Origin of the sequence: Bradyrhizobium sp. 147, assembly GCF_023073935.1 — a bacterium.
In the GTDB taxonomy this organism is placed as follows: Bacteria; Pseudomonadota; Alphaproteobacteria; order Rhizobiales; family Xanthobacteraceae; genus Bradyrhizobium.
The window spans coordinates 1-54,716 of sequence record NZ_JADPKL010000049.1; the positions used below are offsets into that span (position 1 = coordinate 1).

Genomic DNA, 54,716 nt, shown 5'->3' on the forward strand with positions numbered 1-54,716 from the left:
GACCTGCGCGGCGAATCCTACGGCCTGCTCATCGACCAGATCGGCGAGGTGCTGCGCCTGCCCGAGGACGGCAAGGAAGACAACCCCGTCAACCTCGACCCCCGCATGGCCAAGCTCGCCGGCGGCGTCCACCGCCTCGACGGCCAGCTCATGGTCGTCCTCGACGTCGATCGCGTCCTCGAGCTCGAAACCAAAGTGCAAATGGCTGCGTGAGCCAACCGAAACATCGAAGCCGGAGAACCGAAATGAAGACGTGTTTGGTGGTCGATGATTCCAGTGTCGTGCGCAAGATCGCGCGCCGGATCCTGGAAGGCCTCGAGTTCGAGGTCACCGAGGCCGAGGACGGGTCGAAGGCGCTCGAAATCTGCCAGCGCAAGCTGCCCGATGCGGTGCTGCTCGACTGGAACATGCCCGTGATGGACGGCTTCGAGTTCATGGGCCACATGCGTCGCCTGCCCGGCGGCGACCAGCCCAAGGTGGTGTTCTGCACCACCGAGAACAACGTGGCTCATATCGCCCAGGCGCTCAGCGGCGGCGCCAACGAGTACATCATGAAGCCCTTCGACAAGGACATTATCGCCGATAAATTCGCTGAAGTTGGTTTGATCCCGGTCGGACAAGCCATGGTCTGAGTGTGTCTGGCCCGCGTGTCTTGGCCAGAGTGTCCCCTGTACAGTTTCGAAGAGGCCATCAGTGACGCCGACCGAGTATGAGTATCTGCGCAAGTTCCTAAAGGATAATTCCGGTCTCGACCTGTCCGCGGACAAGCAATACCTGATCGAAAGCCGTCTCCTGCCGCTCGCCCGCAAGGCCGGGTTCTCCGGCATCGCCGAGCTTGTGCAGAAGCTGCAAGCCGGCTCGCGCCCGCTGATCACCGACGTGGTCGAAGCCATGACCACCAACGAGACCTTCTTCTTTCGCGACAAGGTGCCGTTCGATCATTTCCGCGACACGATCATGCCCGAGGTCATCAAGGCGCGCGCCGGCCGCCGCAGCGTGCGCATCTGGTGCGCCGCCGGCTCGACCGGGCAGGAGCCCTATTCGCTGGCGATGTGCCTCAAGGAGATGGGCGCGGCCCTCACCGGCTGGCGCATCGAGATCATCGCGACCGATCTGTCGCAGGAGGTGCTGGAAAAGGCCAAGGCCGGGGTCTACAGCCAGTTCGAGGTGCAGCGTGGCCTGCCGATTCAGATGCTGGTCAAATATTTCAAGCAGACCGGCGAGACCTGGCAGATCAATCCCGAATTGCGGGCGATGATCCAGCATCGGCAGCTCAATTTGCTGCATGATTTTGCCCAGCTCGGCACCTTCGACGTGATCTTCTGCCGCAACGTGCTGATCTATTTCGACCAGGACACCAAGATCAACGTCTTCAACCGTCTGGCGCGCCAGATCGAGCCCGATGGCTTCCTGGTGCTGGGTGCAGCCGAGACCGTGGTCGGACTGACCGACACGTTCAGGCCGATTGCGGAACGGCGCGGCCTCTACAAGCCGAACGATCCGCGCACGGCGGCAGCCAAGCCGGCTCTGGCCGGCGTGGCCCCGCGCCTCGCGGTGATGGCAGGACGGTAAGCATGGCCGAGGATGGAAAAGGTGCGGAGCGCGTGACGTTCAGCCGTGGCTATGACGTCTGCATCATGGCGATCGACGGCACCTGGCGGCGCGACTGCAAGCTCAACGCGATCTCCGATACCGACGCCATCCTCACGGTGGAAGGCTCGATCCAGGGGCTGAACCTGAAAGAGTTCTTCCTGCTGCTGTCGTCAACCGGCCTCGCCTACCGCCGCTGCGAGCTGGTGCGCGTCAACGGCGCCGAGATGGACATCCAGTTCCTGCGCGGCAAGAACCGGAAGAAGCGCGGCGCGGCCGGAGGCCATGACGCCGCGGCCTGATCGGGGCGTGGCTGCCGCCGCGCTTTCCGCCATGTTGCTTTAGATTTGCTGAAACATCCGAACCAATTTGCCGGAGCAGCTTTACGTCATCTAAGCGCGAGCCGTGTAGCCATTGCTGGTCTCAATCTCAGGATACGGCAATGCCCAGAAGCTCTCTCTCCCCGATCCCGTCAAACCTGCCCGACGTCGCCGAGCGGCGTGCGCTTCAGCTCCTGGTGGTCGATGACGACGCCACGCAGCGCAGCCTGATCACAGTCGCCGCCAAGCAGGCCGGCCACGAAGTCACCGTGGCGCCGTCGGTGGCGGAAGCGATCAAGAAGCTTCGCGCCGCGCGCTTCGACTGCGTTACGCTCGACCTCGTGCTGGAGGATGGCGACGGCATCGACGTGCTGCGCGAGATGAAAGAGGCGAAATTCGCCGGCGCCGTGATCGTGATCAGCGGTATGGACGGCAAGCGCCGCAGTGCTGCCCGCAGCTTCGCCCGTTCCGTCGGGATCGAGCTCCAGAGTCTGCCGAAGCCGCTGGATCTCGCGGCCCTGCGCATCAGCCTCGCTAATCTTAGCAAGACCGCGATGGGCTTGCCCGCCATCCATACTTGGGGTGGTGTCGCCACCGAGGCGATCGTGGAACGGCACCGCGCCTGAAGCATGATCCGGATCCGAAGGGCCGCGTTAGCGCAAAGTGCGAAGCGGTTTTCCGAAAAGATCATGCTCAAACAACAGCCTAAAGCGCGATGACGATTGATCCTGATCTCGTCGCGCTTTAGCTGCGGAGCTGCCATGCGATCGGATGTGGCGGCTGCGCCGCCGCGCTGATCGCGATCCTACACGTCGCTGGATTCCGATAGGCATTGCAGGGCGTGGCGAAGCCCCGCCCTGCAGGCGCCGAGGGCGACGCTCGCGGTGGCGTATGGGGGCGTGACGTCGTCGAGGATGAAGACGTCCGCGGAACTTTCCGGATCATCGCCGTGTTCTTGATCCATGGCTGCGGCGATCCGGCGCATGCTGGTCTCGATCTGCGCGATCAGCAAGCGAAGGTCAGCCGCAATCAGCTCACGGCTCTCGACTTCGGGCGTTGCGACCAACGGCGGCGTATCGGCCAAATTTAGCATGGATCTTCTCCGTCCTCTGCAATTAGGCGCCATGCCGCTACTTGTGCGTTAAGTCCGTGTCCCGTACAAATACGGGTGGGCCGAATCCGCGCCGAACGCCATAACGGTTGGCGCGGACGCGAGTCCTTCATGCCAACCGGATGTGGCACATGGCCGAACAAAGCTCTCGCGGTGAAATCTTCGTGGTCGACGACGACCCTGCCGTTCGCGACACCTTGTCGATGGTGTTGAAGGCGGCGGGCTATGAGGTGATCTGTTTTGCGGACGGCGCAGCGCTGCTATCCGTCGCGCGAAACCGCACACCGGCTGCGATCCTGCTCGACGTGCATATTCCCGGAAAGTCGGGCCTCGACATTCTCAAGGAATTGCACGGCGAGGACTATCCGGCGCCGATCTTCATGATCTCCGGGCAGGGCGACATCGCGATGGCGGTGGGCGCGATCAAGAGCGGTGCGCTCGACTTTATCGAGAAGCCATTCCGCGGCAGCGAGATTGTCGGCCGACTCGACGAGGCGATCGGCGCCTATGCACGACGGCAGGCGGAGAACGCGTCGCCGAAATTCGGTTCGCTGCATTTCCCCGGACGCGAGCCGTTGACGCGCAGGGAGCGCGAGGTGCTCGAGCAGTTCGCCTCCGGTGCATCCAACAAGGAAGCCGGCCGTACGCTCGGCATCAGCCCGCGTACCATCGAGGACCACCGCGCCAACATCATGAAGAAGCTCGGCGCGCGCAATGCCGCCGACCTGATCCGCATCGTGATGACCGCAGCCCAGCGCGCGTCGTAGGACGAGATCTCTCTTTCGTGCCCCGGACCCAGCGCGTCACGCACTGATGCGCTGCCGAGCCGGGGTCCATCTTTTCAACTAATCGCAAGAAGTTCTGGGTTCCGACTCTGCGGCGCAGTGTTCCACGTTGCGCGAACATACCTCACTCGCTCAATGCCTTTCGGATGATCCGCGCCAGATCGGACTTGCGATAAGGCTTGGCCAGCAGCAGCACGCCCGCATCCAGCCGGCCGTGATGGATGATCGCATTCTCGGTATAGCCGGAGGTGTAGACCACCCTGAGATCGGGGCGGGTCTTCTGGAGCTCGTCGGCGAGCTGACGCCCGTTCATCTTGCCGGGCATGATGACGTCGGTGAACAGGAGGTCGAACGGCTTGCCTGCGGCAACGATCGCGAGCGCCTCGGCCGCGTTCGCGGCCTGCAAAGTGACGTATCCCAGCGAATGCAGCTGAGCCAATACGTAGTCACGGACCAGCCGGTCGTCCTCGACCACAAGGATGGTCTCGTGCCCGCCCTCGATTGGCGCCGCCGTCACACCCTCGCCGACCGCCGTCGGTGTCTTGCCCGGCGGCAGGTACATCTTGATCGTGGTGCCGTGGCCTTCCTCGCTGTAGATCTTGATGTGCCCAGCGGACTGCTTGATGAAGCCGTAAACCATTGAGAGTCCGAGTCCGGTGCCCTTGCCCGGGCCCTTCGAGGTGAAGAAGGGATCGAACACCCTGGGCAGCATGTTCGCAGGGATTCCGGTGCCGGTGTCGCTCACGGCAATCAGCGCATAGTGCCCCGGCGGTACGTCGTTGGCGCTGGCATAGACCTCGTCGAGATAGGCGGCGCCCGTCTCCAGAATCAGCTTGCCGCCGCCTGGCATGGCGTCGCGGGCATTGAGCGCGAGATTGAGGATCGCGGTGGTGAGTTGGTTGGGATCGACGATCGCGACGCAGCTCTCGTCCTCGAATGCCGATTCGATCTGGATCTGCTCGCCCAGCGTCGGGCGCAGCAGTTTCGCGGTGTCGACGATCAGCGAATTGATATCGACCTCGCGCGGCTGGAGCGGCTGCTTGCGCGCGAAGGCGAGCAGGTGCTGGGTCAGATCGGCGCCGCGCGCGGCCGCCTCGTCGATCATCTTGGTGATGGCCGCGAGCTGCGGCTCCTTCTCGACCGCCTCCGCCAGGATCTCGATGGTTCCGGTGATGACGGTGAGGATGTTGTTGAAGTCGTGCGCCACGCCGCCGGTAAGCTGGCCTACGGCCTCCATCTTCTCGGCATGACGGATGCGCTCCTCGGCGGCGATCTTGTCGGTGAGGTCGCGGTAGAAAACGTTGAACAGCAGGCCCTCGCGGCGCTTCAGCGCGGTGACGCTGAGCTCGGCCCTGAACTCCTTGCCGTCGTGGCGGCGGCACATCAGCTCGCGGCGTCGATTCAACGTCCTGTCGCCCTCGTGTTCCAGGAAGTGCTTCAGGCCGGTCCAGACCCTGTCGCGTTCGCTTTCGGCGACGATCAGATCGATCGTGTTCTTGCCGAGCACCTCGTCGCGGCGCCAGCCGAACAGCCGTTCGGCTTGCGAATTCCAGTTCAGGATGCTGCCGGTCTCGTCGGTCTGCACGAAAGCGTCGAGCGAGGTCTCGACGATGTTGCGGGCGAGACGTTCGCTCTCGCGCAGCGATTCCTGCGCGAGCCGCGCCTCCGTCATGTCGCGTCCGACGAAGAAGAAGCGCTGCGCCTGCTCGGACCAGTTGCCGAGCCAGGACAGCCAGACCTCGTGTCCGTTCTTGTGGAAGCAGCGCGTGTCAGCGAGCTTCGGCCGCTCGCCACGCCGCATCACGCGCATGTTCTGGCGAGACTGCTCCAGATGGTCGGGATGAACGAAGTCGGCGCCGTTGCGGCCGATCATCTCCTCCGGCGGGTAGCCGAGAATGGCCTCGCTGCTCGGGCTGATCTGCGCGATGTGGCCGTGCGCGTCCATCACCATGATCAGGTCCTGCGACGTCTCGAAGATCTGCCGCCGCTCCTCGAGCTGCTGCTGCAGCGCCCGTTCGGCCCGCCGCGCCTCGGTGAGGCTGCGTGCAGATCCGGAGGCGCCGACGATCTCGCCCGACGGTCCCCGGATCGGCGAGAGGCTGAGCGAGATCTCGACCGGAGTGCCGTCCTTGCGCAAGCGCACCGTCTCGAACCGTTCTATCGGCTCGCCCCGGGCGATCCGCTGCAAATAGAGCTTGCCCTGCTCGCGGCGATCGGCAGGTACGATGATCGCGGTGGATTTCCCGATCGCCTCGTCCGCCGAATAGCCGTAGAGGCGTTCGGCAGCCGGATTCCAGCCCGTGATGATCGCATCGAGCGTCTGCATCACGATCGCATCGTCGGATGATTCCACTGCGGCGCTGAACAAGCGCTCGCGCGCTGCATGATGGCTTCGAGCTGCCTCGGTGCGGCGATGCTCCTCGATCTCGCGTTGGAGCGCGGCCGTTTTCGCCCGGGTCTCCTCGACCATCTGGGCAAAGGCCCGTGCCAGCACGCCGGTCTCGCCGCTGGCGTCGACCGGTATGTCCGCGGGACGCCCGCCGCCGATGGCTTCCACGGCCGCGGTCAGGCGCCCGATCGGGCGCGTCAGCGAGCGCGCCAGGAGCACCGCGAGTAAAGCCGCAGCGAGCACGGCAAGCCCGCCGACGAGCAAGGACGTTCTTTGAATGGCTGCCGGCACGAGGCCGAACACCGGCGGGGGAATCGTCTCGATGATCGCAACCCATTCCTTGCCCACGAGCAGCGCCGGCGCGATGGCCGCCCCGCTCGGGCGGCCCGATCCGTCGGTCATGAGCCGCGTGGATCCTTCCAGCGTCCCGGCCAAGGCTGCAAAATATGGAAAATCCTTGCGCCAGTCGTTGGGACGATCATGCAATGCGCCGAACTCCCGGGTGCGATCGGGATGGACGAGATAGTCGCCGCGCGAATTCACGACGTAGATCTCTCCTCCTGAGGCAGCCGTCGCTCGGACGCGCTCGAGGGCCGGACGCATGTCGATATTGGCAATGATGATGCCGAACGGCCTGCCGTCCGGCGTGAACAGGGGTGTCGCGACGCGCAACGTCGGAATGTGGGAGGCGGTGGTTCCCCCCTGGCGCGTGGCGAGATTGATCGGTGAAACATAGATTTCACCCGCCGCCAGTCGAATCGTCTCGTGGAAGTAGGCTCGTTCGCCCTTGCGCTCCAATTCGTCACTGGGGACGATCCGCGCCTTTCCATTCGGGCCGGAGCGATCGACGCGGACCAGCTCGCGCTGGTCGTCGTCCAGACCGATGATGCGAAACTGTCCATAGCTGGGCTTGGCGTCGATCTCGGCGGCGAGCCGCGCTGCGATGCGCTCGCGCCAGGTTTGTTCCGAAACGCCGTCGGATGGGTCGATGCCTCCACCAATGTGAGCGCGGATCAGGCCGTTGATGGCTGCGGCAGAGCGGTAGCCGAGCAGATCGCCGCGCGCGCCGGCAACGTAGGATTCGAGATTGGTTGCCAGCAGCCGTGACTGGGCTTCGACGCGTTCCAGCACCCGCGGAATGACGGCCTGGGTGGTGTTGCGATAGCCGAGCCATCCGACAGCGGCCACGGTCACCGCCACCAGCAGGATCATCGCGATGGCAAGCCGCGTTGCGAGCGTCATGGGGATATTCGCACCGCTTCCCGAATGGCCGTGCCTGTTCCGGCCTGCAACGGAATGAAGCTCCTTGTCATCGCTGGCCGATGCCGACATCCGGATTCCCCAGCGATGCCGCCTGTGCCGTGCCTAGGCAACCATCGACCGCCGCGAGCAGTGCGCCTGGTCGGAACGGCTTTTGCAGGCTTGCCTCCGCGCCGAGCTTGGTTGCCATCTTCAGGAAATCCGGCTCCGCATAAGCGTCCGGCGTGGCCGAACGGCCGGAAATGACGATGATCGGGATGGCTGGGGCCAGCGCCCGGATATGGCGCATCGTTTCCAGCCCGTCCATGCCGGGCATGAAAATGTCGAGAAACAACAGGTCGAACGGGCTAGCCTCGAACAACGCCAGTCCCTTGTGGCCATCGCAGGCGACGGTGACGTGATGACCGGCCCTCTCCAGGAGCAGCCGGATCGTGATCTGCACGGCCGCGTCGTCATCCACGATCAGGATGTTGGCCACGTCTGAAATCCTCCGGACCGAATGGAACATTCCCAGCGGCCCAAATCAAATCATCAAACACGAAATTGTTGCGCGGATTCTGCCCAGCCTGCAAGCACTTCGCGAGCGACACCATTCCGCTCGAGACTAACCCGATCCCGCCGACTATATGCATGCTCTCGTGCATAAGAGGCCAACTCGGGGACTCCTAGTCGGTCAGATACTCGGGATAGCGGCTTCGAATCTTGTCCAGCTCGCTCAGCGTCCCCGACAGATGCTTGCGCAGATGCTGTTGCGCGGCCTCGGCGTCTCCAGTCTCGATCGCGCGCGCGATCAGTCTGTGGTGCCGGACGATGTTCTGGGCCTTGCCAGGCGAGGGCAAATGCAGCCGTCGCAGTCGATCGATATGTCCGCTGCGGCTGCGCACCAGCGTCCAGAGCTCCTGCTTGCCGGCGGCCCCATAGAGCTGCGCGTGAAAATCATTGTCGCCGGCGATGAAGCTCTCGAAGTCGCCGGCCTTGGCGAATTGTTGCTGCAGCGCGATCGCGTGGTCGAGGCGGATGACCAGAGCCGCGTCATCCCTTTCCGCGAGCAGACGGACGATTTCGAGCTCCAGCGCCTGGCGCAGGAAATGCGCCTGCTCGGCGCGACCGACATCGACCCGGCTGACCACGGTCGCGTGCTGCGGAAACACGTCGACGAGCCCTTCTTCCTCCAGTCGCATCAGGGCGTCGCGGATCGGCGTCGAGCTGACGCCGAACTGCGCGGCGAGATCGGTGCGCGACAACGGCGCGCCCGGCGGCAGCTCGAGCGCGACAATCGCGTTGCGCAGCCGCTCGAATACCTGCGGCGCGGCCTGCCGGGCCCGGTCGAGCCGCGCGCGGGAGCGGGCGGCGGCATGGGACGCGGGATGGGTTGATTCCATGGCGACGGCTCCGGCGGGCTTGCCATTGATGCACTAATGCATTAGTGCATCAATGGCAATGGCATCGCACGTCAATGGCGGCCGGAGGAAACGAACAACAATGATGAAGCAATTGCAGAGTGGGTTTGCAGCCATCGCCCTGATCGCCGGGACGGCCTTGGTGGGCTCGCCGGCCAAGGCTCAGCAGAAATCCGAAGTCGCGCTGTCGCGCCAGCCCGGCATCTTCTACATGCCGAGCCACATCATGGAGAAGCTGAAGCTGATCGAGAAGCACGCGGCTTCCGTCGGCGTACCCGGTGTCACTACCAAATGGATCACCTTCTCCGGCGGCGGGGCGCAGACCGACGCGCTGCTCGCCGGCGGCGTCGACATTCTCAACACCGGCACCGGCAATCTGCTGCTGCTGTGGGATCGCACCCGCGGCGGCGTGAAGGGCATCGTCGCCACCTCGGCGCAGCCGATGACGCTGATCAGCCGCGACGCCAACATCAAGTCGATCAAGGATTTCGGCCCGGGCGACAAGATCGCGGTGCCGACCGTGAAGGTTTCGACCCAGGCGATCGTGCTTCAGATCGCGGCCGCCGAGGCTTTTGGTGCCGACCAACGGTCGAAGTTGGATGCCAGCACCGTGCAGCTCGGTCACCCCGACGCCTATGCGGCGCTGTCCAACCCCAAGCATGAGGTGCACAACCACTTCTCGATCCCGCCCTTCACCTTCCTGGAGCTGAAGAACGTGCCGGGTGCGCATGTGGTGCTGTCGTCGCCCGACGTGATGGGCGGCCCGCTCAGCCAGGCCCAATTCTTCACCACGACGAAGTTTGCCGACGCCAATCCAAAAATCATCCAGGCCGTGCGCGACGCCACCAAGGAAGCGCAGGATCTGATCCGCAGCGATACCAAGCAGGCGGTCGAGATCTACAAGGAGATCACCGGCGACAAGACATCGGTGGAAGAGCTGCTCGATCTTCTGAAGGAGCCCGGCATGATGGAGTGGAATCTCGAGCCGCAGGGCACGATGAAATTCGCCGCCCATCTCTACAAGACCGGAACGCTGAAGAATCAGCCCAAGGCCTGGACGGATTACTATCTTCCCGTCGCCCACGATCTGAAGGGCAATTGATGGCACTGCTCGACGTCAGCGGCGTGACGCTGCGCTACAAGACCTCCAGTGCCGTCGTCACCGCCACGGAAAAAGTGAGCTTCACCGTCGATCGGTCCGATCGCTTCGTGTTGCTCGGTCCCTCCGGCTGCGGCAAGTCGACCCTGCTCAAGGCCGTCGGCGGCTACATGATTCCGGGCGAAGGTCGCATGACCATCAACGGCCGCGAGATCGTTGGTCCCGGCGCCGACCGCATGATGATCTTCCAGGAATTCGACCAGCTCCTGCCCTGGAAGACCGTGCTCGCCAACGTGATGTTCCCGCTGCTCACGGCGAGAAAGCTGTCGCGCAAGGACGCCGAAGCGAAAGCGCGGGCCTATATCGAAAAGGTCGGCCTCACCCGCGTTGTCGATGCCTATCCGCACACGCTCTCCGGCGGCATGAAACAGCGCGTCGCGATCGCGCGCGGCATGGCGATGGAGCCGGACATCCTGCTGATGGACGAGCCGTTCGCCGCGCTCGACGCGCTGACGCGCCGGACCTGCCAGGACGAACTGCTCCAGCTCTGGAGCGAAACCAAATTCACCGTGCTGTTCGTGACCCACTCGATCGCGGAGGCGATCCGCATCGGCAACCGCATCCTCTTGCTGTCGCCGCATCCGGGCCGCGTCAAGGCCGAGGTGGTCGATGTCGACAAGGTCTCCAATGGAGACGGCAGCGCCGGCCGGCTCGAGAAGGAGATCCACGATCTCCTGTTCGCCTCCGAAGCCGTGGCGCATTGAGGGAGTCTCTGATGGGTGAAGCGAGAATCCTGCTGCGCGACGCTTCGGCTGCCGCATCTTCCGGCGCCGGCGAAGTCGAGCGCAAGCTCAGCGTGCCTGAGCTGCTGTGGAACGACGGTTTCGTCCGCAAGACCGTTATTATCCTGTTCCTCGCGGCGGTCTGGGAGGCCTACGGCGTCACCCTCGACAATCCCCTGCTGTTTCCGACGTTGCACGACACTTTCGTCACGCTGTTCGAGCGGGTCAAGGACGGCACCATTCCGATGCGGGGCTGGACCTCGCTGAAGGTGCTGTTCATGGGCTACTCGGCCGGCATCGTGCTGGCGGCGATCTTCACCGTGCTCGCCATCTCGACCCGCATCGGCACCGACTTCCTCGAGACCGTGACGGCGATGTTCAACCCGCTGCCGGCAATCGCGCTACTGCCGTTGGCGCTGATCTGGTTCGGCCTCGGCAACGGCAGTCTCGTCTTCGTGCTGATCCATTCGGTGCTGTGGCCGGTCGCGCTCAACACCCATTCCGGCTTCAAGAGCGTGTCCAACACGCTGCGCATGGTCGGCCGTAATTACGGCCTGCGCGGTCTGCCTTACGTCGCCAAGATCCTCATACCCGCGGCCTTCGGCTCGATCCTCACCGGCCTCAAGATCGGCTGGGCGTTTGCCTGGCGCACGCTGATCGCGGCCGAGCTGGTGTTCGGCGTGTCCTCGGGCCAGGGCGGGCTCGGCTGGTTCATCTTCGAGAACCGCAATCTGCTCGACATTCCTGCTGTCTTCGCAGGCCTCTTGACCGTGATCATCATCGGGCTCTTTGTCGAGAACCTGATCTTCCGCGCCATCGAGCGGAACACCGTCCAGAAATGGGGCACCCAATCATGACCAACAACAAGAAGAAAACGCCCGACCAGCTCCGCAGCGCGCGCTGGTTCGCGCCCGACGATCTCCGCTCGTTCGGCCACCGCTCCCGCACCATGCAGATGGGCTACGCGCCGGAAGAGTGGAAGGACCGGCCGATCATCGCGATCCTCAATACCTGGTCGGATGCGCAGCCCTGCCACATGCACTTCAAGTCGCGCGTCGACGACGTCAAGCGCGGCATCCTGATGGCCGGCGGCCTGCCGCTGGAGCTGCCGGCACTGTCGCTGTCGGAATCGCTGCTCAAGCCCACCACCATGCTCTACCGCAATCTGCTGGCGATGGACGCCGAGGAATTGCTGCGCAGCCATCCCGTCGACGGCGTGGTGCTGATGGGCGGCTGCGACAAGACCACGCCGGCGCTGCTGCTAGGGGCAACCTCGATGAACATCCCGGCGATCTATCTGCCGGCCGGTCCCATGCTGCGCGGCAATTGGAAGGGCAAGACGCTCGGCTCGGGCTCAGACGGCTGGAAATATTGGGACGAGCGCCGCGCCGGAAAAATCTCCGACAAGGACTGGCTCGATATCGAGGCCGGCATTGCCCGCAGCTACGGCACCTGCATGACCATGGGCACGGCCTCGACCATGACGGCGATCGCGGAAGCGATCGGCATGACGCTGCCCGGCGCGTCCTCGATTCCGGCCGCCGATGCCAACCACATCCGCATGGCCTCCGAATGCGGCCGCCGCATCGTCGAGATGGTGTGGGAGGATCTGACGCCGAAGACGATCCAGACTCGCCAGGCGTTCGAGAACGCGATTGCGGTCGCGATGGCGATGGGCTGCTCGACCAATGCCATCATCCATCTGATCGCGCAGGCCCGCCGCGCCGGCCAGGACATCAGCCTTGACGATTTCGAGATCGCGAGCCGCAAGGTACCGGTGATCGCCAACGTGCGGCCGAGCGGCGATACGTACCTGATGGAAGATTTTTTCTATGCCGGCGGCCTGCCGGCGCTGATGGGCCAGATCAAGCCGCATCTGCATCTCGGCTGCGTCACGGTCACCGGCAAGACGCTGGGCGAGAACATCGAGGGCGCCGAGGTCCACAATGCCGATGTGATCCGCTCGGTCGACAATCCCATCTACAAGGAAGGCGCGCTCGCCCTGCTCAAGGGCAATCTCGCGCCCGACGGCTGCGTCATCAAGCCCTCGGCCTGCGCGCCGCGCTTCCTCAAGCACACCGGACCTGCGCTGGTGTTTGACGATTACCCCGCGATGAAGAAGGCGGTCGACGATCCCAATCTCGACGTCACCGAGGATCACATCCTGATCTTGCGCAATGCCGGGCCGCAGGGCGGACCGGGCATGCCGGAATGGGGCATGCTGCCGATCCCGACAAAACTCGTGAAGCAAGGCGTGCGCGACATGGTGCGCATCTCGGATGCACGCATGAGCGGCACCAGCTATGGCGCCTGCATCCTGCACGTTTCGCCTGAGTCCTATATCGGCGGCCCGCTGGCGCTGGTCCGGAACGGCGACCGCATCACGCTCGACGTTGCCGCGCGCAGCATCAATCTCGATGTCCCCGAAGCCGAGCTGGAAAAGCGCCGCGCCGCCTGGAAACAGCCCGAGCCCCGTTTCGAGCGGGGCTATGGCTGGATGTTCACAAAACACATCAAGCAGGCCAATGACGGCTGCGACTTCGACTTCCTCGAGACCGGTTTCGGCGCGCCGGTCGGAGAGCCTTCGATTTACTAGTTTCACCGTCGTTCGGGGCGATGCGAAGCATCGAACCCGGAACCTCGAGATTCCGGGCTCGCTTCGCGCCCCGGAATGACCATTAGAGAGAGTGCACCAAATGCCCAAACTTACCGAAACGACCCGCAACAAGCTCAAATCCGTCTCCACCGCCACGGTCGCCACCGCGCTGTTCAAACGCGGCCTGCGCATCCAGATGATCCAGGATGTGCGCCCCTTAAGTCCCGACCAGCCGACCATCGTCGGCGAGGCCTTCACGCTGCGCTACATGCCGGCGCGCGAGGATCTCAACAACATTGACGTCTTCAAGGACCGTTCCCATCCGCAACGCAAGGCGGTCGAGGATTGTCCGGCAGGCAGCGTGCTGGTGATGGACAGCCGCAAGGACGCGCGCGCGGCCTCTGCCGGCGCGATTCTGGTCACACGGCTGATGAAGCGCGGCGTCGCCGGTGTCCTCACCGATGGCGGCTTTCGCGATTCCGCCGAGATCGCAAAACTCGGCTTCCCCGCGTTTCATCACCGCCCCTCGGCGCCGACCAATCTGACACTGCATCAGGCAATCGAGATCAACGTGCCGATCGGCTGCGGCGATGCGCCGGTGTTCCCCGGCGACGTCATTCTCGGCGATTCCGACGGTGTCATCGTCATCCCCGCGCATCTTGCCGACGAGATCGCCAACGAGACGTTTGAGATGACGGCGTTCGAGGACTTCGTCACTGAGGAAGTCGGCAAAGGCCGCGGCATCTTTGGTCTTTACCCCGCGACCGATCCGCAGACGCTCACCGACTTCGCGGAGTGGCGGAAGAAGAACGGGCGCTAATTTCTTCGCTTCTCCCCGTTGCGATCGGGGCAATGGCACATAGGAGCGATTTCGTCTGTGGCCATCCTTCGAGACGCCCGCCGTTGGCGGGCCCTCAGGATGAGGAAGCGAGTGCGCGGGCGCAGTTCAACGAGCAACAACGCTGCTTAGCCACATCCTGAGGAGACCGCGAAGCGGTCGTCTCGAAGGACGAGGCGCGCCCTCAGGTCGCGCTAAACGCCATATGGTTGCCGGAAAGGGGAGAGGCAGAAGATCACGCTTCCGCCATCCCCGCCGCCCACAGTGCGAATGCGTAGACGATCGCGACTTCATCGAGTCGGTCGAAGCGTCCCGAGGCGCCGCCATGGCCGGCGCCCATGTTGGTACGCAGCAACACCGGCCCGCCGCCGATCATGGTGGCGCGCAGGCGCGCGATCCATTTGGCAGGCTCCCAATAGGTGACGCGCGGATCGGTCAATCCGCCCATCGCCAGGATCGCCGGATAGTCTTTCGCCGCGATATTGTCATAAGGCGAGTAGGACAGGATGGTGCGAAAATCCTTCTCGCTTTCGATCGGGTTACCCCATTCCGGCCATTCCGGCGGCGTCAGCGGCAGCGTGTCGTCGAGCATGGTGTTGAGCACGTCGACGAACGGCACTTCGGCAACGATGCCGGCGAACAGTTCGCCGGCGCGATTGGCGACCGCGCCCATCAGCATGCCGCCGGCCGAGCCACCATGGCCGATAATGCGTTTGGCGCTAGTGTACTTCGCATCAATCAGCGCCTGGGCGCTGGCGGCAAAATCGTCGAACGAATTCGTCTTCTTCTCGCGCTTGCCGTCGAGATACCAGCCCCAACCCTTGTCGGCACCGCCGCGGATATGGGCGATGGCATAGACGAAGCCGCGATCGACCAACGACAGGCGGTTAGCGCTGAACGAGGCCGGCATCGCCATGCCGTAGGAGCCGTAACCATAGAGCAGCAGCGGCGCCGAGCCGTCCAGCGTGAGCCCGCGACGATGCAGGATCGACACCGGCACCTCGGCGCCGTCATGCGCCTTTGCCATGATGCGCGTGGTGACGTAGTCAGCGGCATCATGGCCGGACGGAATCTCCTGACGCTTGCGCAAGGTGCGCGTGCGCTTGACCATGTCGTAATCATAGACCTCCGACGGCGTCGTCATCGACGAATAGGAAAAGCGCAGATTCGTCGTCTCGAACTCGTACGAGCCCATCGTGTCCAGCGAATAGGCGGCCTCGTCGAAGGCGATGGCATGCTCCTCGTTCGTGGCGAGATCGCGGATCACGATTGCCGGCAGCGCATTGGCGCGCTCGAGCCGCACCAGATGACCGGCATAGAGATCGAGGTCGATGATGTAGATGCCGGGACGATATGGGATCAGATCGCGCCAGTTCTTGCGCTCGGGCGCGCCGAGCGGCGCCGTGACGATCTTGAAGTCGATGGCATCGTCGGCATTGGTGAGGATGAAGAGCTCGTCGCCGCGATCGGCCAGCGAATATTGCACGCCCTCTTCGCGCGCTGCGACCAGGCGCGGCGGCGCCTCCGGATTGGCGAGGTCGATCAGCCGTTGCTCGGAGGTCTCGTGGTCGCCGCCGGCGATCACGCAGAAGCGGCCGCTGGTGCTCTCGTGCAGGTGGGTGAACCAGCCGGCATCCTGCTCCTCATAGACGAGTGTGTCGTCGGCCTGCTTGGTGCCGAGCCTGTGCCGCCACACCTGCATCGGCCGATGATTGTCGTCGAGCTTCACATAGAAGAAGCTCTTGCAATCTTTGCTCCAGACGATGCCGCCGTCGGTCTCCTCGACGATATCGTCAAGGTCCTTGGCCGTAGCCCAATCACGCACGCGGATGGAAAAATATTCGGAGCCCTTGGTGTCGGCGCTCCAGGCCTGGAGCTTGTGGTCGTGCGAGTGCCGGCTGCCGCCGAATTTGAAGTATTTGTGGTCCTTGGCGAGTGCGTCGCCGTCGAGCACGATCTGGCCGTCGCCGCCGTCGCGCGGCATGCGGCCGAACAGCTCGTGCTGCCCGCCCTCGCGAAACCGGCGGAAATAGGCGAAGGGACCGTCGGGCGAAGGCACGCTGGAATCGTCCTCCTTGATCCGCCCCCGCATCTCGCGCACCAGCGTCTTCTGGAGAGTGGCGGTGTGGCCAAGCAGGCTCTCGGTGTAGACGTTCTCCTCATCCAGATATTTCCGGATGTCGGGATCGAGCACGCTGGGATCGCGCAAAACCTCCTGCCACTTCTCGTCCTTCAGCCAGGCATACTCGTCGGTCACGGTGATGCCGTGCCGCGTGAAGGAATGCGGCCGGCGCGGGGCGACGGGCGGCTGGAAAGGTGTTTTGGCCTGTGTCACTCGATCCTCGTTCATGTCTCGTCGGAACCCAGATCGTCATGCGCGGGCTTGACCCGCATCCATCAAGAACGAAGTTCGGAGTGATGGATGGCCGGGTCAAGCCGGGCAATGACGGCCATGGGCGGCGGCAGGTCGCGCATCATATGGCGACGAGACCGCGAATTGCTAGCGCAGCTAGCGGCAAGGACCGTGCCAGATCGCCGGGTTGTTGACCTCGCCCTGGTATGCTTTACGGCCCATATCCCCGCCGCCGGTGCAGCCTGATGCTGTTCAATTCCTATCCGTTCATCCTGCTGTTCCTGCCGGCCGTGCTGGCTGGCTACTTCTGGCTCGGGCGGCGCAGCAATCTGACGCCGGTGATCTGGCTGGCGGCGGCCTCGCTCGCTTTTTACGCCACCGGCAGCTGGCCATTCCTGGCCCTGTTGCTGATCTCGATCGCCTTCAACTATGGCGTCGGCCATCTCCTCATCTTGGCGAAGCTCACGTCGCCGCACCGAAAGACGGCGCTCGCTCTTGGTGTCATCGGCGATCTCCTCGTGCTCGGCATCTTCAAATATGCCGGCTTCGTCACCGAGAACATCAATGCGCTGGCCGGCACGCATTTCGCGGTCCATATCCTGCTGCCGGTCGGCATCTCCTTCTACACGTTCACCCAGATTGCGTTCCTGGTGGACGCTTACCGCGGGCAGGTCGCGGCCTATGCGCTGCCGCACTACGCGCTGTTCGTGACCTATTTCCCGCATCTGATCGCAGGACCGATTCTCCATCACAAGGACATGATCCCGCAATTCGATCGGAAGGAGAGCAAGCTTCCGGATGCGCATCTGATCCTGTGCGGGGTCATCATCTTCGCCATCGGCCTGTTCAAGAAGACGTGTCTTGCCGACGGCATCCAGCCACTGGTCGCGCTCGCCTTCGAGACGCGCTCGCCGAGCTTTGACCAGGCCTGGTGTGGTGCGCTCGCCTACACGTTCCAGCTTTATTTCGACTTCTCCGGCTATTCCGACATGGCGATCGGGATCTCGCTGATGTTCGGCATTTTCCTGCCGGTGAATTTCAACTCGCCCTACAAGGCGGTCAGCATCGTCGAGTTCTGGCGGCGCTGGCACATGACGCTGTCGCAGTTCTTGCGCGACTATCTCTACATCCCGCTCGGCGGCAATCGCAGGGGCCGCGTGCTGCGCTACGTCAATCTGATGCTCACGATGCTGCTCGGTGGGCTCTGGCACGGCGCGGCCTGGACGTTCGTGGTATGGGGTGCGCTGCACGGCGTCTATCTCTGCATCAATCATGCCTTCAACGCGCTGGTGCCGGACGTTCCATCGCTTCTTGCGAGGCCGGTCCGCATCGCTGGCGCAGTGCTGACCTTCCTCGCCGTCGTCGTCGCTTGGGTGTTCTTCCGCGCCGAGAGCGTTGCCTGGGCGTTGCGGGTGCTCCACGCGATGGCTGATCTCTCGAACATCGTCTTCGGCCGCGAGGAGATCGCGGCGCTGGTGCAGGTCACGATTTACGCCGCACTGGTGTGGCTGGCGCCGAACACGCAAGGCATCATGGGATACGATCACGCCAGCCGCAGGGTCGGCGAGGACTTGCGGGCAGGGCGGATGCGGCCGCTGGTGCTCTATGGGGCATCGCTGGTGCTCGCGTTCGGCATTCTGGGCATCCAGAGCCACAGCGAATTCATCTATTTCCGGTTCTGATGCGCACGCCGTTCACACACCTAAGGCGTCTTCTGCTCGCGAGCATTGCGTGCGTTCTGGGCGCGGCGGCACTCAACTACGTCGTCGATCCCCTGCAACTGTTCCGCCCTTCGTATTTCGTCGCAGCCTTCTATTCCGAGGACACGCGCGTGCAGAATGCCGGGCTGATCCGCAGCCAGTCGTTCGACACCGCCTTCATGGGCACCTCACTCGCGATCCATTTCCGCCAGAGCGAGATCGATCGTGCGCTCGGCGTCCGTTCGCTCAAGCTGGCGATGACCGGCTCCAATTCGCGCCAGCAGGCTTTTGTGCTGGAGCAGGCGATCGAGCGCGGCGCAAAGCGGGTGATCTGGGCGATGGACGACTTCATCTTTATCGATGCCACCGACATCGAGGCCGATCCCTATCTGTCCGTCGATCTCTATCGCAGGACGGCCAGGGGGATCGGGTCTTATCTTTTCAGCGCTGCGATGGCGAAGGAATCCGCGTTCGCATTGCTGCGGTCGGTCGCGTCATTGCGAGAGCCGCTGACCCGGGCGGCGCCTTATCTCCCCCTTAGGTTTGCGCTGCCCGACGTCGATGACATCTACGCGCTGCCGCGGGATTTCGACGTCGCGAGCGGCTACAATGCGCAGCGGACGCTTGCCGCCTTCGCCTACATCACCGCTCCCGCCCGCAGCCGTTTCCTCGGTGAAGGCTATGGTTTCGATGCCATGGTGCGGCATTTCGAGCGCGATGCGGTCGGCCTGATCACGCGCCATCCGGACGTGACCTTCGACATCTACTTCCCGCCCTATTCGATCCTGCAATTCGTCGCGATGCGCGATGCATCACCCGAGACGCTGAAGATCGTCACCGATCTCTCCGCACGCACTGCGCAAATCCTGACGCAGCTTCCCAACGTGCGCCTGCACGATTTCCGCGCGATCAAGCAGGTGACGCACGATCTCGGCAATTACAGCGACGTCATCCACCATTCGCCGGTGATTGATGCGAAGGTGCTGAAGTGGCTGGCGAGCGGGGAGTATCGCGTCGATCCGAAGGCGCCGCTTGCACCGCTGAATGAGCTAAAGGCGCAGGTCGCGGCGTATCGCATCGGGCCCTGACCTTCTCCCACAAGGGGAGAAGGAAGAAACCCGCGCGGAACGTGCCGCGCCTACACCGCCACTTCCTCGCCAAGATACGCGACGGCCGCCTCCAGCCCGCCCTTGCCGTGCGGGATCTTCAGCGCATTGAGCCCGATCTCGATCACGCCCAACGTGCCGAGCAGCATCGGCGCATTCACATGGCCCATATGGGCGATGCGGAAGGCTTGTCCCGAGAGATCGCCGATGCCGGTGCCGAGCACGACGCCGCACTTGTCTTTGCAATAGCGTTGCAGCACGGCCGGATCATGGCCGTTGCTCATGGTCACCGTGGTCACGGTGTTGGAGCGCTCGCTGGCTTCCGCCACGTTGAAGCCGAGCACCTGGCCTTCCGACCATACGTTGACCGCGCGGCGCGCGGCTTCGCCGAGCAGGCTGTGGCGGCGGAACGCGTTCTCCAGTCCTTCCTCGTGCAGGAGATCGATCGCCTGGCGCAGCGCGAACAGCAGATGCACCGGCGCGGTGCCGGCATATTTGCGATAGTGCTCGGTGCCCTCGCGCTCGCTCCAGCTCCAATAGGGCGTCGCCATGTTGGCCGTCTTGTGCACCTCGCGCGCACGCGAATTAGCGGCGACGAAGCCGAGGCCGGGCGGCGTCATCAGACCCTTCTGCGAGCCGGACATGGCGACGTCGATGCCCCATCTGTCCATCTCGAACGGCATGCAGCCGAGCGAGGCGACAGTGTCGACCATGTACAGCGCGGGATGCCCGCTGGCCTTGATCGCCTTGCCGATCGCCTCGATGTCGTTCTGCACGCCAGAGGCCGTGTCGACCTGGACGACGACGACCGCCTTGATGGTGTGCTCCTTGTCGCGGCGCAGGCGCTCCTCGACCTCGTGCGGCCGCACCGCGCGGCGCCAGTCGCCCTTGAGCACCTCGACCTCGGCGCCCATCAGCGCCGCCGCATTGCCCCAGCCGATCGCAAAACGCCCGCTCTCCAGCACCAGCACCTTGTCGCCGCGCGACAGCACGTTGCTCAGCGCCGCTTCCCAGGCGCCGTGGCCGTTGGCGATGTAGATGTAGGACTTGCCCTCGGTCGAAAACAGCTTCGAGATGTCACTGAGCAGGCCCTCGGTCAGGTCGGTCATCTGCTTGGAGTAGATGTCGATCGCCGGACGGTGCATCGCCTGCAGCACCTCGTCGGGCATCGTGGTGGGCCCGGGGATGGCCAGAAATTCCCGGCCCGCGCGAACGGTCATTGCTGTTGGTCCTTGTTTTTGGAGGACAGGCTGGTAGGTCGCTGAATCACACTTTTACGCGGCGGCGCGCCCATAGAAAAGCACGTTAAACGCAGGGCTGTGGCGCTTATCTCCTGGTCTCGCGGCAGCCGGCGGCTTCCGCCTCTTCCACTGAGCAGAACCAGCGGGTGCCCTTGCTGATCTTCATCCTGATCTGGGTGTACCAGCGGCTAGTCGGCTGGTGGTAGATGCATTCGCCGGCGCTGTTGACGTTGCCCTTGATGGTGCAATCAGGTGAAGGCGCGACCGGTCCCGAGGCCGAGGCGAGCAGCACCGCATGGGCGCCGTCGGGCGGCTTGGTGGCGCCCAGGATGGCGGTCTTCTTGTTGCGGACGCGCCAGTCCCAGGGCGCGATGAAGGCGCCCTGCCACATCCCCGCCTTCGCCTCCCGTGCAGCGGCTTCGTCCGCGTCGTAATCATGGGACATGCGGGTGTAGGCCAGCGCCCAGCCGCTGCGCACCAGCCATTTCTGGATGTCCTCGCCGCCGACCTCGCAGCGCGCCACGGTGCGGCCGCGCCGGTCGATGGCGCGGGTGTGGCAGACCCAGCTCTTGCCCTCGGTATGTTTCGCGAGCTCGTCACGCGCGGCGACGCCGCAGGTCCAGCGCTCGGTCTTGGTGTTGAGGCAGAGCTGGTCGAGCGCGGGGGCGTCGATGCCGCCGAGCCGGATTCGCGTGTTCCCGATCACGACGGTATCGCCGGCGCGTACCTTGGCCGTGCCGGTGATATCGGCGGCCTCGGCCAGCGAGGGGAGGGCGAGGAAAGCCAGCGCAATCAGGACGTTTCGCAACATGCCGGTCCGCAAGTCCCAGGAAAATCTCGATAGAGCCTGCGATTGTGTCAGCTTTTGGCTACTCGGCCAGCGTATGCCGGACAGATAGGCTTTCAACTTCCCGTCATCAAAGCGGGCGAGTTGCGAATAGGGAGTGGCGAATAGGGACGACCCCTATTCGCTATTCGCCATTCACCATTTGCCTCCGCGCCACCGCTAGCCCCATCAGCACGAAGGCCGACGTCACCTCCGGTCCGCCAACCAGAATTCGCGTCGGCGTCTTCATCTTGTTCCATTCATAGGCACGGAACGGGCCACGGCGGCCGCCTTCGCCGATGGCATCGACGATCACGTTCAGCGCCGGCGCAAAGGCGCGCGGGTCGGCGCCGAGATGGCCGAGCGCGATCAGCGCCAGTGCGGCGTCGAACGCGTTCATCTCCGCGGCCATCAACTCGCCTTTGACGTAGGACAGCACGCGGTGGCGGATGAAATCGAAATCGCCGTCGGGATCGATGGCGGCCTGGGCCGACAGTGGCAGCGCCAGGAACGCTGCGTAACAACGGCCGAAATAGGCACTGTAGAGCTCCGGCAGATAATAAATGTGCGAGCGCGGATTGGCGAAAGCGCCGCTGGCCGCCAATCGCTTCTGGAAACCGATGATGCGATGCACAGTGGCGAGCCGCGATGGCGTCTCAAGAATCTTCCAGCGCGCCAGGTTGCGAAAGCTGACCTCGAGAACGTCGAGATTGAGCGTCGGATCGAGATCGTTGCCGTAAGGACGCTCGCCCGCGAGATTGTCGATCCAGGTCGCAATGCCACCCTCGTAGTCGATATGGTCGTTCAGCGGCACCGTCACGCGCGGCGCGTTGACGCCGGCGCGGACCTGGTAGCCGGCGTAGAAATCCAAGAGCGGCTGGTCGATGATCGGATCGGTGCAGCCGGCCTGCGTCGCTGCCGAGATCGAGCAGGCCGTGGTGTCGCAATCCGGCACGTAGATTCCGAAGCCGAGATCCTGCTTGATCTGGGCGAAGAAGCGGGAGAAGCGCGGATGCGGTGCCGGCGCGAGCGCCGTGATGACATTGAACCGCACGCCGTCGATGCCCTCGACCTCCTCGCGGCTGATATTGATGCAGAAATCCACCATGTCGGCGATCGCGCGCTCCGCCGCGACCTTGTCGGCGGGTGAGGCCAGCCCGGTCTCGACATAGCTCAGCAGCGCCTCGATGAAGAACGCATCGTAATAGGCCGAGCGGTGGCGGATCTGCACCGGCTCCCACATCGGCTCGGCAACCCCTCGCCAGGGCGGATGGACCACGGCGCGCGCCGGCGAACGCGCGATGAAGACGCGGGCGAGGTTGAACAGCAGCGAGGAGTTCTTGTAGCCGCGCGCGTTGAGGCCCGTGAGCGCCATGATCAGCTCGCGTCCGCGACAATCGGGATCACCAATCAGGTTGAAGGCGGCGTAGGTCGGCAGGAAACCGTTCTTGCGGTACGAGCCGAGCAGGTGCTGTGCGCAATCGCGGATCACGCCATCGATCTGCGATTGTTGCGGCGCCTTGCCGACGAACATGGCCGGCGGCGGCCTGGGATGGTCGAGCGCGATGCTGTCGACGAGATCGGCCACGGGCTGGCCGACGGCCGCCCAGTCGGGCTCGGCCTCGTCGCGGGCATGGGCAAGCGCTTGGCGCAGCGCCGCCAGCCTCGCTTCGTCGCGCAGCTCGGGCAGTCCGGCCCGTCGCAGCAGCATCCGTAGCGCGGGATTGCCGAGCGCAGTCTTGTAGAATTTGGCCAGATGCGGATCGCCGCCGGACGCGCCCGACAAGACGGGATCGCAGACCTCGTAAAGCGAGGGGCCGTCCTTCCGCGCCGTCAGCGCCCGGCAGGCGGCGCCGGCAAAATATTGAAAGCTCATGAAATACCTGGTCGCGGGGCATTGGCCGGGGGCCGGCCGGCGCGCTCCCAGCCGCGCGCCACCCCCTGCAAGTCGTTGAAAAAGCTACCCGGATTCGCAGGAAATACAAATGTGATGGGAGTCACAGAAAAAGCCGGGACGAAGGCTGCCTGATGCCGCTCCGGAAGGCTACGGGGAGCAAAAAATGGAGAAACCCAGGCCTGAGAATTATCTAACATCTTCAGTGACTTAGCTCAAAATTTGAGCAATCTATTGCCCGGGGGCCTATATGCGGTTAAAGGTTTGTTTGGTGCGGCGCCGCAAATTGCGCGCAATTCGGGGGCACATCCCCGGCCGATCCCTCAAACCTAAAGACGCTATCGCGCTACTCAAACAGTGTGCGCGCGCTTGGCTGGTCTTTGGCACAGGAACGAACCGAGATGAATGTAAGGCAGCTCGACCTCTCCAGACGCACGATTGCCGTCGCCGCCGCCCTCATCGGCACGGTGTCGCTCGTCATCGGCGCGCATGCTGCTCTCAACATGCGGGCGATCGATGCGGCCAAAGCCGTCTCGACCGACCAGATCACGGGCTCGATCGGCCATGCCACGCATCTGGCGCTGGTCATCGGCAATGGACATTATCCTGACGCCAACGCGCCGCTGACGCAATCGATCAACGACGCCCGCGCGCTCTCGTCGTCCCTGCGCAAGAACGGCTTTGACGTCGACATGGTGGAAGATGCGACCAAGGACGACATGGTCCGCGCCGTCAACCGCCTGAAGTCCCGGATCAATCGCGACAGCGTCGTCATGCTGTTCTTCGGCGGCTACGGCGTGCAGGCCGGCCGCGAGAGCTACATGCTGCCGGTCGATGCCGTGATCTGGAAGGAAAGCGACGTCCGTCGCCATGGCGTCTCCATCGACGGCGTGCTCGAGATGATGAAGGAGCAGGGCGCCAAGGCCAAGCTCGTCGTCGTCGACGCCTCCCGCCGTAACCCTTACGAGCGCCGCTTCCGCTCCTACAGCCACGGCCTCGCGCCGATCAGCGCGGCCGACAACGCCTTGATCCTCTCCTCGGCCTCGCCCGGCAAGGTCGTCGACGACGGCAAGGGCGAGCACAGCGTGCTCGTCAGCGAGCTTCTCAACAACCTCAATGCGCAAGGTAGCAGCGCCGAAAGCGTCTTCAACAAGACCCGCGTCGCCATCTCCCGCGCCAGCGAAGGCGACCAGGTCCCGAGCATCTCATCGTCATTGCTCGAGGACATTCGCTTCGGCGAAGCCGGCGGCTAGTTTTTCTTCTTCAATCTCTACTTCGCCGCTTCCGCGCTCGCCATCACCGGGCGCACCGGATCGCCCTCGCGCAGCAGCGCGCCGGCGCGGGCGACGACGACGTCGCCATCGTTGAGTCCGTCGCGGACCTCGATATTGCCGCCCGACATCAATCCGATCTCGACGCGCTTGGTCTCGACGCGGTTGCGGCGGATCACCTGCACCACGGTGCCGGCCGAGGAATATTGCACGGCTGTCAGCGGCACCGCGACATTGCAGCTCTGTCCGGTCTTGATCAACGCGCGGCCGCTCGCATTCAGCAACAGGCGCTTCTGCGAGGAGATGCCGATATAGACCATGCCCTGCTGGATGTTCGGCTCGACGGTCGGTCCGATGCGGCGAATCTTGCCATCGATGTCGTCGGCGCCGGCAATGCGCACGGTGGCCTGCTGGTTGACGGCGAGCTTGCGCATGTCGGTGGTCGCGACCAGGCCGACCAGGTCGTATTCGCTGCGCGCCACGATCGTGAACAGGGCCTCGCCCTTGGCGGAGGCGAAATTGCCGATCTGCGCGGTCGACGTGGCGATCACGCCCGCCACGGGCGCGGTGACCTGAAGCGTGCCGCCTTCCGGCAGCGCCAGCCGCGCCAGCACCTGGCCGGCGGTGGTGGTCTGGCCGGCTTCCGCCAGCACCTCGGTCACCTTTAGGCCCGGACGTTCGGGCCGCACCGACGTTTCCTCGCGCGCAATGATCGTGCCGGTCGCCTCGACGATGTCGGAGAAGCAGGATTTCGCGACCTTCAGCACCGTGACCGCCGGCCCCTTGGGGGCATCGTCCTCGGCGGCTCCGGCCGGATATTGGCCGAGAGCGAACACTCCGGCGATGGCTGCGGGAAACAGGCTTCGGGCAACGGCACGGGGCAAATGACGCATCGAAAATTCCACGGGGTTATAGCCCTTCAATCGATAGCAGATGGCAACGGGCTGGACTACGGCAGCGTTGTCCCACGGCGGGGTGCCACACCGGCGCGGGCCGCCGCGGCAAGTCCTGATTAGTCGCGGGATTGGAGATCAGGTTCGCTCCCGCCGAATGGGGCAGGTTGCGGCGCAGGCCGGCCGCGCCTCCTTCACGGCAGGCTCAGAAACTCCACCCAGTTCGGCTTCTTGCCGGTGGGATAGGATTTCAGCTTGGCGAGCGCGCCGCTGCTCTGGTCGATCGCATAGACCGTCATGCCGTCGGAGAGTTCGCCGACCGCGGCGAGATAGCGCCCCGAGGGATCGACGTTGAAGCCGCGCGGCTGCTTCTCGGTCGGCACGCTGCCGATCGTGGTCAGCTTGCCGCTTGTTGCATCGACCTTGTAGGCGGTGAGCGTGTTCGTGGTGCGCTCTGAGGCGTAGAGGAAGCGCCCGTCCGAGGTGATGTGGATGTCGGCCGCCCAAGGCTTTCCGTTGAAGCCCTCGGGCAGCGCGGTGGTGCGCTGGGTCTCGGTCCAGGCGCCGCTCTTGGCCTCATAACTGAACGCCGCGACGTCGCCGTTCAGCTCGTGAACGAGATAGACGAACTTGCCGTTGGGGTAGAACACGAAGTGCCGCGGCCCCGATTTTTCCGGCACCTTGTGGGCCGGTGGATCGCTCGGCGTCAGCGTGCCGGTCGTGGCGTCGAACGCAAAGCTCAGCACCTGGTCGGAGCCGAGATTGGTTGCGAACACGAAGCGGTTGTCAGGCGAGGGCAGGAAGGCATGGGCGTTCAGCCCGGTCGGGATTATCTGCTTCGGCTCGCCGGCGACGCCGTTTGCGCCAAGCGGATTGAGCGCGACCTTGTTGCCGCCATAGGAGGCGCTGAACAGGAATTTGCCGCTGCGATCGACGGCGATATGGGCCATGCTGTCGGCGAGCGGCCCGTTGCCGATATGGCTGAGCTGGCCCGTCTTGGGATCGATCGCGAAGCTCACCGCAAGGTATGGCTGCGAGCGGATTCCGGCGATCAGCACGCGCTTGTCAGGCGTGATCGCGAGCGGCGTCGAGGAGCCCGACTTTTCGATGCCGGTAAAAGCTGCCGTCTGCACCGGTGTCATCTCGCCGCTCTCGGCCATCTTGAACACGCTGATGTCGTTGCTGTCGGCGTTGCCGACATAGGCGAAGGTTTCGGCCATGCCGGCACGGACTCCAGGAATGAGGGCGAGAAAAGCCAGGGTGGTGGCGATCGCAGCGCGCGGCAGGCGCGGCGCGATACGTCGGGTCGGTCTCAACATGGTCTCCTCCTCAAAGCCGGTGCGGCATTGTCGTTTTGCCGTCGAGGATAGCGGGAGGCGGGCCGTCGCACCAAATTCCAGTTGGGATTGATCGATGCCGAAATTGTATCGGTGGCTCAGGATGGCTACCGCACCGCCGCCGTCACGCTGCGGGAGGGCAAATGCGGGCCGGGCGGGCGATTAGGCGGCCCGAGCACGGTCCATACGGTGACCGCAAGCAGCCCGCAGGTCAGGATGGTCCAGGCGATCAGTCGTGTCCGCATCAGCCCTAATCCGCCGGTCGAAATCGCGATGCCCCGGGGCAACGATCGTGCACCGCAAACCGCGGCGATCCTATGACCTCGTTCACAGGCGAACCAATGCCGTCCCAGCGCATTGAAGCATCATGCCCCGTGAAAACGATCTCGAAGGCGAGCCCGATATGGGCGGCAAGCATGGCGGTCAGAAAGGCCAGCCCAAGCCGCCGTCGCGTCCGCTTGAGGGCGAGCGCGACGAGGACGTCGTGGCAAAGCGCCACACCGGTCAAACCGGTCGCAGCTCCCCGCCGACCAAACAAAAATAGCGCCGCATTCGCACCGGGAACGGCAGCCTCGCCTTGCCGTTATCCCGATCCCGCGAGCGGAGGAGATCGAAACGGAGGGCTGGCACGTGTTTTGGATCTATTGGGACACCGCCTGGTCGCTGATCATCAGCGGCATCATGTTCGCCACCATCGTCGCCCACCCCGACGCCGAGATCGCCGAAGTCCATGCCGCAAAAGGCCTGATGTGAGCTTTCGTCCCTCCGGGACGTCATCCTGCATGCTGCGCGAAAAAGCGCGATGAGATCGGGATGTGATCGTCACCGCGCGTCCTTTCGTGTTCGAGCATGATCCTTACACCGGCGCGCACTCGCTTTCGGATCACGCTTCGTCATTCTCGCTCCCTGACCGAGTCGAGCTTCAAGTCAATCGCGTTCGATCGCATTCAGCCGCATCACGATCGTTCGATGCCAATGACCCCACGGACATCGCGGATGGAGCGGCGCGTAATGAGCGCGCCGCTAAGCCGCCGCGGCCTGCGCCGACAACAGCTGCTTCAGTTTCGCCGCCGGCACGGCCGGGCTGAACAGCCAGCCCTGCATCTGGCTGCATCCGAGCTGTCGCAGCACCTCGCGCTGGGCCTCGGTCTCGACGCCTTCGGCGGTCGTCGCCATGTGCCGCGCGGCGGCCATGTGCACCACCGCCTGCACGATCGGGGAGGAATCATCGGGCTCGCCGATGTCGCTGATGAAGCTGCGATCGATCTTGATCTTGTCGAACGGGAAGCGGTGCAGATAGCTCAGTGACGAATAGCCGGTGCCGAAATCGTCGAGCGCGATGCGCACGCCGAGCTCGCGCAGCTGCTGGAGGATCGTCAGCGCCTCCTCGTCGTCGCGGATCAGCACCGTCTCGGTGATCTCAAGCTCGAGCCGCCCCGGCGCCAGCCCCGATTCCGCGAGCGCCGCGGCGACCTTGAGCGCCAGCGTCCGCGATCGGAACTGCACCGGCGAGACATTCACGGCGATGTGGATCTGGCCGGGCCAGCTCGCGGCCTCGGTACAGGCCTGCTTCAGCACCCATTCGCCGATCTCGCTGATCAGGCCGGTGTCTTCGGCGACCGGGATGAAGTCCGCGGGCGAAACCATGCCGCGCTCGGGATGGCGCCAGCGCAGCAGCGCCTCGCAGCCGGTGACGACATTGGCCGCGAGGTCGACCAACGGCTGGTAGTGCACCTCGAACTCGCCGCGCGCCAGCGCCTGGCGCAGATCGAGCTCGAGCTGCCGGCGCTGCCGCGCCTTGGCGTCGTATTCGGGCGAGAAGATGCGAAAGGTGCGGCGCCCTTCCGACTTCGCGGCATACATCGCAAGATCTGCGCGCTTGAGCAGGTCGTCGATATTGTCGCCGTGATCGGGCGCGATCGCGATGCCGATGCTGGCATCGGTCGGGATCTCCTGGCCCTTGCAATTGACGGGTGCTCGCAGCGCATTCAAGATCGTCTCCGCCAACGCGGCCAACTGAGCCTGATCGTTGGTGCCGGCCTTGATGATCGCGAATTCGTCGCCGCCGAGCCGTGCGACCATGTCGTTGCCGCCGGCGCAGGCGCGCAGGCGGCTTGCGACCTTGCGCAGCAGCTCGTCGCCGACCTCATGTCCGAGCGAATCGTTGACGCCCTTGAACTCGTCGACGTCGATATAGAGGATCGCGAACGGCTTGCCTTGGCCGAGTTCGGCGACGCGGCGCTCCAGATGGCCGCGCATCAGCACGCGGTTGGGCAAGTCGGTCAGCGCGTCGTAATGCGCCATATGCGCAATGCGCTCGTCGGCGCGGATGCGCTCGGTGACGTCGTCATGGGTCGCGAGCCAGCCGCCGGCCGCGCCCGGCTGGTTCTTGATCTCGATCAGGCGGCCGTCGGCGGTCTCGACGATGGCGCTCTGGGTGCGCCCGATATGGCTCAGGATATCGTCGCAATAGGACTCAACGTCGCCGTGGAACGAGCCGGTGTGGTGGCGATGCCGGATCACGTCGCGGAAATGGACGCCTGGCTTCACCACGTCGGCGGACAGCGCGTACATCTCGATATAACGCCGGTTGCAGACGATCAGCCGCTCGTCCTGATCGAACATCAACAGGCCCTGCGTCATGGTGTTCATCGCGGTGTCGAGTCGTTGCTTCTCCAGCGAGAGCCGGTGCGTCACCTGGCGGAAGATCAGATAGAGCGTCAGCACGAGCAGCCCGATCGACAGCACGGCCACCGCGACGAAGAACTTCGTCTGCGTGCGCCAGGTGGCCAGCGTTGCATCCAGCGACTTGGTCGCGACCACGACCAGCGGCTCACCGGTGAGGAGGCGCGCGGCGACGATGCGGTCCTTGCCGTCGATCGGGCTTGCGAGTTGGGTGGTGACGAAGGTGCGCTCGAACACCGCCATCTGCTCGGGCGTGCCCTTGCGGAAGTTCTGCCCGATCATGTCATCGACATGCGGGATGCGTGCGAGCAGCTGGCCGTTCTGGTGGTGCATCGCAATCGAGGATTCCTCGCCGAGCCCGGTCGAGGCGAAGAAGGATTCGAGCTGCTCCGGCGCGATCGCGCGCGAGACCAGCCCAAGGAATTCGCCGTGCGGGCCGGAGACGCGCCGCGCGAACACGATCGCCGGTCCGTTGCCGAGCCGGCCCCGTACGATCTCGATCTCTTCCTGCGCGGCCGGATCGTTCTTGAGGCGATTGAAATAGCCGCGGTCGGCCACCGAGATCGCGGCAACCGGCCAGCGCCGCGACGAATTGATCAGCACACCCTCGGAATCGAACACATTGGCGCCGGCGACGTCAGACCAGCCGCTGGCCTTTGCGCGCAGCACCTCGTGCAGGGCGAGCGTGCCCATCTCGCTGCGGAAGACGTCAGCGGATTCGATGCCATGACTTTCGAGCTCGGCGATGATGCTCTTCTGGAGCACCGCAAAGTCCTCGAACTCACGGTCGAAATGCCGGGCGAGCAGGCGGACGGAGTTTTGCAGGCTCTCGCGGCCGCTCTCGATCGCATTCTGCCGGAAGCGGTCGACGGTGAGCGCGGTGCCGACGGCGGTCGCGGCCATCAGCACGAAGCCGCCGACGATCAGCCATGTCAGCGGTGCCCCGCGCCAACGGCGCAGCAACGCGCGCATCCGCGCGGTCCATCCAATCGATGTGCCCATCCAGCCCTCCCGTGGGACGCAAGATGCAGCAAAACCGCCAAGACCCCGTTACCAGCGAGGGTTAGGAAAGGATGAATTGGAGCGCGCGAGCCGGCGCCGGTTCATCCGGGCGCGCCTGAGCGGAGGCTTGTCATCCCAATGATCGTCTTGCTGCCGCAGCCAAATCGGCGCAATTTGCCGCGTCCGCTGATTTGCGGCCCAGGTTCTGACCAAGGTTCGTTTCCGATGATCACCGCATCCAAGGCCTTCATTGCATTCTGTCTGCTCGCGGTGGGCGGTACCGCGCTGGTGATCGGCCCCACCGACCTGCGCCGCGTGCTGCTGACGGGCGAGGCGAAAACCGAAGCCGCCGCCAAGCCGGAGGCAAAGGTCGAACCCAGACCGGAACTCAAGCCGGAAGAGCCGAAGCTTGCCGCCAGCGCGCCGGCCGCAACCGCCTCGCCCGAGCCGAAGGCGGGCGCGTTGGCCGAGACGCAGAAACAGGTCGCGGCGCTGGCCGATCTCGCGCCGGTCAAGCCGCCGGCGGCTGCGACCGATGCGGGCCCCCGTTTCGACGTTGCGCGGATCGACGATCATGGCGAAGCCGCGGTGATCGCCGGCCGGGCCACGCCGGGTGCGAAGGTCGAGCTCTTGCGCGACGGCAAGCCGCTCGATTCGGTCGTGGCCGATGCGTCGGGGCAGTTCGTGATGACCCCGCCGCAGCTTCCGGCCGGTTCCTATGAGCTGACCCTGCGGGCGAAATCGACCGACGGGACCGTCACGCAATCCGCCCGCTCCATGCCGGTGACGATCGCCGAAGCCGCGCCGCCGCCCGCGCGCCCGGTACCGGCCGCGCGGCAGGAAGCGAAACAAGAAGCGAAACAAGCGCCGAACCAGGCCGAGAAACCCGACGACAAGCCTGATGTCGTGGCCTCCTTGCCCTCGGCGTCGCCGCGCCTGGCCTCGGCACCCGACGGGCCCGCGGCTCGGCCCAGATTGACTGGCGCGCCGAAGCCGAAGGTTATGGCCCGGGCGCCGGCAGCGACTGCAGTGGCATCGGCTTCGCCGGCGGACGCGCTCAATGGTGCACCGGCGGAAGCGGGTGGCAGCCGCGTGATCTCCCGCGGCGACAGCCTGTGGGCGCTCAGCCGGCTCGCCTATGGTGACGGCGCCCGCTACGCCGTGATCTTCAACGCCAACCGCAACAAGATCCATAATCCCAATTTGATCTATCCCGGCCAGACCGTCGTGATGCCGCCAAAGGCGCAGTGAGGCGGTTCTTCTTCTTTCTCTCTTCTCTGCGGCCATCCTTCGAGACGCCCGCCTCAGGCGGGTCCTCAGGATGAGGAGATGAGCGCGGCAGCAGTTTCAACGGGCACCGATGCTGCCTAGCCTCGTCCTTCGAGACCACCGCTCCGCAGTCCCTCAGGATGAGGCGAATTGGCGTCGGAGCTGTTGAAATGCTGCCGCACATTCCGCCCTCATCCTGAGGAGCCCGCTAAAGCGGGCGTCTCGAAGGATGTGCCGCGAGGAGAGTCCCGGTTCCCGTAAGCGATTGCTTGCTTCTTACCGGGAGAGGTAAGCAGCCACCCGCGACGCTTTGCCCTTTGCCGCTCCGGAACAATCGGTTCCCCCAGGCGTCATTGTGACGCGACGCAATGCGCGCTTGGCGCTGGGAGGAGGCCGAGGTGGTCGGGTCAGCTTTCGTGTCCAGACGCATGGGACTGGCGTTGGCGGGCGCTGCCCTCATGTGTGTGGCAGTGCTGCTGCCTGACAAGGCCGAGGCCCAGTTCGGATTGCGCGGCGGTCCGCTCGGCGTTGCACGGTTTGCCGTCGGCCACATGATCGGCATGTCGCGCTTGCGCCATGCCCGCATGGCGGTGCGCGGTGGCCGATACCGTTCGGCCGCGCTGAGGTCGCAGGATCCCCGCGGCGCCGAGCGCGGCCAGCCTGCCAACCCTTACGTCCTGCGTGCGGCGCTCACGGCGCAGGCCGCGCTGTCGGGCTGGCAGGGCGGTCGCCGTCAGCAGGGATGGTGGCGCCATCCCGACGGCAGCTATGGCTGGGTCGGTCCGGTGTTCTGGCCGTTCGCGCATGATGATCTCACCACCGCGATCATCTTCGGCGACACCACCAGCCTCTCGCTCTATGGCTATGGCGACATCTATGCGGCGATCTTCGCGCCCTACGTCGCCACCGAGCTTGCTGCCTACGTCGCGCCGCAAGGCCGGGGCGCGCGGCGAATTCCGTCCGCGGAGACTCTTTGCGAAGCCAGCGACGCCGGCAGCCTCCCCGTCGAGCGGATCACTGCCGCCGTGGCGCCGAACGAATTGCAGCGCACCGCGCTCGACGAGCTCGCATCCGCCTGGAACGCCGCGCGCGACACCATCCGTACCGCCTGCCCGACGCAGGCCCCGGCCACGGCCGCCGAGCGCCTCGGCCTGATGCGCGAGCGGCTCCAGGCCATGATCAAGGCCATTGACGCGGTCGCGCCGCCGCTTTCGAAGTTCGTCAGTCTCCTCAATGACGACCAGAAGACAAGACTCAATGCGCTCGCCAATGAGCGTCGCGCCGCGCTAGCGGCGGCTCTGCCCAAGGACGCGCCGGCGGCCGCCGCCTGCAAGCCGGACTATGATCCTCGCTATGACGAAAAGGCGCAGCGCCAATACGAGCAGCTCGTGCAGCAGCAATGGCCCGTTGCCGAGATTGCTTCCGCGCTCAAGCTCGACGAGGTCGCCCGCGCCCGCCTTGACGTGCTCCAGGACACCACTCTGCGCACCATGGAGACACTGAGCGCCTGCCCGGCGGAGGCCGCCGCGACACCGCAGGCCCGCCTCGCCGCCGTGAAGGCGCGGCTGGAGACAATGCTGCAAGCGGTCGGCGGCGTCAGCGATGCACTCGACGATTTCGAGGCGGATCTGAGCGACGAGCAGAAGGCCGGCTTCGAGGCGATCGGGCCGAAGCGGGGGGCGTGAGCGCCCAGCTCCAAGTATCTGCAACGCAAATGTCGGCGATGCTGCGCACCACAGACAATCCATGCCCGTCTTCGAAGGCCTGCCGTCCTGCAGATCCTGCGATGAGCCCTGTGCTCCTGCCGCGGCACTCGGATGTTCTTCCTTAGGCGACGAAGGACGCCGGACGCATCGATAAGTCGGCTGCTGGGCCTCTCGAAACTGGATGATATCCAGGCCGTGATATACAACAATTTTTGTATATCATGAGGGTTCCATGCTCGTTTGCAAGTGGGGAAATAGCCTGGCCGTTCGCCTGCCCAAGGCACTCGTTGAGGCTCTGAAGCTTTCACCAGGCGACGAACTCAATGTGGTGGCAGCCTCGAAGGGCCAGCTCGCAGTGGAGAAGATCGACAAGCGGGCGGAATTTCTCAGGCAGGCGGAGCAGTTCCAGTTTGCGCTGCCCGAAGGCTACAAGTTCGTCCGCGACGAGGCGAACGAGAGGTGAGCGCCTTCTTCGATAGCAACATCCTGATCTACGCCTACTCGACCGACGCCCGGCGCCAGCGGGCGCTGACTACGATCGCCGGCGGTGGCGCCATCAGCGCGCAGGTGCTGAACGAGTTCACCAACGTGTTCCGCAAGAAGCAGAAGCAGGGCTGGCTCGTGATCGAGGCAGCTGTGCAATCCCTCCGCTTTCGTTTCCCCGACATCGTGCCGCTGACATCAGACACGCACGCTGCGGCGCTTGCGCTTGCCCGCGATCACAGCCTTGCGTTCTATGATGCTCTGATCGTTGCCGCGGCAATCGAGGCCAGCTGTGACACGCTCTACAGTGAAGACCTGCAACATGGCTGCAGCATCCGCGGGCTCACCATCGTCAATCCGTTTCTTGGGGACACGCCGTGAACGCTCGCGCCAGCACGGCCTCGCGGATTTCTGGGTCATCGGGCGCTCCGCCGTCATACCGCACGACGATGTCAGCGCCATGCACGCGATAATCCTCCGGCAGAAGAAGCGTGAAGCCGTGCATCAGCGGATAGCCGCTGACCGGATCGAGCGGCCATTGTTCGCTCGTGATGCCCGGCGGCAGCCAATAGACCCAGCCGTGATCGCGCGCACGTCGGCGGGACGGTCCAGCATCTGCAAATCATACGCACGCGTAGGCAAGGCAAACGCCACGATCGTCTCCATCCGATTCTGACCTCGCCGTTGAGGCGATGGTCAGTCGCGAGGAGGCGGGATGTGGTTCGTGGGGATGCTGCCATCCTCCCAGTGTTTTGCCTGACGTGTCAAACCACGCCACCACCGGCGCGAGGCCCTCGTAAGTCATTGATCTTGCAGCCCCCGCCTACTGTGCATGGGGTTGTTTTCGCACTTTTGTTTTGGCTACCCTCGCCGCCGCACCGCGGCCGCATCCACCACGTTCTCCACCTCCTCGCGCCAGGACAAGATCTCCATCGCGAGCACGGGGTGATTGAAGCCCTTGAGATGGAGATCGTCGAGGGCGCGGGCTTCGACCCAGGGTTCGACCATGCCGTAGACGCGGCGGCTCACCACGATCTGGTTGGGCTTGGCCTCGCCGCAGAGGCGGGAGGCGAGGTTGGTGACGCTGCCGATCGCGGCATATTCCAGCCGCTGCTCGAAGCCGACCTGGCCGAGCGTGGCATAGCCGAGCGCAATGCCGATGCCGAAGCCGAGGCTATGGCCGCGGTTGCGCCAGCGCTCGGTCAGCGGGCCGATCGTGTCGCGCATCTCCACCGCCATCTTCACGGCGCGCTTGGTGTGGTCCTCGAATTGAATCGGGGCGTTGAACAGGATCATCACGCCGTCGCCGGCATATTTGTCGAGCGTGCCCTCATACTTGAAGATCAGCTTGCCGAGCGCGGCGTGATATTCGCGCAGCACGTTCATCGCCTCTTCCGGCTCGGTCGCTTCCGTGAACGCGGTGAAGCCGCGCAGATCGCAGAACACCACGGTCACCTCGCGGCGCTGGCTGGTGAGCAGCCCCTCGGGGCTGTCCGAGGAGGCGATCAGCTGCGCGACCTGCGGCGCCAGGAAACGCTCGAGCTTGCGGATGCGCTCGATCTCGCCGAGCTGGGTCTTGACGCGCTCCTCCAGCGACTTGTTCCAGTCCTTGAGCTGCTCGGTCTGCTCGCGCAGCTTGTCAGCCTGGGCGCGCACGGTCTCGTTCGCCGCCTCCAGCGCGCGGCTCTTGTGGTCGACCTCGGTGAACAGCCGCGCATTGCGCATCGCCAGCACCGCCTGGTTTGCAAAGGTGCGCATCAGGCCGATGATGCTGGGGGCGAAATCGCCGCTGGCACGGCGCAGCACCACCAGCGAACCGAGCGTGCCCTGCTGATCGACCAGCGGCACCACCAGCACCGAATGGAAGCCGGCATTGACGGCGACGTCGCGCAACGGCTGCTCGAAGGCATGTTCGAGATCGGCCAGCGCGATCGGCTCGCCGCTCACCGCCGCATCGCTCAGGATGTTCTCGCCTTCCTCGATGGTGAGGTGGGCACCGTCGGCCGATTTGCCGATGCCATTGGCCTCGACCAGGCTGAAGCGGCGCTCATCCGCCTCATAGCCGTAGATCAGCACGGCATCGGCACGGGTGATCTCGATGGCGCGGGCGGCGATCGTCGGCAGCACGGCATCGAGATCGAGCGAGGAGGCGACCGCGCGGCCGACCTCTTCCAGCACCTTGAGCTCGTGAATCGACTGCGCGAGATCACGGGTGCGCTCCTCGACCTTGGTCTCCAGGTTCGAATAGGTCTCCTGAATCTGATCGGCCATGCGGTTGAACTGGCTTGCGAGGTCCTCCAGCTCGTCCGAGGTGCGCACATCGATGCGATGACTGAAATCTCCCTCGCCAAGCTTATGGGCGCCGTCGCGCAGCGCCGTGATCGGGATGATCATGCGGCGGGCGAGCAGCGTGCCGGCGAGGATCGCGACCATCAGGCCCATGCCGATCAGGAGCGCGATGCGCACGAGCTGGTCGCGGATCGGCATCAAGGCCTGCGTGGCCGGCTGCTCGAACAATACGCTCCAGCCGAGCTTCGGCAATGTGCTCGCGGCGCTCATCACCGCATGGCCGTTGAAGTCGGTGCCCGACGTGTCCGGCTCGCGGCCGGGCGCGATCGCGGCCGCGACCTGCGGCAGTTTTGACAGATCCTTGCCGACATCAGGCCCTCTAGGGGACGTCGCCAGCACGCGGCCGCGCGGGTCGACCACATAGGCAAAGGCGGCCTTGCCGACCTGGGCGTCGGACAGGAGCTCGGAGAGGAAGCTGAGATCGATCTCGGCGACAGTGACGCCGGCGTTGAAGCCGGAATGCGCCACCGAGATCGACATGTAAGGGGTCCGGTCGGCGAACCAGGCCGGCGCGTAGCTGACGCCGCGGGCGACGGTGTCGGTGAAGCGCATGTCGCGGGAGAGGTCGGCATTGCTCCCCGTCGTGGTCGACTGGCGCGAGACGCGCAGCACCTCGCGGCCCTCGCCGTTGAGCTGGAATAGCTGGCTGACGACCGAGACCTGGTGCAGGAGCGACGCGTAGTCGGCACGGCGCTTCTCGAGCGTATCCTGGCTCGCCCGCGTCACCCAGCTGATCTGGCGCTCGAGCTCCGAAATCGACTGCTCGACCCGCCGGGCGGCGCCTTGCGCCTTGTCCTCCAACCCGTCGATCAGCTGTGTCCTGGTGGCGCGATAGGAGATCCAGGTCTCCATGGCACCGTTGACGGCGAGCACGAACACGACGAGGCCGACGAGGGAGACAACGTATTTGGCGAACAGGCCCTCGCGTAAAAACCGTGTCTTGTCGTTCGCTCCTACCATCCCGATCCTCTCGCGCCGCCATTGACGCTGCGCGCTACGGGCCCTACCGGCGCTGGCAGCCTTCTACCACAATTCGGGCCAAGGATTGCCAAGGCGGCCGGCCGAGCCGCCGTTGTGGTTACCCGCTGCCGATGTAAGGGATCGCTGTGGAGCCCAGTGCGCGGGTCCGCCAATCACCGATTGAAGAGCTGCCGCAGCACGTCGTTCATTGGCTGACTGTCCTGCTGTACCATCGGCGGGTCCTCCAGGGCGGGGGCGGCAGGCGAGGCCTGTGGCGCCGACGTTGATGGCGTCGCCGGCAGGCTGCGGCTGCGGCCGGTGCCAGCTCCCGCGCCGCTGGAAAGCCCCTGCTGGATCAGATTGCCGATGGCTTCGCCCAGGGGACCGCCGAGCGGATTGTTCTGTCCCGGCTGCGAACCTTGTGGATTGGCATTGCCGCTCGCGCTGCCGCCGCCCGGTGCGGTGGTGCCGCCCAACCCCAGGCCGCCCAGGATATTGCCAAGCCCGGCGCCATCGGGGCCGAACAGGCCCTTGCCCATCTCGCGCAGCTTGGCATAGGCGGCATCCGGATTGTCGAGCACGCCGGCCATGTCGGGATAGATCCGCGGCTGCGACCAGGTGCCCTGGATCATCACGGGGATGCCGAAGCCGACCGGGTCGGAGGTACGGCCCTGACCCTCGGTCGTCATCACGAGCTTGGGCTCGACGCGGAAGCCCATCATCTTGGTGTCGAGGGCGATGGTGCCGGCGCCGGTGACGCGCACCAGCGGCCCGGTCAGATTGAGATCGGTCGTCACCGCCTGGCCCTTGTCGATGCGGAAGGAGGCCGAGAGCTGCGACAGGTCCGTGCTCTGCTCCTGGCTGGGGTCCTGATTTTCCTGCCAGCCGGACAGCGTGCCCATGGTGAGCGAGCGGATCATCTGTGCGACGTTGATGCCGCGGATCGCGCCGTCCTGGAAATTCACGAAGGCCGTGCCCTGCATGTTCGCCATCAGCGCGCGCTGGCTGGTGCCGGCGCTGCGCAAAGCGAGCTTGGCCTGCAGCTTGCCGTCGATTCGGTCGAATTCGGCAAGGCCCTGGAGCAATGGCCGCGCGCGGACGCCGACGAGATCGGAATGCATGGCGAAACTCGGTGCGCCGGTGGTCGCATCCAGGATGATCTCGCCCGAGACCTGACCGCCATAGGCGCCGAGATTGGCGGTGCTGGCCTTCAGCACGCCGCCGGCGAGTTTTGCATCGAGCGCGAGCGGCGAGAGGTGCGCATCGCCGATCACGGCCTCGTTCGCCGAGATCCTCACTTGCGCGTCGACATAGTTGAGCCCGGAGACGTCGATCGGCGCATTGCTCCAAGGCTGCCCGGCCGCGCCCTCCGGCGATTTTGCCAGCGGAATCGCGAGCCGCTGGAAGTCGAGATCGACCTTGACCAGCGGCTTGCTCGCGATATCGACCGAAGCCCAGCCGTTGAAGGGGCTGTCGCCGAGCCTGCCGTTCAGGCCGTTGATCATCACGATGTCGCCGCTCAGCCGGATCTCGGCGTGACCTGCGAGCTGGGACTTCAGCACGTCGGGCATGTCGATGGCGAAGTCGACCGGGATCGTCGGCCGGTCGCCGGTCGCCGCCGGCGTGGTCCCCTTGATGTCGAACTTGGTTGGATGTTCGCCGACGCGCGCGGCGCCGGTGATGTTGACTTTGCGATCGCCACCAACGACCGCCTCGGCGTTGATGGCGCTGATGCGGCCCTCGACGCGATCGCGCACGCGCGCGAATGCAATCTCGCCGTCGGTGATCTTGACGCGGTCGATGGTCGCGCCATTCGTGTCGAGCGCGAGCGGCTTCGACGCGGTGCCGGCATTCGGCAGGCGCTCACGCAGGAGCGGCTGGTAAAGCACGGGATGGATCACGACGAACTCGCTGATCTCAGGCCGGCCCGACCACACGCTGGAGAGCGACATGTCGGCCTGCAGGCTAGCGATCGTCAGGCGCGTGATGCCGCTGCGGTCCTTCGGGTCTTGCAGCGTGAGGTCGCTCAGAGTGACGTTCAGCGTCGGCCACAGGCTGATCTTCGTGGTGCCGTCGATCGACAGGCGATAGCCGGTCGCGCTCTCGACCCGCGAGGCAATCGTCGAGGTCAGGAAGCCGGAGGGGATTCCGACCACCAGAAGGATTGCAATCACGATGATGACGGCGGCCATTGCCGCGCCGACGAACTTCATAGCTCTCATGTCGACTTCCCAGCGACGGACGATCGGCGGCGAACCCGGCAGATTACCGTCATTTGCACGTGAGTTTATCCCGGGACGGGAAGCGGCTCCAAGCACGCAAAAATAATCGGGAGGTGCTGCAAAGTTATGTGACTTATGCCACACTTCTCCGGCGCGGTTTTACGCGATCCTAGGCTGATGGTTCCAAGCGATTTGCCAAGGACATTCACGAGTAAATTGACAAGGACATTGAAATGAGCAAGCAGGCCGAATTTGCGGTCATCCTGAAGATGAACGCGATGTTCGCTGACCTCGGCGCGGACGAGCTCCAGCGGCTGTCCGGTCTCTGCCACACCCAGCATCTGGCGAGCGGCGAGGTGCTATTTCAGAAGGGCGATCCAGGAGACGCGCTGTTCGGCGTGCGCCGCGGCCAGGTCCGCATCGAGACCGGCGCCTCCGACGGCAGCCGGCTGACGCTGAACTTCATGGGGCCAGGCGACCTGTTCGGTGAGGTCGCGGTGCTGGACGGCCAGAGCCGCACAGCCGATGCGACCGCGGGCGAGGCGAGCGAATTGTTCGTGCTGCGGCGCGAGGATTTCCTCGGTTTCCTCGAGCGCGAGCCGAAGGTCGCGATCAAGATCATCGCGCTGCTCTGCCAGCGCATCCGCTGGCAGAGCGAGCGCATGGAGGAATCCATGCTGCAACCGCTGCCGGTCCGGCTGGCGCGGCGGCTCTGCGCGCTCGCCGCCGATTTCGGCTCGGAGGTGCACATCTCGCAGGAGCAGCTCGGCGTCTTCGTCGGCGCCGCCCGTGAAAGTGTCAACCGCCAGCTTCAGGCCTGGCGCAAGGAGGCAATCCTCGATCTCCAGCGCGGCCGGATATTGCTGAGGAACATGACGAAGCTGACCGCGATCGCACGGAACGAGTAGAACTTACGAGCGCGCCTTGTCCCGACAGCTACTCCGCCGCTGGGCGCGCGAGGTTCTTCGGCGCTGGCGCGGTTTCCGCCGCTTCCGCCGGCGCTGCTCCGTGATGACCGGCGACCACCGCGTCCTCGCTGTGCACGATCAACCGCTTGGCGAAGCGCCAGATCAGGGCGCCGAAATCGTCCATCACCATGAACATCGCAGGCACGAACACCAGCGACAGGATGGTCGAGAAGATCAGGCCGCCGATCACCGCGAGCGCCATCGGTGAGCGGAACTCGCCGCCGGCACCGACCGCGAGCGCGCTCGGCATCATGCCCGCGGCCATCGCGATCGTGGTCATCACGATGGGGCGGGCGCGCTTCATGCCGGCGTCGATCATGGCCTCCTCGCGCGGCTTGCCGGCGCGAATGGCTTCGATGGCGAACTCCACCAGCATGATCGCGTTCTTGGTGACGATACCCATCAGCATCAGGATGCCGATCCACACCGGCGTGGTGAGCTGCTTGCCGGTGACGAGCAAGGCGGCGATCGCGCCGCCGATCGAGAGCGGCAGCGAGAACAGGATGGTGATCGGCTGGAGGAAAGTGCCGAACAGCAGCACCAGCACGGCGTAGACCATCATCAGGCCGGCCGTGATCGCGGTCGCAAAACCGTCGGACAGCTCGTTCAGGCTCTCGGCGTCGCCGGAGGGTGAGACTTTCACGCCTTTCGGCAGACTCTTCATCACCGGCAGGTCGTAGATCTTCTTGGTGGCATCGCCGAGCGCGGCGGAGCCGACAAGGTCGGCCGCAACGGTCGCCTGCCGCTCGCGGTCGTAGCGATTGATGCTGGTGGGGCCCTGGTCGAGCTTGACGTCGGCGATGACCGAGAGCGGCACGCCGCCCTTCTCGCCGTGCTCCCCGAGCGGGACACGGAGCTGCTCGAGCGTCTTCAGATTGCCGCGCGCGGCGTCTTCGAGCTGCACACGGATCGGCACCAGGCGATCGCCGACGTCGAACTTGGCGAGTGCAGGCCCGACGTCGCCGATGGTGGCGACGCGGATGGTCTGCGACAGGCTTTCGGTCGAGACGCCGAGCCGCGCGGCGAGATCGGCGCGCGGCTCGATGCGCAGCTCGGGTCGCTCCAGCGAGGTCTCCGAGATCACGTTGGCGATGGTAGGAATGCGCTTCATCTGCGTCGCAAGCTCGCTCGCGACGTTGTTGACGATGTTGGGATCGACACCGGTCACCACCAGCGAGATCGCGCGCAGGCCGTTCTCGTCCAGGAACCAGAAGCGGATGTCGGGAACGTTCTCCAGCTCCTGGCTGATCGAGAACTCGAGCTCGCGCTGGGTAATGTCGCGGCTGTCCTTGGGCGTGTAGTTGATGATCAGGGCGGCGCGCCGGACTTCCTGAGTGCCCGGCGGGACGCGCCCACCGTCGACGAAGATGCTCTTCACCTCGGGCCGCTTGCGCAGCCGCGCGACGATGTCCTCGGTGACCTTTTCGGTGTAGGCGAGCTGAGTGCCAGGCGGCAGCTCGAGGGCAAGCAGCGAGCGGGCGCTGTCCTGCGCCGGCAGAAAGCCCTGCGGCAGCAGCGTGATGCTCCAGATCGAGGCGGCGAAGACGCCGAGCCCGATCAGCACCGTGATAAAATAGTGCTTCACCGACCAGGCCACGATCCCATGATAGGACCGCAAGATGCGGCCGGGCGGCGGCTCCACATGCGTGTGGTGCTTGAGAAAGTAGGCGGCTAGCACCGGGGTGACGAAGCGGGCCGCCAGCAGCGAGAAGAATACTTGCACCGAAACGGTGATGCCGAACTGCTTGAAGAACTGTCCCGCGATGCCCGACATGAAGCTCGCGGGTGCGAAGATCGCGATGATGGTCAGCGAGATCGCGATCACCGCGAGGCCGATCTCGTCGGCGGCCTCGAGCGCGGCACGGTAGGGCGACTTGCCCATGTTCATGTGCCGGACGATATTCTCGATCTCGACGATGGCGTCGTCGACCAGAATACCCGTCGACAGCGTGATGGCGAGAAAGCTGACGAGGTTCAGCGAGAAGCCGAGCAGGTCCATCGCCCAGAACGCCGGGAAGATCGACAACGGCAGCGAAATCGCGGCGATGATGGTCGCGCGCAGGTCGCGCAGGAACAGGAGCACAATGACAACGGCGAGGATGGCGCCTTCGAACAGGGTCGAGATCGCCGCGTGGTAATTGCCCTTGGTATATTCGACCGAAGTGTCGATCAGCTTCAGATCGACGTCGGGATAGGAGGCCTTCAGCGCGTCGATGCGCTTTTGCACGGCCTCGGCTACCTTCACATCGCTGGCGCCCTTGGAGCGCTTGATGCCGAGCGCGACCACCGGCTCGCCGTTGAAGCGGGCGAAGGTGCGACGGTCGGCAATGGTGTCGGTGACGGTGCCAAGATCGTCGAGCCGGACCTCGCCGCCGCCGAACAGCGGGATCATTGTGCCGGCAAGATCGCCCAGCGTCTTGGCGCCGGCGAGCGTGCGGATGGCCTGGTCGTTCTTGCCGATCTCGGCGCGGCCGCCGGCGACGTCGACATTGGTGCCGCGCAGGCTCTGGCTGACATTGACCGCGGTCAGGCCCATCGCCTGCAATCGATCGGGGTCGAGCGAAACCAGGATCTCGCGCTCGACGCCGCCGATGCGCTCGACCTGGGCGACGCCGCGCACACCCTGCAGCGCGCGCTTGACCACGTCGTCGACGAAATAGGAGAGCTGCTCGGGCGTCTTGCCGGGCGAGATCGCGGCATAGGTGACGATCGGCAGGCCGATGACGTCGACGCGCTGGATCAGCGGCTCAGTGACGTTCTGCGGCAGGTTGGAGCGCACACGCGTCACCGCGTCTTTGACGTCGTTGAGCGCGCGGTCCGTGTTGGTCTCCAGCGCGAACTGGATCGTGGTGACCGACAGGCCGTCGGTGATCGAGGAGGTGATGTGCCGCACGCCCTCGACGCCGGACACGGCGTCTTCAACCGTCTTGGTGACCTGGGATTCCAGCTCGGCCGGCGCAGCGCCGAATTGCGATACCGCGACCGAGATCACGGGAATGTCGGCCGACGGCAGCCGCGTCACCGCAAGTTTGGTGAAGGAGGTCCAGCCGAGGATCAGGAGGATGATCGAGAAGACGACCGACGGCAACGGATTGCGGATCGACCATGCCGAGATATTGAGAGCCATCAGCGTACCCGCGTGCGATCGAGTTCATCGGCGAACATGGTTTTGATCTGGTCGCCGTCATGGAGCGAAGAGCCGGCGTCGGCGACGACGATTTCGCCGACCTCGAGCCCTTCCAGGATTTCCGTCGCGCTGTCGGACGACAGTCCGACCCGCACCTTTCGCGTCTCGACAATGTTGCCCTTGACGACTTGCACGGTGAGATGGTCGATCGCGGTCTTGGGGATCGAGACGCCGCAGCTTCGCTTGGCATCGATCGAGGCGCGGGCGAATACGCCGACCTTCAGCGAGGGATTGTTAGTGACGCTGATGCGCACGCGCCCGAGCTGGGTCGCGCGGTCGATTTCGGGCGCAACCAGCCGGACCCGGCCGATCAGATCGGGCGCGTCGTCGCGGCTGATGCGCACGGTCGCACCGGAGCTGAGCTTGGGCATGTGAACCGCCGGGACCTGGGCGTCGAGCTCGATTTCGCTGTTGACGGCGATGCGGAACATCGGGCCGGCCTGCGGCGAGGCCGGCGCGCCGACGATGGTGCGGACCTCGGTGATGAGGCCCGGCGCAGGCGCCTTCAGCGAGATCGGGCCTTGCGGGCCGGGCCGCTGCGGTTGGCCCGGCATCTGCGGCGGCGCGGTCAGGCGCGCCAGTTCCTGATTGTCGGTGACAACAGTGCCTTCGGTGACGAAGAGGTCCGTAACCCGCGAGCCTTCCTGGTCGGCCACGACCACGGCCTCGCGGCGCGGCACGAAGAAGCCGGTCACCCGCACGAGGTCGGAGAAGCAGGCATTGGTCGATTTCGTCACGATGACGAGCGCCTCGCCCGGCGTTTCCTTTGCCTCAGGGCGATGCCGATGCTCAAACAGATAATAGCCGAGGCCGAGCGCCACGACGAACACCACCGTTCCCGCCGGCTTGAGATATTCGGAAAGGTTCATCGCCGGATCATCCTGGCCTGGCTCACGGCCGTCCGTACGAGGCCTATCGAGAGCGTTTCCCTGAAATGAAGCGGCGTCCCGCAGGGCTGCGGGACGCGCTCTGGAAGCGAGACGTTACACCACATCACGACTTATCACTGCAAAGGATTGCGTCGTGCTTACTTGGATGCGGTGGTCTTGTTTTCCATGTTGACGACCTGCACGCGGCGGTTGACCTCCGCCATCGGCTGGCTCGGATCCTTCAGCTTGCTCTTCCCGTAGCCGACTGTGACGAGGTCGGTCGCGGAGATGCCGTACTTGTCGACGAGGTAGCGCTTGATCGAATCGGCGCGGCGTTCCGACAGGTCCTGGTTGTAGGCTTCGCCGCCTGCGGCATCGGTGTGCCCGGCGACCACGAAGGTCGAGCCCTTGAGGTCGGGGCTGGTCAGCGCCCGGCCGAGCGCCTGCACGGACGGCATCGACTTGGCACTGATATTGGCGGAGTTGTAGTCGAACGTGATCTCGAGATCGATGTTCGGCTTGTCCTTGGCGACCGAGGCGATTTCCTCGCGCTCGCTCGACGACAGCGAGCGCGTCGAGCGGCCACGCATGGACTGGATCAGCTTGGTCTCCGCCGCGTTCGGCGCGGGATCGGCCTGCGGAGCGATCGAGAGGCCGCGCGTCAAAGGCTTCTTTGCCGGCGGCGCGAGCGCGCGGACGATCTCGTCCTCGGTGACGTTCTTGCTGTTGCTTTCGTCGCCCGCGACGGCGGGCGGAGCCGGCAGCGACAGAGCGGCGCCGATGGTGATGATCGACAGGATCGCGGTAAGTCCCTTTGCAGCCAATCTCATAGCAGTCCCTCCTGCGCAGCCAGCTCGCGCGTTTCCAAATTCCTGCAATAAGCCCTCGGGAAAGCCCCCTTGCGGCATCCGCCCATTAGTCTTTCTTGGGCTGTTCAAGGTTCGAGGCGTGTCTTCCCTCAACTCAAAAAAATATCAACGCACTCCGTAACTTGCGAATTCCTGAACGATGTTCGGATCCATCGCCTTGGCATTGGCGATGTCGAGCGCACCTTCCTGGGCGGAGCCGTTGCGCTGCTTGGCAAGCCCGCGTCCGTAGAGCGAGGAGGTCAGGCGGGGATTGATCTTCAGGGCCGCGTCGAAATCGGCGATGGCGTTCTTGACCGCTCCCGATTTCAGGTTGACGAGCCCGCGGCTGTCCAACGCATCGACGAAGTTCGGCCGCAGCCGCAGCGCCTCGTTGCAATCCTTGAGTGCGCCCTGAAGGTCGCCGACCACGGTGCGGGTCCAGCAGCGGTTGTTCAGCGCCTCGACGTCCTTCGCGTTGATGCGGAGCGTATCGTCGAAATCCTTGATGGCGAGGTTGTAGGCGCCCTTGCTGGCATAGACCTGGCCGCGCCGGTACAGCGCGTTCACGTCGTCCGGATTGGTGGCAATCTTGGCTGTGAGGCTCTTGATCGTGGGGTCGTCAGCCAGGACGGCGGGGCTCGGCCCGCCGTCCGCGTTCGGCGCGGGAGCGGGATCAGCCGGCTTCGCGGGCGGCGGCGGTGGCGGCAGGGCGGCCTCGACCTGCGGCTTCGGCGAGGGTGCCGGTGCAGGAGGAGGGGGTGGCGCCGGCGACGCAACCGTGTCGGCCGGCTTCGTCGGCGGAGGCGGTGTCGGCGGCCCGGGTGGTGCCGGCGGCGGGTTGTTGGCGACCACGGCCGGCGGCGCCGGTGGTGGCGTCGTCGACGGCCGCGATCCGCCGGCCCCCGGAATGAACGAGAAATCTTCAGCCAATGAAGAGGATATCCATGGTACCTGCTCGCCGCGCGAGGCGCGGGTAACGCCCATCTTGGTGCGGTTCAGCGTCTCCTCGGCCATCAGGTCGGGAACGCGAATTTCCTTCAGCAGCTCCTGGACGAACAGGCTGTGCTCGCCGCCGGCATCCGAGACCACCGAGGCCAGCGCCGCCGAATACATCACCAGGGTGCCATTCGGCGCGATGACCGGGGTCAGGCCGGCCGAGAAGCTGCGGAACCGGCGCTCGAACGGGTTGCGCCTGGAGGCATCGATCAGCGCGATCTTGACGCCGGCACCGCGGGTGTTGAGCTCGCCAAGCACGCTCTCCAGGCTGAAACCGTCGCGGCGCACGTCGGATTCGGTCCAGATCTGCGCATCGACCGGCAGCAAGTAGCTCTGACGCGCGGACTGGATGCCGAACCCGCTGAAGAACACCAGCGCCACCGAACCCGGCTTGATCTTGCCGTAGAGCTTGTCGAAGGCGCGGCGCATGCCGTCGCCGGTCAGGTTCTCGCCGATCTCGACGGAAAAGCCGTCGCGCTTGAGCTCGTCGGCGACGTCGCGCGCATCATTGATCGGTTCCTTCAACGGGGCATCCGCATCCGGATATTTGGCGTTGCCGATCACCAGCGCAAAGCGGTCGCCAGCCGCAAGCGTCGGAGCAGTCGGGATAAGCGAGATGAGCAGGGGCAGCAGAAAAAGGAAGCGATTTTTCATAATCAGCGCGGTCCAGCCAAAAAGGCGCCGTTCCAGCTTGCGCCGCGGCGACCTTAACTTACGCTCTAGGCATTATCAAACCGGGGACGGGGGGCGTCAACCGCTTGGACATTCGGCTTTATCGCGACGATCGACCGCAAGGCATGGGCACGCTGCGAGTGGAATAAAGGGGGCTGTCATGGTTGTGCTCGATGCATCTGGCGCGATCCTGTCTGCGGGATGTTAGGACAGCCAGGGCGACGAAAATGTGATTGCTCTCACATTGCAGGACTGCGGCCGTTGCAACCCCAGGTGTTTGACCTTTGCTGCGGACAATGGCTTGGTGCGCCGGCTCGTCCCGCAGGTCCACTCAGAAAAAAACAAAGAGCACAGGCATGGGAAACGTCCACGAGATCTACGCACTGCGCTATGCGACGATGTCGCCGCGCACTCCTCACATGAACTTCCTCGTGCCCGACCCGCATGACAGCGCGGCACAGGACCTCGATTACTTCGTCTGGCTGATCCGCGGCAGCGGTCGCGACATCCTGGTCGATACCGGCTTCAACGCCGAGGAGGCGAGCGCCCGGGCACGCAAGCTGACGCTCAATCCTGTTGACGCGCTGGAGCGCTTTGGTGTCGCCGCGGCCGCGATTCGCGATGTCATCGTGACGCATCTGCATTACGACCATGCCGGCAATCTCGATCGCTTCCCGCATGCGCGCTTCCATCTCCAGGAGCGCGAGATGGCTTACGCGACCGGCCGCTGCATGTGCAATGGCCTCTTGCGCCATCCGTTCTCGGTCGAGCACGTCACGCAGATGGTACGCCATGTCTATGGCGAGCGAGTTACGTTTTATTCGGGCGACGGCGAGGTCGCGCCCGGCGTGACCGTGCATCGGGTCGGCGGCCATTCCGACGGCTTGCAGGTCGTCAGGGTCGAGACCGCGCGCGGACCGGTGGTGCTGGCGTCCGATGCCGCGCATTACTACGCCAATCTTCAGCGCAAGAGCCCATTCCCGATCGTCTACAATGTCGGCGACATGGCGCAAGGCTGGGAGACGATCGAGCGCCTCGCCGGTCACCCTGATCGATTCATTCCCGGTCATGATCCGATCGTGACGGAGATCTATCCGCGCGCCAGCGACAGGATCGATGCCTGGGCGCTGCACCTGCCGCCGACGCGATCGTTTGCGAAGTGACGCGGTAGCGTCATTCCGGGTTCGCCGCTGTCGCAGCGCCCCGGAATGACAGTATCGCCTAATACGCCTGCTTGGCGTCCGCCTCTTCGCTGGTCTGGATCAGGTCGAGGCTCTCTTCGATCTTGCCGAGCAAAGCCGAGAGCTGCTTGCGCTCCTGCGCGGAGAGGCAGGCGAGGATCTCGTCTTCCCGTCGCAGCAATTGCGGGAACAACTCCTCATAGAGCGCGCGGCCCTTTTTCGTCAGTTGCAGGCGAAATTCGCGGCGATCGGCTTCGTTCTCGACCCGCTCGATCAGCCCCTGCTGCAGCAGCGCCGTCACCGCACGGCTGATGGTCGATTTGTGCGTGCGGGTGCATTGCGAGATGAATTGCGCGCTACAGGCGTCGTTGCGGAAGCCGAGCGTGGCGATCACGCGCCACGCCGGAATATCGAGGCCATGCCGTTCCTGATATTCCACCGCGAGCGCGGAACTCACCTCCGCCGCGAGCCGGTTGAGGCGGAACGGCACGAACTTAAACAGATCGAGTCGAGGCTTTGGCCGCGATGAAGCCTCTTCGGCTTCGCGTGTCCTCAGCGCGATGTCACTGGATGTCCTTGCCAAGCAGAGCGCTCCGAATTCAGTTGACGGCCGGCCGGCTCCGGTCCAAAATAGTTGCACGTGAGACTATCTAGCAGATCAGTCCTCTCCTGACCAGAGCCGAGGTTAGTGCATGGCGCAGGCCAAATCCCAGTTCGGCTACCAACGCCACCCCGATCAGGATCGTTCGGGCCAGGACCCGGCCGCGCATCCGCTCGTGGTCGTCGGTGCGGGTCCGGTCGGGCTGTCGCTGGCGATTGACCTTGCCCAGCGCGGCCAGCGCGTCGTTCTTCTTGATGATGCAGACCGTATCGGCGAAGGCTCGCGCGCGATCTGCTTCTCCAAGCGTTCGCTGGAATATTGGGACCGGCTCGGCGTCGGCGACCGCATGGTCGAGAAGGGCGTGGTCTGGAGCGTCGGCCGGATCTTCCACGGCGAGTCGCAGCTCTATCAGTTCAACCTGCTGCCCGAGGACGGTCACAAGCGGCCGGCCTTCATCAACCTTCAGCAATATTACGCCGAGGCCTTTCTGGTTGATCGCATCCAGGATCTGCCTGCGATCGACCTGCGGTGGCGCAACAAGGTGACGGCGCTGGAGCAGCGCAACGATGCCGTCGCGCTGACGATCGAGACGCCCGAGGGCGCCTATCGGCTGCACGCGCAATATGTCGTCGCCTGCGACGGCGCGCGATCCTCGCTGCGACAGATGGTCGGCGCCGAGTTCGCGGGACAGGTGTTCGAGGATCAGTTCCTGATCGCCGACGTCAAGATGACCGCGGAATTCCCGACTGAACGCTGGTTCTGGTTCGATCCGCCGTTCCATGCCGGACGTTCGGCGCTCTTGCACCGGCAGCCTGATGATGTCTGGCGCATCGATCTCCAACTCAATCGCGACGCCGATCCTGTCGTCGAGAAGAAGCCGGAAAACGTGCGGCCGCGCATCGCGCGCATGCTCGGGCACGACAAGTTCGAGTTCGAGTGGATCTCGCTGTACAAATTTCAATGCCGGCGGATGGACCGCTTCATCCACGGCCGCGTAATTTTTGCCGGCGATTCCGCTCACCAGGTCTCGCCCTTCGGCGCACGCGGTGCGAACTCGGGACTCGAGGATGCCGAAAATCTCTCCTGGAAGCTCGACCGTGTGCTGCGGGGGACTTCGCCCGCGAGCCTGCTCGAGAGCTATCATGCCGAGCGCAGCATGGCGGCTGACGAGAACATCCGCGAATCCACCCGCTCGACCGATTTCATGGCGCCGAACTCGCACCAGGAAGCGCGGCTGCGCAAGGCGGTGCTGTCGCTCGCCAAGGAGACCGAGTTCGGCAAGCGCATGGTCAATGGCGGCCGGCTCTCGGTGCCGTGCAGCTACGACTCGCCGCTGTCCTCGCTCGATGCGGATACGTGGCACGGCGGACCGTCGCCCGGCTGTTCCATGCTCGACGCGCCCGTCGCAACGCGGACCGGCGAGCAGATCTATCTGACGGATGCCTTCCGCAAGGGTGGAACGGACTTCACCTTGCTGTCGTTCAGCAATGGCGCGCCGACCGACGTGCCCGATGGCATCAAAGGCATCCGCATTGGAGATGAGGGCGGACTTGCCGATCCCTCGGGCCTGGTCGCGAAACGCTACGGCGCCGAGCCGGGCGCCGCCTATCTGCTGAGGCCCGACGGTTACGTCGCGGCGCGCTTCCGCCGCCCGACGCGTGCGACGATCGCGGCAGCGCTGGCGCGGGCCGAAGGCTTGTATTGAGGTTCTGATGCCGCTCTCCACCAGTTCCAACTTCGCGCGCCCCGACGATGCCTTTCGCGCCATCGTCGAGGCCCATCGCGGGCTCACCGACGAGCAGAGCGCCGATTTCGACGCGGCGCTGGTGCTGATCCTCGCCAACCATATCGGCGACATCGACGTGCTGCGGGAGGCGATCGGACTTGCAAAGCGCCGCATGATCGACGGCCAGCAGCAACAACAGCAACAACAGCAACAACAATAACCCAGTGACCTGAAGGACGAATTGATGGCGAAGAACTTCGCATCCACCGGCGATCTCTCCGAGAAGAAGATCACCTTCTCGGAGATCGGTACCGATCTCTACGCGTTCACCGCCGAGGGCGATCCCAACACCGCAATCATCGTCGGCGACGACGGCTGTCTCGTGTTCGATGCGCAGGCGACGCCCGCAATGGCGAACAAGGTGATCGAGCGCGTGCGCACCGTGACCGACAAGCCGATCAAATATGTCGTGCTGTCGCACTATCACGCGGTGCGCGTGCTTGGCGCCTCCGCCTACAAGGCGCAAGGCATCGTCGCCTCGCAGGAGACCTATCGGCTGATCGAAGAGCGCGGCAAGCAGGATTGGGATTCCGAATACGGCCGCTTCCCGCGCCTGTTCCAGGATGCGCAGAGCATTCCAGGCCTGACCTGGCCGACCCTGACGTTCGAGGGCGAGATGTCGATCTATCTCGGCAAACGCGAGGTGCGCCTGATGCAGTTAGGTGCCGGCCACACCTCCGGCGACATCGTCGCCTGGGTGCCGGACGCAGAGGTGATGTTCTCCGGCGATCTCATCGAATATCACTCGGCCTGCTATTGCGGCGATGCGCATTTGCGCGAATGGCCGCTGACGCTGAACGAGATCCGCAACTTCAATCCCAAGGCGATCGCGCCGGGCCGCGGTGATGCCCTGAAGGGCACAGCCACCGTGCGCGAGTCCATCGCAATGACGCGTGATTTCGTCACAACGCTTTATGGGGCCGCGGAAATCTCCGTCGCCAAAGGGCGCACCCTGAAGGAGACGATGGCGGCGACGCGCGAGGTGATGGATCCGAAATTTTCGAGCTTCGCCATCTACGAGCACTGCCTGCCGTTCAACGTGTCGCGCGCCTATGACGAAGCGTCGGGAATCGACGATCCTGTGATCTGGACCGACAAGCGCGACCAGGAAATGTGGGCAGCGTTGCAAGGAGGAGGATAGTCATGAACATCAACACCTCGCCCGATCAGATCATCCGCAGTTCCGCGCAGGTGACGCCGGGTTACATGTCCGGCTTCGGCAACAGCTTTGAGACCGAGGCGCTGCCGGGCGCGCTGCCGATTGGGCGTAATTCGCCGCAGCGCTGCGCCTACGGGCTCTACGCCGAGCAGCTCTCGGGCTCGCCCTTCACGGCGCCCCGCGGCAGCAATGAGCGCTCCTGGCTTTATCGCATTCGTCCGTCGGTGAAGCATTCCGGTCGCTTCGAGAAGATCGATGTAGGGCTGTGGCGCTCGGCGCCGTGCCATGAATACGATCTGCCGATCGCGCAGCTGCGCTGGGATCCAGCGCCGATTCCGCAGGAGGAGATGACCTTCCTGCAGGGCGTGCAGACCATGACGACCGCCGGCGACGTCAACACGCAGGCCGGCATGGCGGCGCATGTCTACCTCATCACCAAGTCGATGGTGGACCAGCACTTCTACGATGCCGACGGCGAGCTGATGTTCGTACTTCAGCAGGGCAATCTGCTTATCGTCACCGAGTTTGGCCGCATCGATGCCGAGCCCGGCGAGATCGTGGTGATCCCGCGCGGCGTCAAGTTCCGCGTGGAGATCCCGAACGGTCCGGCGCGCGGCTATCTCTGCGAGAACTATGGCGGCGCTTTCACGCTGCCGGAGCGCGGCCCGATCGGCGCCAACTGCCTCGCCAATGCGCGCGACTTCCTCACGCCGGTCGCAAACTACGAGGACAAGGACACGCCGACCGAGCTCTTCGTGAAATGGGGCGGCTCGCTGTTTAAGACGCAGCTCGCCCATTCGCCGATCGACGTTGTGGCCTGGCACGGCAATTACGCGCCCTACAAATACGATCTGCGTACCTTCTCGCCCGTCGGCGCGATCGCCTTCGACCATCCGGATCCCTCGATATTCACCGTGCTGACCTCGCCGTCGGAAACGGCAGGCACTGCGAACATCGACTTCGTGATTTTTCCCGAGCGCTGGATGGTCGCGGAAAACACCTTCCGCCCGCCCTGGTATCACATGAACATCATGAGCGAGTTCATGGGGCTGATCTACGGCGTCTACGATGCCAAGCCGCAAGGCTTCGTCCCCGGCGGCATCAGCCTGCACAATTGCATGCTGCCGCACGGCCCGGACCGCGACGCCTTCGAGCATGCCAGCAACGGGGAATTGAAGCCGGTGAAGCTGACCGGCACCATGGCCTTCATGTTCGAAACCCGCTACCCGCAGCGCGTCACCGCACATGCCGCGACCTCGCCGACGCTGCAAGACGACTATGCAGATTGCTGGAAGGGGCTGGAGAAACGCTTCGATCCAAGCAAGCCGTAGCTTTCTTCCCCTCTCCCCTTGTGGGAGAGGGTCGCTCGCGGCGCAGCCGCGAGACGGGTGAGGGGTTATCTCCGCAAGAGAGCCTCTCTCACTTGGACGCGTGGATAGAACCCCCTCATCCGGCGCTTCGCGCCACCTTCTCCCACAAGGGGAGAAGGAAGAAAGGAACCGAGCCAAAAGTGACAACCCACCCCAACGATCCCAGCCTCCGCTCCTTCATCGAGGTCGATCCCGCCTCGGACTTCCCGATCCAGAACCTGCCCTATGGCGTGTTCTCGACCGTGGCCAATCCGACGCCGCGGGTTGGCGTCGCTATCGGCAATTATGTGCTCGATCTCTGGAAGCTCGAGCAGGATTCCCGGCTCGACGTCGGGCCGCTCGGTATATTCTCCGGCGCCTCGCTCAATCCGTTCATGGCGCTGGGGCCGAAGGTCTGGACGACAACGCGGGCGCGGATCAGTGAGCTCCTGCGCCACGATCATCCGGAGCTGTGCGACAACGAGGAGTTGCGCAAGCAGGCGCTCGTGCCGATGCGCGATGCAAAACTGCATCTGCCCTTCACCGTCTCCGGCTACACCGACTTTTATTCCTCCAAGGAGCACGCCACCAATGTCGGCGTGATGTTCCGTGGCAAGGACAATGCGCTCCAGCCGAACTGGCTGCATATGCCGATCGCTTATAATGGCCGAGCCTCGACCGTCGTAGTGTCAGGGACGAAAGTGAAGCGACCGCGCGGGCAGCTGAAGCCGCCGAATGTGGACTTGCCGAGCTTCGCGCCGTGCAAGCGGCTCGACTTCGAGCTGGAGATGGGCGTCGTCGTTGGCCAGCCGTCGCCGATGGGCGGCATGCTCACCGAGAGCCAGGCCGAGGAGATGATCTTCGGGTTCGTGCTGCTCAACGACTGGAGCGCGCGCGATATCCAGCAATGGGAATATGTGCCGCTTGGCCCGTTCCTGGCAAAAGCATTCGCAACCTCGATCAGCCCATGGGTCGTGACGCGCGAAGCGCTGGAGCCGTTCCGTCTGAAGGGGCCGGAGCAGGAGCCGGCGCCGCTCGATTATCTCAAGCAGAGCAAGCCGCAGAACTACGACATCGCGCTCGACGTGTCCTTGCGGACCGCCGGTGCCAACGCCCCCGCCAGCATCAGCCGCACCAATTTCAAGTACATGTACTGGTCGTCGGTGCAGCAGCTCATGCACCACGCCTCCAGCGGTTGCGCCATGAACGTCGGCGATCTCCTTGGGAGCGGCACCATCTCCGGCCCGGAGAAGAACCAGCGCGGCAGCCTCTTGGAAATCAGCTGGAACGGCACCGAGCCCGTGGAGTTGCCCGGCGGCGCCAAACGCTCCTTCCTGGAGGACGGCGATTCCCTCGTGATGCGCGGCTGGTGCCAGGGCAACGGTTATCGCGTGGGGTTTGGCGAAGTGGAGGGGACGATTCTGGCGGCGGAATAGGGTGCCGCACATTCAGACTTCCTAGGGTGGGCAAAGGCGCGTCAGCGCCGTGCCCACCATTCTTCTGCAATTATCGTGGCGATGGTGGGCATGCTTCGCTTTGCCCACCCTTGTATTAGCCTGATCGGTTATGTTGAGCCGTTCCGTGAGGAATGGCCCAGCCCGGGTGGCCGCCCGAGCTGGGTCGCCGTTCGATC

Annotated in this window: 46 protein-coding genes; 27 read left to right on the plus strand and 19 right to left on the minus strand. The window is 64.6% G+C overall.

Annotated features, from left to right (window positions below; translation table 11 throughout):
• From IVA87_RS11380 to IVA87_RS11400, 5 genes are all read left to right on the plus strand, one after another.
• The coding region (locus IVA87_RS11380; RefSeq protein WP_247303962.1) for a chemotaxis protein CheW at positions 1–213 on the plus strand (213 nt) is incomplete at its 5' end.
• Between the two features lie 32 nt (positions 214–245).
• The gene (locus IVA87_RS11385) at positions 246–632 is read left to right on the plus strand and encodes a response regulator (protein ID WP_027577509.1); all 387 of its coding nucleotides are present in this window, start codon (positions 246–248) and stop codon (positions 630–632) included.
• Positions 633–693: 61 nt separating this feature from the next.
• Positions 694–1,572 carry a protein-glutamate O-methyltransferase CheR gene (locus IVA87_RS11390; protein ID WP_247303965.1) on the plus strand — a complete coding sequence of 293 codons (879 nt, stop codon included), beginning with the start codon at positions 694–696 and terminating at the stop codon, positions 1,570–1,572.
• Positions 1,573–1,574: 2 nt separating this feature from the next.
• On the plus strand, positions 1,575–1,892 hold the full coding sequence (locus tag IVA87_RS11395; protein ID WP_011083221.1) for a hypothetical protein: 318 nt from the start codon (positions 1,575–1,577) through the stop codon (positions 1,890–1,892).
• A gap of 140 nt (positions 1,893–2,032) precedes the next feature.
• Complete coding sequence (locus IVA87_RS11400; RefSeq protein WP_247279754.1) at positions 2,033–2,536, plus strand: response regulator; 504 nt, start codon at positions 2,033–2,035, stop codon at positions 2,534–2,536.
• Positions 2,537–2,715: 179 nt separating this feature from the next.
• Here the strand turns inward: IVA87_RS11400 and IVA87_RS11405 are convergent, their stop codons facing one another.
• Positions 2,716–3,003 (minus strand): hypothetical protein, encoded by a 288-nt coding sequence (locus IVA87_RS11405; RefSeq protein WP_247303967.1) that lies wholly within the window; start codon positions 3,001–3,003, stop codon positions 2,716–2,718.
• Positions 3,004–3,152: 149 nt separating this feature from the next.
• Between IVA87_RS11405 and IVA87_RS11410 the strand changes: the two genes are divergently transcribed.
• The gene (locus tag IVA87_RS11410) at positions 3,153–3,788 is read left to right on the plus strand and encodes a response regulator (protein WP_091897867.1); all 636 of its coding nucleotides are present in this window, start codon (positions 3,153–3,155) and stop codon (positions 3,786–3,788) included.
• A 142-nt stretch (positions 3,789–3,930) separates the two neighbouring features.
• Here the strand turns inward: IVA87_RS11410 and IVA87_RS11415 are convergent, their stop codons facing one another.
• From IVA87_RS11415 to IVA87_RS11425, 3 genes are all read right to left on the minus strand, one after another.
• Entirely contained in the window at positions 3,931–7,527 is a 3,597-nt protein-coding gene (locus tag IVA87_RS11415) for a PAS domain S-box protein (RefSeq protein ID WP_247303969.1), read from the minus strand.
• Positions 7,505–7,933 (minus strand): response regulator, encoded by a 429-nt coding sequence (locus IVA87_RS11420; protein ID WP_247303972.1) that lies wholly within the window; start codon positions 7,931–7,933, stop codon positions 7,505–7,507. Before IVA87_RS11420 ends, IVA87_RS11415 begins: the two co-directional genes overlap by 23 nt.
• Positions 7,934–8,120: 187 nt before the next feature.
• Entirely contained in the window at positions 8,121–8,837 is a 717-nt protein-coding gene (locus IVA87_RS11425) for a GntR family transcriptional regulator (RefSeq protein ID WP_247303974.1), read from the minus strand.
• Positions 8,838–8,937: 100 nt separating this feature from the next.
• Between IVA87_RS11425 and IVA87_RS11430 the strand changes: the two genes are divergently transcribed.
• From IVA87_RS11430 to IVA87_RS11450, 5 genes are all read left to right on the plus strand, one after another.
• Positions 8,938–9,957: an ABC transporter substrate-binding protein gene (locus IVA87_RS11430; RefSeq protein WP_247303976.1), complete on the plus strand. Its 1,020-nt coding sequence runs from the start codon at positions 8,938–8,940 to the stop codon at positions 9,955–9,957.
• On the plus strand, positions 9,957–10,718 hold the full coding sequence (locus tag IVA87_RS11435; RefSeq protein ID WP_247303978.1) for an ABC transporter ATP-binding protein: 762 nt from the start codon (positions 9,957–9,959) through the stop codon (positions 10,716–10,718). The genes IVA87_RS11430 and IVA87_RS11435 overlap by 1 nt, the downstream gene beginning before the upstream one ends.
• An 11-nt stretch (positions 10,719–10,729) precedes the next feature.
• Positions 10,730–11,593: an ABC transporter permease gene (locus tag IVA87_RS11440; protein ID WP_247333594.1), complete on the plus strand. Its 864-nt coding sequence runs from the start codon at positions 10,730–10,732 to the stop codon at positions 11,591–11,593.
• Entirely contained in the window at positions 11,590–13,332 is a 1,743-nt protein-coding gene (gene araD / locus IVA87_RS11445) for an L-arabinonate dehydratase (RefSeq protein ID WP_247333595.1), read from the plus strand. The genes IVA87_RS11440 and araD overlap by 4 nt, the downstream gene beginning before the upstream one ends.
• 100 nt (positions 13,333–13,432) lie before the next feature.
• Positions 13,433–14,152, plus strand: a complete 720-nt coding sequence (locus IVA87_RS11450; RefSeq protein WP_247333596.1) for a ribonuclease activity regulator RraA — start codon at positions 13,433–13,435, stop codon at positions 14,150–14,152.
• Between the two features lie 253 nt (positions 14,153–14,405).
• Here IVA87_RS11450 and IVA87_RS11455 read toward each other — a convergent pair whose 3' ends face one another.
• Positions 14,406–16,505, minus strand: a complete 2,100-nt coding sequence (locus IVA87_RS11455; RefSeq protein ID WP_247303986.1) for a S9 family peptidase — start codon at positions 16,503–16,505, stop codon at positions 14,406–14,408.
• 263 nt (positions 16,506–16,768) lie between these two features.
• On the opposite strand from IVA87_RS11455, the gene IVA87_RS11460 reads away from it, so the two are divergent.
• On the plus strand, positions 16,769–18,205 hold the full coding sequence (locus IVA87_RS11460) for an MBOAT family O-acyltransferase (RefSeq protein ID WP_247333597.1): 1,437 nt from the start codon (positions 16,769–16,771) through the stop codon (positions 18,203–18,205).
• Positions 18,205–19,311: a hypothetical protein gene (locus IVA87_RS11465; RefSeq protein ID WP_247303991.1), complete on the plus strand. Its 1,107-nt coding sequence runs from the start codon at positions 18,205–18,207 to the stop codon at positions 19,309–19,311. The genes IVA87_RS11460 and IVA87_RS11465 overlap by 1 nt, the downstream gene beginning before the upstream one ends.
• 50 nt (positions 19,312–19,361) lie before the next feature.
• Here the strand turns inward: IVA87_RS11465 and IVA87_RS11470 are convergent, their stop codons facing one another.
• The 3 genes from IVA87_RS11470 to IVA87_RS11480 form a co-directional block, all read right to left on the minus strand.
• Positions 19,362–20,549, minus strand: a complete 1,188-nt coding sequence (locus IVA87_RS11470) for an aminotransferase class V-fold PLP-dependent enzyme (protein ID WP_247303993.1) — start codon at positions 20,547–20,549, stop codon at positions 19,362–19,364.
• 106 nt (positions 20,550–20,655) lie between these two features.
• Positions 20,656–21,381 carry a thermonuclease family protein gene (locus IVA87_RS11475; protein ID WP_247303995.1) on the minus strand — a complete coding sequence of 242 codons (726 nt, stop codon included), beginning with the start codon at positions 21,379–21,381 and terminating at the stop codon, positions 20,656–20,658.
• Positions 21,382–21,541: 160 nt separating this feature from the next.
• Positions 21,542–23,272, minus strand: coding sequence for a hypothetical protein (locus tag IVA87_RS11480; RefSeq protein WP_247303997.1), 1,731 nt, complete (start codon positions 23,270–23,272; stop codon positions 21,542–21,544).
• Positions 23,273–23,691: 419 nt separating this feature from the next.
• Between IVA87_RS11480 and IVA87_RS11485 the strand changes: the two genes are divergently transcribed.
• Positions 23,692–24,543 carry a caspase family protein gene (locus tag IVA87_RS11485; RefSeq protein ID WP_247303998.1) on the plus strand — a complete coding sequence of 284 codons (852 nt, stop codon included), beginning with the start codon at positions 23,692–23,694 and terminating at the stop codon, positions 24,541–24,543.
• Between the two features lie 17 nt (positions 24,544–24,560).
• Here the strand turns inward: IVA87_RS11485 and IVA87_RS11490 are convergent, their stop codons facing one another.
• The 3 genes from IVA87_RS11490 to IVA87_RS11500 all read right to left on the minus strand — a co-directional run bounded on the left by IVA87_RS11490 (position 24,561) and on the right by IVA87_RS11500 (position 27,036).
• Entirely contained in the window at positions 24,561–25,454 is an 894-nt protein-coding gene (locus IVA87_RS11490) for an HlyD family efflux transporter periplasmic adaptor subunit (RefSeq protein WP_247304001.1), read from the minus strand.
• Between the two features lie 194 nt (positions 25,455–25,648).
• Positions 25,649–26,773 (minus strand): lactonase family protein, encoded by a 1,125-nt coding sequence (locus tag IVA87_RS11495; protein ID WP_247304003.1) that lies wholly within the window; start codon positions 26,771–26,773, stop codon positions 25,649–25,651.
• 125 nt (positions 26,774–26,898) lie between these two features.
• Positions 26,899–27,036: a hypothetical protein gene (locus IVA87_RS11500; protein ID WP_247304006.1), complete on the minus strand. Its 138-nt coding sequence runs from the start codon at positions 27,034–27,036 to the stop codon at positions 26,899–26,901.
• Positions 27,037–27,158: 122 nt separating this feature from the next.
• Between IVA87_RS11500 and IVA87_RS11505 the strand changes: the two genes are divergently transcribed.
• Positions 27,159–27,335 (plus strand): hypothetical protein, encoded by a 177-nt coding sequence (locus IVA87_RS11505; RefSeq protein ID WP_247304008.1) that lies wholly within the window; start codon positions 27,159–27,161, stop codon positions 27,333–27,335.
• A gap of 86 nt (positions 27,336–27,421) precedes the next feature.
• A complete protein-coding gene (locus IVA87_RS35125; RefSeq protein ID WP_256466467.1) occupies positions 27,422–27,544 on the plus strand; it encodes a hypothetical protein in 123 nt (40 codons plus the stop codon).
• Between the two features lie 270 nt (positions 27,545–27,814).
• Here the strand turns inward: IVA87_RS35125 and IVA87_RS11510 are convergent, their stop codons facing one another.
• A complete protein-coding gene (locus IVA87_RS11510; RefSeq protein WP_247304010.1) occupies positions 27,815–30,478 on the minus strand; it encodes an EAL domain-containing protein in 2,664 nt (887 codons plus the stop codon).
• 225 nt (positions 30,479–30,703) lie between these two features.
• Between IVA87_RS11510 and IVA87_RS11515 the strand changes: the two genes are divergently transcribed.
• From IVA87_RS11515 to IVA87_RS11530, 4 genes are all read left to right on the plus strand, one after another.
• Positions 30,704–31,729, plus strand: a complete 1,026-nt coding sequence (locus IVA87_RS11515; protein WP_247304012.1) for a LysM peptidoglycan-binding domain-containing protein — start codon at positions 30,704–30,706, stop codon at positions 31,727–31,729.
• 476 nt (positions 31,730–32,205) lie between these two features.
• Entirely contained in the window at positions 32,206–33,432 is a 1,227-nt protein-coding gene (locus IVA87_RS11520; RefSeq protein ID WP_247333598.1) for a Spy/CpxP family protein refolding chaperone, read from the plus strand.
• A 253-nt stretch (positions 33,433–33,685) separates the two neighbouring features.
• Positions 33,686–33,916 (plus strand): AbrB/MazE/SpoVT family DNA-binding domain-containing protein, encoded by a 231-nt coding sequence (locus IVA87_RS11525; protein WP_247304016.1) that lies wholly within the window; start codon positions 33,686–33,688, stop codon positions 33,914–33,916.
• Entirely contained in the window at positions 33,913–34,317 is a 405-nt protein-coding gene (locus IVA87_RS11530) for a PIN domain-containing protein (protein WP_247333599.1), read from the plus strand. The genes IVA87_RS11525 and IVA87_RS11530 overlap by 4 nt, the downstream gene beginning before the upstream one ends.
• Positions 34,318–34,797: 480 nt before the next feature.
• On the opposite strand, the gene IVA87_RS11535 is transcribed toward IVA87_RS11530, so the two are convergent.
• Both IVA87_RS11535 and IVA87_RS11540 read right to left on the minus strand, forming a co-directional pair.
• The gene (locus IVA87_RS11535) at positions 34,798–37,245 is read right to left on the minus strand and encodes an adenylate/guanylate cyclase domain-containing protein (RefSeq protein ID WP_247304020.1); all 2,448 of its coding nucleotides are present in this window, start codon (positions 37,243–37,245) and stop codon (positions 34,798–34,800) included.
• Between the two features lie 173 nt (positions 37,246–37,418).
• On the minus strand, positions 37,419–39,467 hold the full coding sequence (locus IVA87_RS11540) for an AsmA family protein (RefSeq protein WP_247304022.1): 2,049 nt from the start codon (positions 39,465–39,467) through the stop codon (positions 37,419–37,421).
• Between the two features lie 233 nt (positions 39,468–39,700).
• Between IVA87_RS11540 and IVA87_RS11545 the strand changes: the two genes are divergently transcribed.
• Positions 39,701–40,375 carry a Crp/Fnr family transcriptional regulator gene (locus tag IVA87_RS11545; RefSeq protein ID WP_247278655.1) on the plus strand — a complete coding sequence of 225 codons (675 nt, stop codon included), beginning with the start codon at positions 39,701–39,703 and terminating at the stop codon, positions 40,373–40,375.
• A 28-nt stretch (positions 40,376–40,403) separates the two neighbouring features.
• On the opposite strand, the gene IVA87_RS11550 is transcribed toward IVA87_RS11545, so the two are convergent.
• The 4 genes from IVA87_RS11550 to IVA87_RS11565 form a co-directional block, all read right to left on the minus strand.
• The gene (locus IVA87_RS11550) at positions 40,404–43,562 is read right to left on the minus strand and encodes an efflux RND transporter permease subunit (RefSeq protein ID WP_247304025.1); all 3,159 of its coding nucleotides are present in this window, start codon (positions 43,560–43,562) and stop codon (positions 40,404–40,406) included.
• Positions 43,562–44,491, minus strand: a complete 930-nt coding sequence (locus tag IVA87_RS11555; RefSeq protein WP_247304027.1) for an efflux RND transporter periplasmic adaptor subunit — start codon at positions 44,489–44,491, stop codon at positions 43,562–43,564. The genes IVA87_RS11550 and IVA87_RS11555 overlap by 1 nt, the downstream gene beginning before the upstream one ends.
• A gap of 158 nt (positions 44,492–44,649) precedes the next feature.
• A complete protein-coding gene (locus IVA87_RS11560) occupies positions 44,650–45,321 on the minus strand; it encodes an OmpA family protein (protein WP_247304029.1) in 672 nt (223 codons plus the stop codon).
• A gap of 144 nt (positions 45,322–45,465) precedes the next feature.
• A complete protein-coding gene (locus IVA87_RS11565; protein WP_247333600.1) occupies positions 45,466–46,989 on the minus strand; it encodes a caspase family protein in 1,524 nt (507 codons plus the stop codon).
• 374 nt (positions 46,990–47,363) lie between these two features.
• Between IVA87_RS11565 and IVA87_RS11570 the strand changes: the two genes are divergently transcribed.
• Positions 47,364–48,170: an N-acyl homoserine lactonase family protein gene (locus IVA87_RS11570; RefSeq protein WP_247304033.1), complete on the plus strand. Its 807-nt coding sequence runs from the start codon at positions 47,364–47,366 to the stop codon at positions 48,168–48,170.
• Positions 48,171–48,228: 58 nt separating this feature from the next.
• Here IVA87_RS11570 and IVA87_RS11575 read toward each other — a convergent pair whose 3' ends face one another.
• Positions 48,229–48,771 carry a MarR family transcriptional regulator gene (locus IVA87_RS11575; RefSeq protein ID WP_247304036.1) on the minus strand — a complete coding sequence of 181 codons (543 nt, stop codon included), beginning with the start codon at positions 48,769–48,771 and terminating at the stop codon, positions 48,229–48,231.
• Positions 48,772–48,880: 109 nt separating this feature from the next.
• Here IVA87_RS11575 and IVA87_RS11580 point away from each other — a divergent pair, with 109 nt between their 5' ends.
• The 5 genes from IVA87_RS11580 to fahA all read left to right on the plus strand — a co-directional run bounded on the left by IVA87_RS11580 (position 48,881) and on the right by fahA (position 54,519).
• A complete protein-coding gene (locus IVA87_RS11580; RefSeq protein ID WP_247304038.1) occupies positions 48,881–50,494 on the plus strand; it encodes an FAD-dependent oxidoreductase in 1,614 nt (537 codons plus the stop codon).
• Between the two features lie 7 nt (positions 50,495–50,501).
• Positions 50,502–50,735: a DUF2783 domain-containing protein gene (locus IVA87_RS11585; RefSeq protein ID WP_247304040.1), complete on the plus strand. Its 234-nt coding sequence runs from the start codon at positions 50,502–50,504 to the stop codon at positions 50,733–50,735.
• 24 nt (positions 50,736–50,759) lie between these two features.
• Entirely contained in the window at positions 50,760–51,716 is a 957-nt protein-coding gene (locus IVA87_RS11590; RefSeq protein WP_247304042.1) for an MBL fold metallo-hydrolase, read from the plus strand.
• A gap of 2 nt (positions 51,717–51,718) precedes the next feature.
• Positions 51,719–53,065: a homogentisate 1,2-dioxygenase gene (gene hmgA / locus IVA87_RS11595; RefSeq protein ID WP_247304044.1), complete on the plus strand. Its 1,347-nt coding sequence runs from the start codon at positions 51,719–51,721 to the stop codon at positions 53,063–53,065.
• A 179-nt stretch (positions 53,066–53,244) separates the two neighbouring features.
• Complete coding sequence (fahA, locus tag IVA87_RS11600; RefSeq protein ID WP_247304045.1) at positions 53,245–54,519, plus strand: fumarylacetoacetase; 1,275 nt, start codon at positions 53,245–53,247, stop codon at positions 54,517–54,519.
• Positions 54,520–54,716: the final 197 nt, after the last annotated feature.

What these genes read in the sequence shown, in the direction of transcription:
- IVA87_RS11555 (WP_247304027.1), bottom strand. Translation starts at nt 44,491, where the DNA reads ATGAACCTTTCCGAATATCTCAAGCCGGCGGGAACGGTGGTGTTCGTC.
- IVA87_RS11395 (WP_011083221.1), top strand. Translation starts at nt 1,575, where the DNA reads ATGGCCGAGGATGGAAAAGGTGCGGAGCGCGTGACGTTCAGCCGTGGC.
- IVA87_RS11410 (WP_091897867.1), top strand. Translation starts at nt 3,153, where the DNA reads ATGGCCGAACAAAGCTCTCGCGGTGAAATCTTCGTGGTCGACGACGAC.
- IVA87_RS11510 (WP_247304010.1), bottom strand. Translation starts at nt 30,478, where the DNA reads ATGGGCACATCGATTGGATGGACCGCGCGGATGCGCGCGTTGCTGCGC.
- IVA87_RS11580 (WP_247304038.1), top strand. Translation starts at nt 48,881, where the DNA reads ATGGCGCAGGCCAAATCCCAGTTCGGCTACCAACGCCACCCCGATCAG.
- hmgA (WP_247304044.1), top strand. Translation starts at nt 51,719, where the DNA reads ATGAACATCAACACCTCGCCCGATCAGATCATCCGCAGTTCCGCGCAG.
- IVA87_RS11385 (WP_027577509.1), top strand. Translation starts at nt 246, where the DNA reads ATGAAGACGTGTTTGGTGGTCGATGATTCCAGTGTCGTGCGCAAGATC.
- araD (WP_247333595.1), top strand. Translation starts at nt 11,590, where the DNA reads ATGACCAACAACAAGAAGAAAACGCCCGACCAGCTCCGCAGCGCGCGC.
- IVA87_RS11560 (WP_247304029.1), bottom strand. Translation starts at nt 45,321, where the DNA reads ATGAGATTGGCTGCAAAGGGACTTACCGCGATCCTGTCGATCATCACC.
- IVA87_RS11430 (WP_247303976.1), top strand. Translation starts at nt 8,938, where the DNA reads ATGATGAAGCAATTGCAGAGTGGGTTTGCAGCCATCGCCCTGATCGCC.
- IVA87_RS11485 (WP_247303998.1), top strand. Translation starts at nt 23,692, where the DNA reads ATGAATGTAAGGCAGCTCGACCTCTCCAGACGCACGATTGCCGTCGCC.
- IVA87_RS11535 (WP_247304020.1), bottom strand. Translation starts at nt 37,245, where the DNA reads ATGGTAGGAGCGAACGACAAGACACGGTTTTTACGCGAGGGCCTGTTC.
- IVA87_RS11550 (WP_247304025.1), bottom strand. Translation starts at nt 43,562, where the DNA reads ATGGCTCTCAATATCTCGGCATGGTCGATCCGCAATCCGTTGCCGTCG.
- IVA87_RS11495 (WP_247304003.1), bottom strand. Translation starts at nt 26,773, where the DNA reads ATGTTGAGACCGACCCGACGTATCGCGCCGCGCCTGCCGCGCGCTGCG.
- IVA87_RS11500 (WP_247304006.1), bottom strand. Translation starts at nt 27,036, where the DNA reads ATGCGGACACGACTGATCGCCTGGACCATCCTGACCTGCGGGCTGCTT.
- IVA87_RS11505 (WP_247304008.1), top strand. Translation starts at nt 27,159, where the DNA reads ATGCCCCGTGAAAACGATCTCGAAGGCGAGCCCGATATGGGCGGCAAG.
- IVA87_RS11515 (WP_247304012.1), top strand. Translation starts at nt 30,704, where the DNA reads ATGATCACCGCATCCAAGGCCTTCATTGCATTCTGTCTGCTCGCGGTG.
- IVA87_RS11525 (WP_247304016.1), top strand. Translation starts at nt 33,686, where the DNA reads ATGCTCGTTTGCAAGTGGGGAAATAGCCTGGCCGTTCGCCTGCCCAAG.
- IVA87_RS11570 (WP_247304033.1), top strand. Translation starts at nt 47,364, where the DNA reads ATGGGAAACGTCCACGAGATCTACGCACTGCGCTATGCGACGATGTCG.
- IVA87_RS11585 (WP_247304040.1), top strand. Translation starts at nt 50,502, where the DNA reads ATGCCGCTCTCCACCAGTTCCAACTTCGCGCGCCCCGACGATGCCTTT.
- IVA87_RS11565 (WP_247333600.1), bottom strand. Translation starts at nt 46,989, where the DNA reads ATGAAAAATCGCTTCCTTTTTCTGCTGCCCCTGCTCATCTCGCTTATC.
- IVA87_RS11490 (WP_247304001.1), bottom strand. Translation starts at nt 25,454, where the DNA reads ATGCGTCATTTGCCCCGTGCCGTTGCCCGAAGCCTGTTTCCCGCAGCC.
- IVA87_RS11440 (WP_247333594.1), top strand. Translation starts at nt 10,730, where the DNA reads ATGGGTGAAGCGAGAATCCTGCTGCGCGACGCTTCGGCTGCCGCATCT.
- IVA87_RS11480 (WP_247303997.1), bottom strand. Translation starts at nt 23,272, where the DNA reads ATGAGCTTTCAATATTTTGCCGGCGCCGCCTGCCGGGCGCTGACGGCG.
- IVA87_RS11540 (WP_247304022.1), bottom strand. Translation starts at nt 39,467, where the DNA reads ATGAGAGCTATGAAGTTCGTCGGCGCGGCAATGGCCGCCGTCATCATC.
- IVA87_RS11590 (WP_247304042.1), top strand. Translation starts at nt 50,760, where the DNA reads ATGGCGAAGAACTTCGCATCCACCGGCGATCTCTCCGAGAAGAAGATC.
- IVA87_RS11470 (WP_247303993.1), bottom strand. Translation starts at nt 20,549, where the DNA reads ATGACCGTTCGCGCGGGCCGGGAATTTCTGGCCATCCCCGGGCCCACC.
- IVA87_RS11405 (WP_247303967.1), bottom strand. Translation starts at nt 3,003, where the DNA reads ATGCTAAATTTGGCCGATACGCCGCCGTTGGTCGCAACGCCCGAAGTC.
- IVA87_RS11460 (WP_247333597.1), top strand. Translation starts at nt 16,769, where the DNA reads ATGCTGTTCAATTCCTATCCGTTCATCCTGCTGTTCCTGCCGGCCGTG.
- IVA87_RS11400 (WP_247279754.1), top strand. Translation starts at nt 2,033, where the DNA reads ATGCCCAGAAGCTCTCTCTCCCCGATCCCGTCAAACCTGCCCGACGTC.
- IVA87_RS11545 (WP_247278655.1), top strand. Translation starts at nt 39,701, where the DNA reads ATGAGCAAGCAGGCCGAATTTGCGGTCATCCTGAAGATGAACGCGATG.
- IVA87_RS11435 (WP_247303978.1), top strand. Translation starts at nt 9,957, where the DNA reads ATGGCACTGCTCGACGTCAGCGGCGTGACGCTGCGCTACAAGACCTCC.
- IVA87_RS11415 (WP_247303969.1), bottom strand. Translation starts at nt 7,527, where the DNA reads ATGTCGGCATCGGCCAGCGATGACAAGGAGCTTCATTCCGTTGCAGGC.
- IVA87_RS11465 (WP_247303991.1), top strand. Translation starts at nt 18,205, where the DNA reads ATGCGCACGCCGTTCACACACCTAAGGCGTCTTCTGCTCGCGAGCATT.
- IVA87_RS11475 (WP_247303995.1), bottom strand. Translation starts at nt 21,381, where the DNA reads ATGTTGCGAAACGTCCTGATTGCGCTGGCTTTCCTCGCCCTCCCCTCG.
- IVA87_RS11520 (WP_247333598.1), top strand. Translation starts at nt 32,206, where the DNA reads ATGTGTGTGGCAGTGCTGCTGCCTGACAAGGCCGAGGCCCAGTTCGGA.
- IVA87_RS11450 (WP_247333596.1), top strand. Translation starts at nt 13,433, where the DNA reads ATGCCCAAACTTACCGAAACGACCCGCAACAAGCTCAAATCCGTCTCC.
- IVA87_RS11425 (WP_247303974.1), bottom strand. Translation starts at nt 8,837, where the DNA reads ATGGAATCAACCCATCCCGCGTCCCATGCCGCCGCCCGCTCCCGCGCG.